This window comes from Micromonospora sp. CA-240977 (assembly GCF_050942285.1).
GTDB lineage: Bacteria > Actinomycetota > Actinomycetes > Mycobacteriales > Micromonosporaceae > Micromonospora.
Genome location: NZ_CP192055.1, coordinates 3,135,609 through 3,192,601, shown reverse-complemented (window position 1 = coordinate 3,192,601; position 56,993 = coordinate 3,135,609). Strand labels below are relative to the sequence as shown.

Here is a 56,993-nt window from a genome sequence, read left to right as displayed (position 1 = left end):
CGGCAAGCACCACCGCGATGACGACCAACTCGACGAATCCCATGATCATTGCGATCGCCGACGCGTACGGGTAGTCGTACTGCTCGTACGCCGCCTGGTAGGCGGCGAGGGAGATGACCCGGGTCTCACCGGCCGGGTTGCCGACCAGGACGGCCGACGGGAACACGCTGAACGCCAGCACGAACGTCAGGCAGAAGGTGGTGGCCAGACCCGGCATCAGCAGCGGGAGGGTGATCCGCGTGAACCGCCGACGCCAGTCCGCCCCCAACGTCGCGGCCGCCCGTTCCAGGGTCGGGTCGATCCCGGAGAGGTAGGAGAGCACCAGCAGGAACGCGAACGGAAACCCGGTGATCACCAGCGAGAAAAACACACCCCAGTAGTTGTGCGTCAGTCGTACCGGCTCGTCGACGAGGTTCGTGGCGAGCAGGATCCGGTTGAACCAACCGGTCGGGCCGAGGAAGTTCAGCAGCCCCTGGGCGGTGAGGACGGTGCCCAGCGTGATCGGCACGACCAGCAGCGTGGTGACCAACCGCTTGCCCCGGAACCGGCCGCGCATCCGGTAGGCGATCGGCACGGCGGCGAGGACGTTCAGGAGCGCGGCGGGGAGCGCGATCCGCAGCGTGATCCAGATCGTGCCCCGCTCGTAGGCGTCGGAGAAGAACCGGGCGTAGTCGCTGAACGGCCCGCCGTCGGTCGGCTGGAACGAGAGCGTCAACCCGTAGAAGAACGGGTAGAGGAACAGGGCGATGACGAAGACCAGCGCCGGGACCAACAGAATGAGCTGACGGTCGATGCCCCGCTCGGCGAGACGGTGTTGCCAGTGCGCCACCGGTCGGCCGGGTCCGGCGGCGCTCACCGGGTCGCCGCCGAGGCGTCCGCGAGGCGGTCGGTCTCCGCTGTCGCGCCGGCGGGATAGACAAGCAGCCGCTGCGGGTCGATGGCGAGCTTGACCTGGTCACCGGGCGCGATCCGCTGCTCGGTACGCAGGTGCAGCGACTGGCCCGTGTCGGTACGCGCCTCGGCCGCCAACTCGCGGCCCTGATACTCCACCACCTCGATGGTCGCCGACAGGGCGTTGGCGGTCCCCCCGGCCCCGTCGACGCGGATGTCCTCGGGACGTACCGCTACCACCACGTCCGCGCCGTTGGCAGGGTCGCCGACGGCCTCGCCGAGCAGGCGTTGACCGGACGACTCGACGGTGGCCCTGGTGCCGTCGCGCCGCACGACCCGGCCCCGCCACAGGTTCCGGTAGCCCATGAAGTCGGCGACGTGCCAGTTCGCCGGCCGGGTGTGCAACTCGCGTGGTGACCCGATCTGCTGGACCCGCCCCTCCCGCAGCACCACCAGCCGGTCGGCCAGGGAGAGCGCCTCCTCCTGGTCGTGCGTGACGTAGACGGTGGTGAGCCCCAGCGACTGGTGCAGCCGGCGAATCTCGGTACGCATCTCCAGCCGCAGTTTGGCGTCGAGGTTGCTCAACGGCTCGTCCATCAGCACCAGCGACGGCTCGAACACGACGGCGCGGGCGATGGCGACGCGTTGCTGCTGACCACCGGACAGCTGACCGGGCAGCTTGTCGACGTGGTCCTCGAGCCGCACCAGCCGCACCGCCTCCGCCGTACGCCGGCGCGTCTCCTCCTTCGGCAGCCGCCGCATGCGCAGCCCGAAGGCGATGTTCGCCCGTACCGTCAGGTGTGGGAAGAGGGCGTAGCTCTGGAACACCATGCCGAAGCCCCGGCGCTCCGGCGGCAGGGTGTCGATCCGCCGCTCGTCCTGCCAGATGCTCCCCCGGGTCAACGGCAGGAGCCCGGCCAGGCAGTTCAGGGCTGTCGACTTGCCACAGCCGGACGGGCCGAGCAGGGCGATGAACTCGCCCGTCCCGATGGTGAGGTCCAGGTCGGTGAGCGCGTCCTGGCCGCCGAACCGGCGGGACACCCCGTCCAACCGCAGGTGGGAGAAGGCACTCATCCCTGCTTGACCTTCCCGCCGCCGATCTCGCGGTCCCACCTGTTGAACGCGGCGACGAGGCTCTTCGCGTCGAGCGGCACCTCGGTCGGGTTGCCGGCGATCAGCGCGTCGTACTCGGGGCGGCCGTACTCCCGGATCGCGTCCTGGCTCTTCTGCGGCGCCGAGGCGAGCCCGACGTCCCGCACCGCCGGGCCCGGGTAGAAGTAGCCCTCGTCGTACGCCTTGGCCTGTTGTTCGGGAGTGAGCATGAACGCCAGCAGGGCCAGCACCGCCGCCTGGGTGTCGGTCGAGACGCCCTTGGGCAGCACGGCGTAGTGCGCGTCGGTGACCCAGTGGAAGCCCTCGATCGTGGCGATCCTGGCCTCCTTCGGCACCGTGCCCAGCACCCGGGGGTTGATGTCCCAGCCGGTCGTGCTGACGATCAGGTGAGCCGTGCCGTTGGCGAGGTTCTTCATCGTCTCGGTGGTGCCGGACGGGTAGTAGTCCACGTACTGACCGAGCTCCTTGAGGAAGGCCCAGGTCTTGTCCCACCCCGCGGTGGGATCCTTGGGATTGGCGTCGCCCAGGATGTAGGGCAACCCCATCAGGAACGTTCGACCGGGGCCGGAGTTGGCCGGCCGGGCGTACTGGAACTTCTTGGGGTTGGCCTTGGCCCAGGCGAGCAGGGCCGCCGCGGTGGTCGGCGGCGCGGCCAGGCGGGCCGGCAGGTATTCCAGCAGCGGGCCGGACGGGTAGTAGGTGACAGTGACGCCGGCGTTGCCGGCGAGCTGCTGCATCGCCGCGGCCGGTTCCAGGTAGTCGCGCATGCCGCCGAGGCGGTCCTGGAACGTCGGCAACAGGTCGAGCCAGAGCCCCTGTTCGATCCCCGCCGCCAGCCCGTCGACGCCGGTCAGCACGAGACCGATGTCCACCCGGTCCGCGCCCTGCTGAGCCTTGATCTTGCCGGCCAGCTCCGGTGCCGGCGCCTTCGAATAGGTCACCCGGGAGATCACGTCGGGGTTCTTGGCGACGAAGTCGTCGATCATCCCCTGGGTGAGCTGTAGGTTGCCGGCAACGTCGAGGACATTGAGCGGCACGGCCCGACCGGGCCGCTGCGGCACCTCGCCCGTGGTGTCGCCGGTGGCCTTGCCGGGACCGTCCGGTGCTCCGCACCCGACGGTGCCCACGATGAGCGACGATGCCGTGACCAGGAGAGCGCCGCGCCGCGTCATACCCATGAGCTGTTCCCTTCATCGACTACCCGGGCCGGCCAGGTAGGTCCACGTCGTGCTCAGGTGGGGTCGCCAGGACGCGCCATCCCTGAGGCATTCAGGCAGCCGGCGGGGCGCGACGGCAACGGGTTGCCATGTATTTCCTCGCGTGAATGCGTGAGTGGCACCGGTTTGTTGCGAGGGCATTGCCGAGCACTCACCGCCGTCATACCATGATCACGGCGCGTAGCCGGGAGGAGCATGCAGATGCCCGACCACACCAGGCCGCCCGACAAGAGGGTCACGATCTACGACGTCGCGATCGAAGCCGACGTCTCACCGTCCACCGTGTCCCGCGCCTTCTCCAGGCCGAGCCGCGTCAACTCCGAGACCGCCGAGCGGGTCCGGCAGGTCGCCGAGCGGCTGGGCTACCGGACCAGCCCGCTGGCACGCACCCTCGGCACGGCCCGCACGCACATGATCGCGCTTGTCATCGCCGACATCACCAACCCGGTGTACGCCGAGATCGTGCGCGGCGTGCAGGAGGCGGCGACGGACGGCGAATACACCACAGTGCTTATCGACGCCCAGGAGTCCGACCGACTGGAACGGGCGGCGGTCGAACGCACCATGTCGACAGTCGACGGCATCGTGCTGGGCAGCAGCCGGATGTCCGACTCGGCCATCCGGATGTTCGCCAAGCAGCGACCGGTGGTGGTCCTCAACCGCGCCATCGCCGACGTGCCCTGCGTCGTGACGGACAACCCTAGGGGTGTCCGGAGGGCCGTCGAACACCTCGGTGAGCTGGGGCACGACCACATCACGTACGTCGCCGGGCCGGAGGCCTCCTGGCCCAACGGCATCCGCTGGCGGTCGCTGCTCGAGGCCGGCATGGAGCTGGAGATCAAGGTACGCCAGATCGGCCCCTTCAGCCCCACCATCGCGGGCGGCGAACGGGCCGCCGAGGAGTTGTGCGCCCGGCCGGCAACCGCCGTGCTCGCCTTCAACGACCAGATGGCGATCGGCCTCATCCGCGGTCTCGGCAAGCGGGGCGTCGACATTCCGGGCGACGTCAGCATCGTGGGTTTCGACAACATCGTCGCGGCCGACCTCGTCACACCCGGGCTGACCACTGTCGCGGCGCCCCTCTACGCGGAGGGCTCGGCCGCGACCCGACACCTGCTCACGATGATCGAGGGGGCACCCGGGCACACCGGTCGACCGATGGTCCTTCCGGTACGCCTCGTGGTCCGCGACTCGACGGCCGCCCGCAACCCGAACCCGGGTCGGGCACGACAGCCGTGGGCGCGCCAGCGACCGACGCCCCACCCGGCGGCGCACCTGTGGTGAGGGCGCCCGGCCCCGCGACAAGAAACGACAACTCGTTGCCCAGTCCGGGACGCCCCGTTCACCATCGGCACACCGCCCATCCAGCCACGTCACCGCGATCGGGAGACGGGTCCATCGACGTCTCGAGCGGACAACAGAGGAGAAGGCAATGAACCGAGGTTCGGTGCCCAGGCTGCGGCGAGTCCTCACCGTGCTCGGCACGGTGCTCGCCACTGTCGCGGCCACCCTCGCCGTCGCCACCACCCCCGCCGTCGCCACCACCCCCGCCACCGCGGCCCAGTCGCCGGACGACTACAGCGGCTCCGACCTGTGGTTGCGATACGTGCCGGTCAGCGACGCGAAGCTGCTGCGCGACTACCGCCGCACCGTCACGACGATCGTTGTCGAGAACGCCGACACCAATCGGGTCCACCGGCACACGACCGACCTCGCCATGGCGCCCGGCTCCACCGAGAAGCTCGCCGAGACCACGCTCGGCGCGGCCCGGGACGAGCTGGTGCGCGGCCTGGGCGGGCTCCTCGACCGGACGACACCCGTGACGACGGTCAGCGGCGACCGGATCCCGGACGGCGCGGTCGTGGTGGGCACGCCGGCAAGCTCGCCGCTCGTGCGCCGCCTCATCCCGACCCGCGACCTGGCCACTGTCGGCGACGAGGGCTACCTCGTCCGCTCGCTGTCGCGCGGCAGGGACCGGTTCACCGTCATCGCCGGCAACACCCACCTCGGCGCGCTCTACGGGACCTACGCCTTCCTGCGGCTGGCGCAGACGCAGAAGCCCATCGACCACCTCCGGGTCGCGGAGTCACCGAAGATCAAGCATCGACTGCTGAACAACTGGGAGACCGAGCGCCTCTACGCCGGCAACAACGCCTCCGGACTGGGCGGGTTGAACGGGGAGAGCGGGGCGATCTTCAACTTCGCGGCGACCGGAGCGAGCGCCGGCGCCAACCTGCCCGTCATCCTCGACCGCTACCTCGTCGTGGCCCGCGCGCTGGCGTCTCTCGGCATCAACGGCATCACCATCAACAACGTCAACGCCGACAATGCGTACCTGACGAGCGCGCGGATCGCGCAGGAGGCCGCCCTCGCCGACGCCCTGCGTCCGTACGGCATCAAGCTGGGCCTGTCGATCCGCTACACCGCCCCCACGGACAGCCGGTTCGCACCGGACACGCTGACCAACAGCCAACTCGACCCGTACGGCGCCGACTTCCGGGGCTGGTGGCAGCGCCGGGCGCAGCAGATCCAGGCCGCCATCCCGGACTTCATGGGCTTCACGGTGAAGGCCAACTCGGAGGGCCAGCCCGGGCCACAGGACTTCGGGTACGACCACGGCGACGGCGCCAACGCCATCGGCGCGGCGGTCGCGCCACTCGGCATGACCGTCCACTGGCGGACGTTCGTCTACAACGCCGAGGTCGACAACGACCGGCTCAAGCGGGCCTACCTGGAGTTCGGGCCGATCGACGACGAGGTCCAACCGGACGGCACCAGAGGACGCTTCGCCGACAACGTGTTCCTACAGACCAAGAACGGGCCGTTGGACTTCCAGGCCCGGGAGCCCATCCATCCGATGTTCGGCCGGATGGAGAACACCAACCAGGCCCTGGAGCTCCAGGTCACGCAGGAGTACACGGGTCAGAACTGGATGCTGACCTACCTCGGCCCGATGTACGAGGAGATCCTCAAGACCGACACGTACGCGACCGACGAGCACGGCAAGCTGCTGCGCGAGCGCCTGGTCGGCGACATCGTCGACGGGACCGCCCAGCACCATCGGGACACCGCGATCGTCGGTGTCGCCAATCTCGGCAACGCCGACAACCTGACCGGGCACCACTTCTCCCAGGCGAACCTCTTCGCCTTCGGCCGGCAGGCGTGGGACTGGACGCTCGACTCGTCGGACATCGCGACGGACTGGGTCCGCATGACCTGGAGCAACGACCGTCGTGTCGTCGACACCATCCGGAAGATGATGATGGGGTCGTGGGAGGCGTTGGTGAGCTACCAGACGCCGCTGGGCATCGGCCACCAGTTCGCCGAGGGCGCCCACTACCGCCCCGACCCGGCCGACTGGGCGGGCCGCGACGACTGGAGCCCGGTCTACTACAACCAGGCCGACAGCGTCGGTCTCGGCTTCGACCGCTCCCCGACCGGCAGCAACCTGGCCGCCCAGTACTTCCCCCGGCTCCAGCGGCGGTACGGGGACATCGACTCGGTTCCGGAGAACCTGCTGATGTGGTTCCACCACGTGCCGTGGGGCCATCGGATGGACAGCGGCCGAACGTTCTGGGACGAGCTGGTCTACCGCTACCAGATGGGCGTCCAGTACGTGACCTGGATGCGGGAGACCTGGGAGACGCTCGGGACCGACATCGACGCGCGGCGGTTCGCCGAGGTACGCGCCAAGCTGGCCGTCCACGAGGCGGACGCCGCCGACTGGCGGGACACGTCGGTGACGTACTGGAAGGAGTTCAGCGGGCGGGACATCCCGGTCGACGACGCGCCCCTCTCGGCGAAGATCGTCGTCAACGGTACGGAGTTCGGCGGCTTCAACCTGTCCGACACGTCGTACACCATTCCGGTGCCGGCCGGCGGCTCGCCCACCATCACGAAGGTGCGGACGACCGACCGGAAGGCGCGCTACCAGATCGTGTCCCAGGCGGCGAGCGTTCCCGGGCAGGCGATCGTCAAGGTCACGACGGAGAGCTTCTTCGGCCCACTGGTGAAGAACTACGTCTTCAACCTGGTGCCCGACACGACGCTGACGAGCCTGCGCGTCGACGGCGAGCCGCTGAGCTCCTTCGCACCGACGGTGCTGCACTACAACGCCCTCATGCCGGCCGGCACCACGGCGGTGCCGACGGTCACCGCCGTTGCCGCCGATCCCGCCGCCACCGTCGCGGTCGAGCAGGCGGACAGCGCCACCGGGCAGGCTCGGGTCACCGTCACGAACGGCGCGGCGACGTCGGTCTACACGGTGGACCTGAACACCACGAGCACGGGCAGCGACGAGTTCGGCGCGACCCCGCTCGGCGCCCAGTGGCAGTGGGTACGACCGGACGAGAGCCGGTGGCGACTGGCCGACGGCTCGCTTGTCATCACCGCGCAGCAGGGTGACCTGCAGGGCGCCACCAACACCGCGAAGAACCTGGCCCTCCAGGACGTCGACGGTGACTGGACCGCGGAATCCAGGATCGTCTTCTCCCGCCCGCTGGCCAACAACAACGAACAGGGCGGCGTCATCGGGTACGCCGACGACAACAACTACGTGAAGCTCGCCTGGGAGATGGGCAGCGCCACAGCGGCAGTCAACAAGGTGCGGATCGTCCTGCTCCGCGAGCAGAACGGCGCGACGTCGACGGTGGAGATCACCGGCGCGGACGCCCAGCGGATCGTCGGGGCCGACGGCGCCATCTGGCTGCGACTCGCCAAGATCGGAGACACCTACCGCGCCTACTACTCACGCGACGGGAAGGTCTACCGCTTCATCGGCTCCACGACGTTGGACGCCGAGCCGACGAAGGCCGGGCTGCTGGCCTTCAACCGGGCCGGCACCTCCACCGACCTCGACGTCTCGTTCGACTACTTCCGGATCGAGAGCCGGGGTGAGCGCATCCGCTGACGCCCGACGGACGACGTCCGGGCCCGTCCCCCAGTGGGGGACGGGCCCGGACGCGTTCACCGGTGCGGGGACCGAAGCGGTCAGCCCCCGATGGCGATGGCGAAGATGTGCATTGTCACGACGTTGGTCGCCGGCCGGGCGCTGATGTTGGGCAGCACGACCTGGGCGACCGCCTTGCTCTGCAACGCGACACCCACGTAGTAGATGCAGGCGGCCGTGTTCTGCCGCTGGTTGTTGGGCCGGTTCTGGTACGCGGACACGATCGCGGCGGTGCCCGCGGAGCTCGGCCCGCCGTACCAGTCGGGTGTGCTCAGCGTGAACGTCTGGCGGGTGCCGTCGGCGTAGACCACGGTGCCGGTTCCCGACGGGGCGCCGTAGGTGCCGGTCAGGAGGAAGCCGAGCGTGCTGCCCGTGCCGGTCACGCTGATGGTCTGGCCCGAGGCGATGGCGTTGTCGGCGGCCCCGGAGCTGACGTTGGGCCAGCGGAAGTTGACCCCGTTGCGGCTCACCGTGCCGCCCGGGCTGGCGCCGGCCTGCGCCAGGGCCTGCGCGGAGAGCGAGGCCCCGCCACCGTCGAAGTTGCCGACGTTGGTGTTGCTGTCACTGGTGATGCCGACGTTGCTGAAGCTCTGCTCCAGCGTGGGGCTTGTGGTGCCCCCCGAACTGGTGACCCGGTAGGTGCGTCCGGCCTGGACGGTGGCCTCGATGAGGTCGGTCTCGATCCGGGTGGTCCGCGCGGCCGTACCGTCGGCGGTGTCGACCATCGTGACGGTGCCGGTGAGGAGCCGGCCGCGCAGGCGGACGGTGCCGGCGCGATCCGGGCGCAGGAGCAGCTCGCTGGCCAGCCCGTTGCTCCACGTGACGCTGACCGTGTGCCCGCCGCGGCCCCGCAGGCCGGTCACCCGCCCGCTCGGCCAGGCCGGCGGCAGTGCGGGCAGGATGTGCAGTTCGCCGGCGTGGCTCTGCAACAGCATCTCGGCGATGCCGGCGGTGGCGCCGAAGTTGCCGTCGATCTGGAACGGCGGGTGCAGGTCGAACATGTTGGGCGCGAGCCGTGCGGTGGTGGCGAGGTAGCGGATCAGGTCGTGGGCGCGCTTGCCCTCCTCCATCCGAGCCCAGAAGTTGATTTTCCACGCCAGCGACCAGCCCGTGCCGTCGTCACCGCGCAACGCCAGGGTCCGCCGGGCCGCCTCGAACAGCTGCGGGGTGCCGCGCTTGGTGATCTGGTTGCTGGGGGCCAGACCGTACAGGTGCGAGATGTGCCGGTGGTTCGGCTCCGTCTCCACCCAGTCGTAGAGCCACTCCATGATGTTGCCGCGCGAGCCGACCTTCATCGGAGGGAGCCGGTCCCGGGTGGCGCGAACCTGGGCCCGGAAGGTGCTGTCCACGTCGAGGATCTCGCTGGCGCGGGCGCAGGCGTCGAACAGGTCCCGCAGGATCTGGTTGTCCATCGTGGGACCGGCGCACACGCTGGCGTTCGCGTGGTGGCTGAGCTCCGGCGAGTTCGACGGGTTGGTCACCAGGTACCCGAGGGTCGGCTCGGTGACCAGGGTGTTGAGGAAGAACTGCGCCGCGCCCTTCATGGCCGGGTAGTTCGTCCGCAGGAACTCGATGTCGCCGTTGAACAGGTAGTGGTCCCAGATCAACGTGGACAGCCAGGCGCCGCCGGTCTGCCACATGCCCCAGAACGCGCCGTCCACCACCGCGGTGGCCCGCCACGCGTCGGTGTTGTGGTGGGTGACCCAGCCACTGGCGGAGCCGTACTGCACCTGGGCGGTCCGCGCTCCGGCGACGGAGAGGTCCCTCACCAGGTCGAAGACCGGGTTGTGGCACTCGGCCAGGTTTGTGGTGTTGGCCGGCCAGTAGTTCATCGGCAGGTTGGCGTTGATTGTGTATTTCGAGTCCCAGGACGGGGTCAGCGAGTCGTTCCAGATGCCCTGGAGGTTGGCCGGCTGGGTGCCGGGCCGCGAGGACGAGATCAGCAGGTACCTGCCGAACTGGAACAGCAGCGCCGAGAACTGCGGGTCGTTGACGCTGTTGTGCTGGGCGATCCGGACATCCGTCGTCTGGTCGGCGGCGGAGGTGCGGCCCAGGTCGAGGGTCACCCGCCCGAACAGCGCCTGGTAGTCGGCCACGTGCCGGCTGCGCAACTGGTCGTAGCTGCTGGCCCGCGCGGCGGTGAGGCGCTGCCGGGCGATGCCCTGGTAGTCGCCGCCGACGTTGCGGTAGTTGACGTAGCTGGTGCCGATGGAGACCAGCAGGGTGACGCTGGTGGCGCCGGTCACCCGCAGGGTGCCGCCGGAGCTGGACACACTGCCGCCGCTGACTGTCGCGTTGGCCAGCGCGAGGAAGCGGACCTGGCCGGTGATGCCCTCCATGTTTCCGGAGATGCCGTCGAGGCCGATCGTGCTGCCGTCCGGGCTGGACACCGTCGTGCGTTGCGGGCTGTCGAAGGTGGCGGTGAAGCTGATCGAGGCGGTCCGGTCGGCGGTCAGCCGGATCGCGATGACCTGGTCCGGTGCGCTGGAGAACACCTCCCGCTGGTATCGGATGCCGTTCAGCACGTACGTCGTCGTGGCGGTGGCGGTGGTGAGGTCCAGCGTCCGGTTGTACTGCGACGCTCCGCTGGCGGACCCGAAGGCGAGCCGGAGGTTGCCGACGGTCTGGTAGGCCAGTTGGCCGCCGGGGTTGCCCATCATCGTCTGGTTGATCAGATCCTGGGCCTGGGTCCACTGGTTCGCGTTGACCAGCCGCCGGATCTCCGCCAGCGCCGCCGCGCCTCGGGTGTTGCTGGGGTCGTGCGGTCCGCCGGCCCAGACGGTGTCCTCGTTGAGCTGAAGTCGTTCCGTGTCGACGTTGCCGAAGACCATGGCGCCGAGTCGGCCGTTGCCGATCGGCAACGCCCTGAGCCAGTCGGTGCCGGCGGACTCGTCGTACCAGAGCGCGAGGTCATTGGCGGCCAGCACCTGCGGCGGCGCCACCGAGTCCGCTTGGGCCACCGCCGTCCAGGGCAGAGGCAGGAGGGCACCACCCGCACCGGCTGCGCCGATCTTGAGGGCTTGGCGGCGGGTCAGGTCTGACATCGATCCTCCAAACGGTGACCGATCCGGCCACCCCGATGCGTGACAACTGTGGTAACCGAGATGGGTCCGCTTCTCGGGCCGACCAGGACCTTGTGGAGCAGGTCAGTGCCGGGCCCGAGTCAGCCAGACATCTGATGTGTTTCGCGAAGGTTACTCCGGCGCCACGCAATAGGCAACGATCGATTGACGGGTACAATCCGCACCACGAGGCCCTGCGGCCAAGGATCATCGCCGGGAAGTCGGCGGTGGGCCGGCGCGGTCCGGCGGAGCCGGGCGCCGGGAGGATGCCGGCGGATGCCGCTCCGGCGACACATACATCAGATGTACGGCGGCGAGCACATGCGGCCGGCCACCCGGCGAGAGCTGACCCGCCGGTGCACAGGCGCGCCGGGCGCGGGTTTCAGGCGCGGTACTGGTCGTGGCGGGCGAACAGGTCGGTCCACTCCTCTTCGGACAGCGTCCGGCCGGTCGCGGCGATCTCGGCAAGCTCGCGGAAGTACGTTTCCCGGGCGATGCCCGGGGCGAAGAGGATCAGCATCACCGCCTCGGCGTCGCTGTCGTTGCGGAAGCCGTGCACGCCCCCCTCGGGCACGTGCAGGAAGTCGCCGGGACGCCCGTCGATCCAACCCGACCCGCCGTACAGGCGCACCGTCCCGGACACCACATAGAACGACTCGGAGAAGGTCCGGTGGAAGTGTGCGTCGGCCCCGCCGGCGCGGGCCGGCATCCGCCACTCGTAGAGGCCGAAGCGCCCCTGGGTGGCGCTGCCCGGGGCGACGAACCGACCGACAGTGCCGGACCTCATCACCGCTCGCTCCTGTGCGCCCTCCGGATGGTACGCGGCGCTGACCGCGCCCGACTCTGCCGTGTAGGTCATGACGACTCCTCCACAAATAGCTTGGCACTAAGTTACTACTAAGCTAGTTTCCGTCAAGCTATCATGCTGGGCATGACCCACGACGCCGTCGACGCGATCATCGGCCAGTGGCGCGATGAGCGTCCCGACCTCGACGACCTGCTGCCGATGGAGGTCTTCGGCCGCGTCTACCGCGTCGCCGCCGCCATCGGCGAGCGGACCGAGCGGGCCTACCAGCGCCTCGGCATCGGGCGCGGCGAGTTCGACGTGCTGGCCACGCTGCGCCGCAGCGGCGAACCGTTCAACCTCTCCCCCAAGCAGCTCTCCGACACCCTCATGCTCACCACGGGTGGCATGACCGGGCGGCTGGACAAACTGGAGAAGGCCGGGCTCATCACGCGTACCCCCGATCCCAGCGACCGCCGCTCACTACGCGCGCAGCTCAGCCCCAGCGGCCGCGACCTGGTCGACGAGGCCGTCGGGGCTGGGCTCGCTGTGCAGCGCGAGGCGCTGGAAAAGCTCGACCCCGCCGACGCCCGCCGACTGGCCGAGCTGCTGCGTGAACTCGCCCGCGCCGTCGAGCGCTGACGTGGCGCGGCGACGCGGCTTTTGGCCGCAGCGGATCAGGGCCTACGTCGACGGGCAACTGGCCGCCGAGCACACCGCCTGAGCGGTCAGCCGACCAGACGCGGCGCGTCCAGCGCCGTCCGGAGCTGGGTCAGGAAGTCACCGAGCTCCACCGCCGAGGCACCGTCGAGCACGCGACGCATCAGCGCCGAGCCCACCACGACGCCGTCGGCGTACCCACCGGCCTCGGCCGCCTGCTCCGGGCCGGAGATCCCGAAGCCGAGAACCACTGGCAGATCCGTTGCCTGCCGCAGCGACGTCACCAACTGCTCGCCGGCCTCGCCCAACGTCGACTGCTCGCCGGTGGTCGCCATGACACTGACCGCGTAGACGAAGCCCCGGCTGCGCGTGGCGATCTCGATGCGGCGCCGCGGCGCGGTCGCCGGGGAGGCGAGCAACACGAGGTCGAGCAATCGGCCCGCCGCCGCGGTGGAGACCGGCTCCATCTCGTCGACCGGCAGGTCCGGCACGATCAGACCGTCCACCCCGGCATCGGCGAGCGCGGCGCAGAACCGGTCGGCTCCGCCGTGCAGGACCAGGTTGGCGTAGCTGAACGCGATCAACGGCACGGGCGGTGCGAGCCGGGTGACCTCGTCGAGGATCCGCCGGGTGGTGACGCCCCGGAGCAGAGCGCGGTGCGACGACTCCTGAACGACCGGTCCGTCCAGGATGGGATCGGAGAACGGGAGGCCGATCTCGATGGCGTCGGCGCCCGCGTCGACGGCGGCCCGCAACAGGTCGGTCCAGTTCCCTGTGACCCCGCCGGTCACGTACGGCACGAGCAGCTTGCGGCCGGCCGCCTTGGCGGCGCGGGCCCGGGTCTCCAGTGCGTTCACGACAGCTCCATCAGGGTCGCCATGTCCTTGTCGCCCCGGCCGGAGAGCGTGAGCAGCACCGTCGCACCCGGCGGGATGGTGCCGTCACCGGCGGCCCGGATCACCCAGGCGACCGCGTGGGCCGATTCCAGCGCGCAGAGGATGCCCTCCGTGCGGGCCAGTCGGTGGGTGGCCGCGAGCACCTCGTCGTCGTCCACTGTCACGTAGGTGGCCCGGCCCGACTCCGCCAGGTACGCGTGTTCCGGCCCCACGCCGGGGTAGTCCAGACCGGGGGCGATCGAGTGGGCCTCGCTGATCTGCCCGTGCTGGTCCTGGAGCACCAGGGAGCGGAAGCCGTGCAGCACGCCGGGAGCGCCGGCGCTGATCGCGGCGCCACCGGCCGCCTCGACACCGATCAGCCGGGCCGGCGTGTCGATGAAGCCGGCGAACGTGCCGGCCGCGTTGGACCCACCGCCGACGCAGGCCACGACGTAGTCGGGGGTGCCGGTGACGAGGTCGGCCGCGCACTGCGCGCGGGCCTCGTCACCGATCACCCGCTGGAACTGGCGGACCATCCAGGGGTACGGGTGTGGGCCCATCACCGAGCCGAGGCAGTAGTAGGTGTCCTCGACGGAGGTGACCCAGTGCCGCAGAGCCTCGCTGCAGGCGTCCTTGAGGGTGCGGCTGCCAGCGGTCACCGGCACCACCTCGGCGCCCAGCATCTTCATCCGGAAGACGTTGAGCTGCTGCCGTTCGATGTCCTTCGCGCCCATCACGACGGTGGTCGGCATGCCGAGCAGGGCACCGGCGGTGGCGGTGGCCACGCCGTGCTGGCCCGCGCCGGTCTCGGCGATCAGTCGCCGTTTGCCCATCCGCCGGGCCAGCAACGCCTGGCCCAGCACATTGTTGATCTTGTGGGACCCGGTGTGGGTGAGGTCCTCCCGCTTGAGCGACAGGTTGACGCCCAGTTCCGTGGAGAGTCGCGTCGCGGGGGTCAGCGGCGTCGGCCGGCCGACGTAGACAGCGAGCAGGTGGTTCAGTTCGCCCCGGAACAACGGGTCCGCCCAGGCCTCGGTGAAAGCCTGCTCGACCTCGATGCAGGCCGGAACGAGCGACTCCGGAACGAAGCGTCCGCCGTAGTCACCGAACCTGCCGAGGCCCGAGGGCCGGCGGGGGTCGACCGGGGCGGCTGGGCGGGCGGAGCGTAGGAGCTGATCCACGACACATCCCCTCACAGTTCTAGAACGTTGAGGTCTTTATAGCAGAGCTGCCCGTCAACGTTCTAGATCTGTCGCGAGATAGTTCTAGAACAGTCTCGGTGGGCGTGTGGCGGGGACCGCCACCCCTCCCGTCAGCCCTGTCGCGGGCTGGTGACCCCGGACCGCCCGGCGTCGTCGCCAACCGCGTAGCTGACCTGATGGCCGCCGACCTCGCGGACATTCCTGATCACGACGCTGCTCCCCGCGAGGATGGCGACGTCGACAACCAGCGCGCGCCGGTCGGCGTCGCGGGTGACCCGCTCGCTCCGCATCGCCGGTTCGCCGGCGGGCAGTCCGAGCAGGTCGCCGACGCGCTCGGGCATGAGCACCGGCGAGATCGTCTCCTCGGCCTGCGCGGCCACCGCGCCCGCCCGCTCGGCGAGTACGGCGTACAGCTCGTTCTTCTCGAAGTCGACGCCCTTGAGTAGGCCACCCAACGGCTGCGGAAGGTAGGACAGCTGGTGGATCAGCGGAGCGCCCCGGACGACCCGGACCCGCTCCAGCCGGAACACCTCGGCGCCCGCGGAGATCCCCAACCGGGCGGCGATGTCGTCGGGCGCCGCGACGATCCCGTGGCCGAGCACCCGGGTCAGCACCTCGATGCCGTGCGCGCGCAGGTCGTCGGCGAGGCTACGCAGATTGCCCATCGAGTACGGGACCGGCTTCGTCCGGACGTAGGTGCCCTTGCCGGGAAGCTGCTCCACCACGCCCCGGCCACAGAGCTCGTCCAGCGCCTGCCGCAGCGTCATGAGGCTGACGCCGTACTCCTCGCTCAGGTGTCGCTGGCCGGGCAGGGCGTCGCCGGGAGCGAACTCGCCGCTGCCGATCCGCCTGATCAGATCGTCGCGGATGACCATGTACTTCGGAGTCCTACCCGGAATGACGCGCATGCAGTACCCAGCCCTGAGTCGCAACGGAGCGGGCCACGCCGCCTGACGAGTGCGGAGCGCCCGCGTCCTTCTTCCGGGTGCCAGCGTATGGCCGACGTCCGCTCCGGCCTAGGCACGGGTCTCGCCGCGCGGGCGGCCTGCCGGGTGCGAATCAGCCGTGCCGCTGCCGGCGACGTGCCGGCGGGGCGGTCCCATAACTTTACAGCCGTTAGGCGAGCGGCTAAGTTAACGGGCGTAAGTTCAAATCCGCTCCGCGGAGATGGCCCGGAGGTTGTCGCGGCCGCTGCCATTAAGTTAGCCTCTAACATGTTAGTCACTAACTTTAGGGGTCGCGGAATGCTCGTACACATTGACCGTCGCTGGTGGATGCTTGTCGCTGTCTGCCTGGCCGTGCTGGTGCTGAGTCTCGACTTCACGGTCCTGAACGTGGCGCTCCCGAGCATCTCGAGCTCGTTGCACGCCGGCACCGCGGACCTGCAGTGGATCGTGGACGCCTATTCGCTGGCGATCGCCGGCGCGATGCTGCCCTTCGGTGCGATCGCCGACCGCGTCGGACGCAAGAGGATCATGCTGGTTGGGCTCGGCCTGTTCTTCCTCGCCTCGGTCGCGGCCGCGCTGTCGGAGACGGCGGGCCAGCTGATCGCGGCCCGCGCCGTGCTGGGTGTCGGATCCGCGATCATCCTCCCGCTGACCCCGGCGCTGGTCATCACGACCTTCTCCGGGCGTGAGCGGACCCGGGCGATGGCGGTCTTCACCGCCGCGGTCGGCGCGGGGATGCCGTTCGGACCGATCGTCGGCGGCGCTCTGCTCCAGCGCTACTCGTGGTCTTCGGTCTTCTGGATCAACGTGCCGGTCCTGGCGGTCGCCTTCGTGGCCGGCCTGCTGCTGATCGACGAGTCGCGCGGCGACACGCGACGCCCGCTGGACGTCGTGGGCGGCATCCTCGCCGTCGTCGCCACTGTCACGCTTGTCTACGGCGTCATCCGGGGCCCCGAGTCGGGCTGGTCGGACGCCCTGACCGTCGCCCTGCTGAGCACTGCGGTGGTCGCGGGCGCGGGGTTCGTGGCCTGGGAGCGCCGGGTCGCGCACCCGCTGATGGCGCTACCGCTCTTCCGGACGCCGCGGTTCGCCTGGAACACGGTCGCCATCATGATCGTCGCGTTCGCGCTCGCCGGAGTGATCTTCGTCGTGCCGCTCTATCTTCAGGCGGTGCGAGGCTTCGACTCGCTCGGCACCGGCCTACGGATCATCCCGATGATGGCCGGTCTGCTGGTGGCCGGCGCCCTGGCCACCAGCCTGGACCGCACTGTCGGCGGAAAGGGCATCGTGCTCACCGGCCTGGTGGTGCTGGGCGCCGGGCTGCTCCTGCTCGCCCGGGTCGACCAGGGAACCGCGTACGTCTGGCTGGCGGTCGGCCTGGCCGGCTGCGGGTTCGGCGTCGGCGCGGTGATGGCCACCTCGTTGGCGGCGGCGGTAAGCGCGGTGGGCGACGGCGACGCGGGCAGCGGCTCGGCGGTGGTCAACACGCTGCGCCAGGTCGGCAGCGCCGTGGCGGTGGCCGCGATGGGCAGTGTGCTGTCCGGCGTCTACCGGAGAGACCTCGATCCGGCGCTCGGCGGGCTGCCGGCCGCCGCCGCCGACACGGTGCGGGAATCGGTGTTCGGCGCGGCCGCTGTCGCCGAGACCCTGGGACCGTCCGGCGCCGGGCTGCTGCGGACCGCACACCAGGCGTACGTCGACGGGATGTCGACTGTCATGTGGTGCTGCTTCGGCCTCGCCGTGGCGGGTGCCGTGCTGTGCCTGGCGTTCCTGCCGAGCGGCGACTCGCCCGCGGCGGTGGCCGCCGACGACACCGGGGTGACCACTGCCGCGCCGAGCAAGGGCTAGGCTGCCACCGTAGTCAGATGCCTCCGCGCAGATGGAACCCACTGTGAGCAGAGCCGACCTCTCCCGAGCCTCGGGCTCCGACTGGCGTCGGGAAAAAAGGGAACGCACCCGCGCCCTTCTTCAAACGAATGCCATCCGACTGTTTCTGGAAAAGGGTTTCGACGCGACGACGGTCGAGGAGATCGCCGCCGCCGCCGGCGTATCCCACATGACGTTCTTCCGCTATTTCCCCACGAAGGAAGACGCGGCGCTCCAGGACGACTACGACCCGATGATCGCCGACCTGATCGCCGAGCGGCCCGCCGACGAGCCCGCTGTCGACAAGATTCGACACGCCCTCACGAACGGTCTCACCCACCTGTACGACAGCGACCGCGAGGTGCTGCTGTCGCGCCTGAGGCTGGTTCACCGGACGCCCGCGCTGCGGGCCGGCACCGGCCAACGCCGCGACGCCGACCAGCAACTCCTCCTCCAGGCCCTGACGGCCAGCGGCAGCGATCCCGGAGACAAGCTTCGCCTGCGGGTCCTGGTGGCGGCGGCGCTGGCGGCCACCACCGAGGCCATCCGGTACTGGGCGGAGAGCGACGGCGACGGCGACCTGCGTCAGCTGATCAACGACGCGTTCGACGTGTTGCGGACGGAGCTGACCTCGGGCCGGGCGGCCGGCAGATCCTCGGACTGAGCCGGGCGGCAGCCTCCCCGGCTCGGAGACCGTACCCCGCGCGACCACGACCGTGTCGGCCGTCCTCGTCCCGCGACACGTCGCGACCGCCGGCGGCGCGGGAGGGGAAGGAAACTGTCGCTTCAGCGAGCGGAAAGCGATCCAGCCGTTTGTCGTAAACGCGCTCCAGTAGACTCGGCGCATGTCGACCGACCTGTGGCCCCGGAGCCGATAGACCGATGAGGGCGCCCTCCGCCGACACTGTCATCTTCGATTTCGACGGCGTACTCCTGCGCGGCGACGCATTCGGGCTCTTCATGCGACGCATTGTCTTCGCGGGCGCTCGGCTGCCGCTCGCCGTCATCCTCGCCGTTCTCCTCGCGCCCATGGTCGCCCTTCCCGCCTACCGCCCGCGGGCGGCGTGGTGGATGAGTCGGATCGGGTTGTTGGGCCGCAGCGCCGAGCAGCTGCGAGCCGAACTTGGGCGTTTCGGCGCGGACCTCGGCGACGAGCCGGAGCGGATCATCGCGCCCGGTCTGCGGATGATCCGTGCCCACCTCGACGCGGGCGACCGGGTCGTCGTGGTCACCGGCTGCGAGCACACCCTGGCGCGCGCGGTGCTCGACGCGATCGGCCTCGCCGACGTCGAGCTGGTCGCCTCACACATTCGCGGGCCGAAGCTGATCGTGCACAACTACGGGGCGACAAAGGTCGTGGAGCTGGCCGCCCAGGGGGTGACGCCGCCCTGGCGGGTGGCGTACAGCGACTCGCTGTCCGACCTGCCCGTCCTGGCCGGCGCGGAACGCGCGGTGCTGGTCAACGCGAGCGCCCGTCAGGTGGCCCGCGCGCGGCGACTGCTCGGGGCACGGTTGACCACAGTGACCTGGACCGGTGGTCACCTCCCCCACGAGGACAGGGCGTCGGGCCCGGTCAGTTGACCGCGGCGTCACCCGTCGACGTCGTGACGCCGACCCCCGACGCCGGGGGGCCCTCCGGGCAGGCCGGCGGTCGCACGCCGCGGTCGAACTCCTGCCTGGCGGCCTGCGCGTACATGTGCACGTAGTCCTGACCGGACAGAGCCTGGAGCCGTCGCATGATCTCGTCGGTCAGAGCCCGCGAGGCGACGCTTGCCGAGAGGTCCCGATATGGCGTCAGGTCGATGGGCGTACCGACGGCCATCCTGGCCTTCATGACCTTCGGGATCAGCTTTCCCGGCGGCTGGATCTCGTAGGTGTTGAGCATGGCGACCGGGATGACCGGCACACCGGTGGCGAGCGCGATGCGGGCCGCCCCGGTCTTGCCCCGGTAGAGCCGGTTGTCCGGTGGCCGTGTGCCCTCCGGGTACATGCAGACCAGGCCGCCCTGCTCCAGCACTTCCTGGGCGGTCCCGAGCGACGAGGCGGCCTTGCGTCCACCGGCGCGGTCGACCGGGATGTTTCCCATCCCACTGATCACCATTCGCCGCAGCCGGCCCTTGAGCCCGGTGCCGATGAAGTATTCGAGTTTCGCGATGTAGACGACCTTGCGGCGCATGACCGCCGAGAGGAACACCGAATCCGAGAAGGAGGGGTGATTGCCGACCAACAGGGCAGGACCGGTCTCCGGCAGGTTCTCGCGGCCCACCACCTCGGGCCGGTAGACCACCTTCACGGCCGAGCCGACCGTGTACTTGAGTGCCCAGTAGATCATTCCCGCCTCCGATCACACCCGCCGCGTCGACCCGACAACATTGATCAGCTTACCGGCCGTGGCAGCGCGTCGGACTCTTCAGCGGCACCCGAGCGATCGACAGCGTCCGGTGTGCCGGACGCCCTTCGCCCGGTGGGCACCACCCGGGCCGCGAACACGACGCCGACGAGAAGCAACGCGATCGGCACCAGCAACGTCGGCCGTAGCGCCGTCACGAAGCTGTGGGTGTAGACGGCGTGCGCCGCTCGGCCGGCGGCGTCAACGGCCTCCGGTGACGCTCCGCTGCGCCGCACCGCGTCCACCACCTCCCCCACCGTCTCGTCCGGGCCGGCCGCCGACACCTGGCGGAAGGCCGCCACGAACGGTTCGCCGACACCGGCCGGCAGGGTCGGTGCCAGCGCGCCAGCCTCCTCCGGCATCCGCCGTACGAGCTGACCCTGGAGCAGGGCGATGGGCACGGCGGCGGCGAAGACCGAGGCGAGCTGGCGGGCGGTCATCATCAGCGCGGCCGCGGCCCCCGCCTGCGGTGGTTGCACGTCGTGCATCGCGATGGAGTTCATCGGGGCGAACGTGCAGCCAGCGCCGACACCGGCCACGACGAGGCCGGGAACGAAGTGCTGCCAGGGCGTCGCGTCGTTCGCGACCCAGACCACAAGTGCCATTCCGACGGCGTAGAGGCTGAGCCCGGTCATCAGCACGTACCGGGCGCTGAGCCGGTCACTGAGCCGGCCGGCGAAGGGGGCGACGAACGCCATGCTGAGGAACATCGGCGTCATGACGAGCCCGACCTTGATCGGGCTGTAGCCCAGGGCGGCCTGCACGTACAGCGACAACGGTACGGAGGTCCCGACGATGCCGATCGACAGGATCGTGGTCACGATGATCATGAGCCGGAAGTTGGTCAGCTCGAACAGCTCGAACGGCACCAACGGGGTGCGGTCCTGACGCCGCTTCTGCAACACGACGAACGCCGCCGCCAGGACGACGCTCAGCACCAGTAGCAGTGGGATGCTCAGCGGCCCCCAGATCACCCCCCACCCGAACCGGTCGCCCTCCACCAGCCCGAAGGTGAGGCAGACAAGTGCGGCAGTGCTGAGGACGACGGCCAGCAGGTGCAGCGGTTGTCGCCGGCCGCGTTCCAGCGGCGGCACGGCCGCCAGGCAGAGCACGATCATGATCAACCCCACCGGGAGGTTGAGGAAGAAGACGTACCGCCAGCTCAGAATGCTGGTGAGGGCGCCTCCGATCACCGGCCCGAGGATCGAGGCCAGCGCCGAGACCGCCGTCCACAGGCCCAGCGCCCCGCCGCGACGCTGCGGCGGGAACGTGGCCACGATGATCGACATCGACTGCGGGTACATCAGGGCGGCGCCGAGGCCCTGGAGCGCCCGGGCGGCGATGAGCTGACCCTCGCTCTGCGCGAGCCCGCACGCCGCCGAGGCGAGGGTGAACAGCACCGAACCCATGACGAACAGCCGGCGGGGGCCGTACAGGTCGCCCAGCCGGCCGGTCACGATGACCAGCACGGCCACCACGATGAGGTACGCGTTGGCCACCCACGCCACTGTGGTCAACGAGGCGTCGAGGTCGCGGACCACGCTCGGCATGGCGATGTTGATGATCGTCATGTCGAGCGAGGTCATGAACGACGCGAGCGACACCGCCAGGAGGATGTAGCGGGGATTCCCGCGAAGCGGGGTCAACTGGGTCGGCCCTCCAGGACGGCCATGGCCGCGGCGAGCGGCTCCATGAACTCCTCGTGGACGGTGATGTACGAGACGCCGTACCGCTCCCGGCGCTGGACGAGTTGGTCGGCGATCTCCTCCGGCGTGCCGATCAGACCCGCCGGAGCGTCCAGGACCTGCTCCAGGGTGAGGTACGGCGTCCGGGTCTGCTGGGCGAAGGCGGCGGCCGCCTGCCGGTCGTCGGCCAGCACCACTGCGGGGATCATGAGGTTGACCTCGATGTCGTCGTAGCGGTCACCGGCCTGCGTCCGCAGGTACCGGGCGCGTTCCTCAACCGTCTCGGCGGGGAGCGCCCGCCACTTCTCCGGGGTGTCGACCCGGACCACCGGGCTGAGGCCGACGATGTCGGCGTGGCGGGCGGCGATGCCGAGCACCTTGTCGCCGCTGCCACCGATCATCAGTCGAGGCGCCGAGGTGCAGTCCGACCACTGTGCCGGGTCGGCGAACGACGCCGTCAGTCGCTGGACCACTGTGTCGAGCTGGCGCACCCGCCGACCGGGTGACTCGAAGGGGATCTCCGCCTCGTCGAACTCGGCCTTCGCGTAGCCGGTGCCGACGCCGACCTCCAGACGGCCCCCGGTGAGCCGGTGCGTGGTGGCGATCTCCCGCTCCAACAGGCGCGGGTTCCAGAATGCGGCGTTCAGGACGAACGTTCCGAACATCACTCGCTCGGTCGCCGACGCCGCCGCGACGATGGACGGGAACGGCGCGGGCATGTGCAGGTGGTCGGGGATGAGGATGACGTCGTAGCCCAACTCCTCCGCCCGGCGACACTTCTTCGCCCACTCCTCGGCGCCGCAGTTGTGGTGCAGGCTCACCCCGAACCGGAAGGGCCTCACGCCCATAACAGTCCTCCATTCACTTCGAGCACATGTCCGTTGACGTACGAGCTCTCGTCCGAGGCGAGGAAGACCGCCGTGCTGGCGACCTCGTCCTCGTGGCCGGCGCGGCCCATGGCGATGCGTTTCGTGTACATCTCCCAGAGCGCGACGTTCGGCCGCAGGGCCTCGCTCATGCCGCTGTCGATCAGCCCCGGCGAGATGCAGTTGACCTTGATGCCCTTCGGGCCGAGCTCGATGGCGCTGGTCCGGGTGAACGACTCGACACCGGCCTTGGCCGCGCTGTACGCCGCCGTACCGACGGCCACCCGGGTGGCCAGGCCGGAGGAGATGTTGATGATGCAGCCGCCGCCGTTGGCGGCCATCACCGGGATGACGGCGCGGGTGCAGAGGAAGACCCCGGTGAGACTGACCGTCAGCGTCTCCGTCCAGGCCTCCGGCGCCAACCGCTCGATCCGGCCGTCGTGCCGGACGGCGGCGTTGGCGACCAGGATGTCGATGCTGCCCATCAACTCCGCGGCGGTCGTGACGAGGTGCTCGACCGACGCCGGATCGCTCACCTCGACCGGCACGTGGAACGACCGGTCGGGGGCGTCGCGGTGCAACTCCTCCCACCCCTTGCCGGTGCGGGAGGCGCAGGTGACCGTCGCGCCCTCGGCCAGGAAGTGCCGGGCGATGGCCCGGCCCAGCCCGCGGTTGCCGCCGGTGATGACGGCGTTCTTGCCCTTCAGACGCATCCGATCTCCGCAGCCTCTCGAACCATCAGTACCAGGTGACGACGGCGGCGCCGGCGGTCATCCCCGCGCCCACCGCGGCGAGCAGCAGCTTCTCGCCACGCTGGAAGGGGCGTTCCCGATGGGCCTGCACCAGCGTGACGGGCAGGGACGCGACACCGGAATTGCCAAATCTGCTCACCGTGGTCGGCACCCGCTCCGGGTCGATGCCGAGTTTCTTGCCGAGCCCGGCCAGGAGACGCCCGTTCGCCTGGTGGAAGACGAACCGGTCGATGTCGTGCAGGCCCAGGCCGGCCTTCTCCAGCGCCGAATCGATCACCTTGGGCAGCGTCTGCAGGACGAACGCCGCGACCGCCCGCCCGTCCATCCGGGTGAACTGGCCACCCTCGGCGTAGCGTTCCGGCGTCAGCGGCAGCCGGGCGCCGCCCGCGTAGATGCCGATGTTCTCCCAGCGGGCGCCGTCGGTGAGCAGACTGGTGCTGCGGATCCCGTAGCCGTCGGGCACCGAGCCGAGCAGCAGCGCCGCGGCGCCGTCGCCGAAGAGCGCGACTGTGCGTTTGTCGGTGCGGTCCACGATGGAGGACACCTTGTCGGCGCCGATCGCCAGTGCGACCTGCCCGGCGTCGTCGCGCATCAACGCGTTCGCGAGGGCCATGTGGAAGATCACCCCGGCGCAGGCCACGCCGACGTCGAACGCCGGCAGCGCGGGCAGGCCCAGCTTCGCCTGCACCACGGCGGCGGTGGCCGGGGACGGCTGGTCCGGCGAGTTGGTGCTGAGGAACAGCCAGGCCAGCCGTTCCTGTACGGCCGGGTCGGCGACCAGGGGGGCCGCGGCGAGGACCGCGAGGTCGGAGGTGGTCTGCTCGGGCTCCGCGTACCGGCGCTCCTCGATACCGGTCAGGTTGGTGATCCAGTCGTGGGTGGCGCCGCTCCAGGCACAGATGTCGTCGTTCGTCACGACGTGGTCAGGGACGTGGGACCCCATATCGATGATGCCAATCGCCATGCGACCCGTCCTTCGTCTCGCAGCGGCAGAGGTGCCGATGATTGCACGGGTCGGACCGCTCGACCGGGGCGCGAACACCCGCCTGAAGGCATGGGTTTAGCAGGATTTTAGCGGCCTCCCCGAGCCTCGACGGTCATCGGCAAACCCCCCGCTGACGCGGTCACAACGGCCCGCTAACGGCTCACTTCACCGCCGTGCCGAGCACGCACCGGTGGTCCTACAGTGGCGCCTCGCCAGCAACCTGCCCTGCCGGCGCAGAAGGAGGTCACCCGATCATGCCGCCCCGGTGCCTGCTGATCGTCAATCCGCGGGCCACGCGGATGAATCCCGGTGCCCGCGACGAGCTCACCGGCATCCTCGGCGGACTGCGGCTCGACGTGGTGGACACCGCGCGGCGGGGGCACGCGACCGAACTGGCCCGTACGGCGCGCCGCGAAGGGTACGACGTGGTGCTCACCGCCTCCGGCGACGGAGCGGCGAACGAGACGGTGAACGGGCTGCTCGCCGACGGTGTCGCCGACGACGTACCGGTCTTCGCCCCGCTGCCCGCCGGCGGCACGAATGTCTTCGCCCGGTCGATCGGCCTCCCCAACCAGCTCGGCGAGGCGGCCCGCCTGGTGCGGGACGCGGTCACGGCGGGTGGGCAGCGGCGGCTGGGCCTCGGCCTCGTCGGGGACCGTTGGTTCGCCTTCGTGTGCTCACTCGGGCTCGACGCGGAGATCGTGCGGGAAGCCGAGCAGCTGCGTTTCGGCGTCGGCGTCCGCCCGCCGCGGATGCCCGCCGCCGCCTACCTCACCCTGCTGGTGCGGCAGCACCTGCGCACCGACCGCCGGCATCCGGCGCTGACCTTCGACGGGGCCGGCGGCGCGCACGGGGAGGCCATCTTCATGGCGTTCGTCTGCAACTCGGCGCCGTGGACCTACCTCGGGAAGCGGGCCGTGGCGCCGGCCCCCACCGCCTCGTTCGACAGGGGGCTCGACGTACTCGGCCTGACGTCGCTCGGCACGCTGGCGACGATGCGGGTGGTGCGGCAGATGATGACCGCCCAGGCGCCGCTGTCCGGGCCGGACGTGGTGACCGCCGAGGACCAGCAGCGACTGACGATGCTCTCGATCCGGCCGATCGCCGTCCAGGTCGACGGCGACTTCCTGGGGATGCGGACGGAGGCGACGTTCCAGTCCGTACCGGCCGCGCTGCCGGTCCCCCTGCTAACCGGTCGCTAACACGGCCGCAGCCGCCGCGTTGCGCACGCACGCCGAAGGGTGCCGATCCGATCTAACGTCCACCGCGAGTTCGAGTTGAAGGAGAGTGCCGGATGCCGTACGCAGAAGGTCGGGTCTACTACGACGCCGACAGCCACGTGATGGAGCGGGAAGGCTGGCTCACCGAGTACGCCGAGCCCTCGGTACGCGAGCTGCTCCGTTCCTTCGGTGCGGACAAGGTGCAGCGGGCCCGCACCGCCGAGACCGACATCCGGCAGCGCTACGAGGACCAGGACCGTCGCGCGTCCGCCGAGCAGACCCTGATGACCATGAAGGGCTGGGAGAGCTTCGGCGGCACCGATGCGGGCGAACGCAGCCGCGCCCTGGATCTGCTCGGATTCTCGGCGCAGCTGGTCTTCAGCACTGTCGCGAGCGAGCAGTTCTGGTACTACGACCAGCCCGAGCTGATGTACGGGGGCAGTCGCGCCCTGAACCGCGCGATCGTCGACTGGTGTTCGGTGGACCGGCGGCTGCTGCCCGTCGGGTTCGTGCCCCTCGCCGACCCGGAGCGCAGCGTCGCCGAGTTGGAGGCGGCGATCGAGCTGGGCTGCGACGGGGTCATCCTGCCCTCCGTCGCACCGCCGGAGTTCTCCCCTGCGCACCCCGCGTACGACCGCTTCTGGGCCACCCTCCAGGACGCCGACATGCCGTTCTTCCTGCACGTCTGCACGGGCGGCGCGTTGGTGCCGGACGCGTACCGCAACAACGGGCGGACCCCGCCGGCCGACTTCCTCGGCGGTGGCGAGAACATCCGGTCCAAGGACTACCTGGGGATGCACGTCCCGCCGCAGACGTTCCTGACGATGCTCGTGCTCGACGGCGTCTTCGACCGTTTCCCGACGCTGCGCTGTGGATGCATCGAGCAGGGCGGCCTGTGGGTGGCGCCCTGGATGAAGCAGTTGGACATCTCGCAGCTGGCGTTCGGCCGGACCGAGCCCGACCTGCGGGCGTTGTCGATGCGTCCGTCCGACTTCGTCCGGCGGCAGGTGAAGTTCACTGCCTTCTTCGTCGAGCCCCTGGACTGGCTCATCGAGCAGGCCGGCCCGGACCTGTTCATGTTCGGCACGGACTTCCCCCACACCGAGGGCGGCACCGACCCGCTCGGCGCGGCGGAGAAGTTCCTCGCCGGCTTCGACGAGAAGGTCAAGGACCGCTTCTTCGCCGGCAACTTCGCGGAGCTGATGGGCTCCCGAATGGCGAAGGTCCGTCCGTGAGCAGCGCCGTCACCGACGCGCCGAACGCGGCGGCGGGGATGGCGAAGGCCGCCCGTGGCACGAAGGTGGTGCGGCTGGACTCCCTGACCGCGCTGCGCGGCGTCCTCGCCGCCATGGCGTTCATGGTCCACTACACGGCGCTGCAACTCGTCGCCGTCGAAGGCGGCGGGATCGAGTTCGTGGCCCACGCCATCCCGGAGTGGGTCGCCGTCGTCTCGTTCGGCGGCATGAACGCCTTCTTCCTGATGAGTGGCATCGTGCTCACCTGGGTCGTCCGGGACGGCGACACCGCCCGGGTCTTCTGGCGACGCCGGGTGTCGCGGATCTACCCGATCTACGCGACCACCACCGCCGTCGCGGCCCTGGTGCTCGTGGTGCTGGGCATGCCGCCCGGTTGGAAGAACGTGTTGTCGAACATGTTCATGGTCCAGGGCTGGGTGCCGCAGCAGAGCGTCATCTACGGGCTCAACCCGGTGTCGTGGTCGTTGAGCGCGGAGGCGTTCTTCTACCTCATCTTCCCGGTGCTCTTCGCCGCGCTGGTGCCGCTCGGGGACCGGGCCCTGCGTCGGGTCATCGTCGTGGCCACAGTGCTCGCCTGCACGCTGCCGTTCCTGGTGGGCGACATGTTCCTGGTGAAGGACGCCGGGCCACCGTTCTTCAACACCGCTCCGAGCGGCGGGGACTTCGCGTACTGGTTCACCATGGTGCTCCCGCTGCACCGCGCGTTGGACTTCACTGTCGGCGTGGCGGTGGGTCTGCTCCTGCGCCGCGGCACCTGGCGCGGCCCCGGTGTGCCGGGCTGTCTCGCCATCCTGGCGGCGGCCTTCGCGGTGACGCTGCTGCTCCCCGAGCGCGTCCAGCGGGTGGGCGCGCTACTGATCCCGGTCGCGATCCTGCTCGCCGCCCTGGCCACCGCCGACGCCAAGGGCGGCCGATCGGTCCTGCACGCGAGGCCGATCGTCTGGTTCGGGGAGATCTCGTACAGCTTCTACCTCACGCACCTGCTGGTGTTCCTGCCGCTCGGCCCGGTGGTGACGGATCTGCTGGTGGCGGCCGGGGTGATCGGTTCCTCGGCGGAGAGCCCGCCGCTGCCGGTCGAGCTGGCGATCGTCGTCTGTCTCTTCGCGCTCTGCACCACTGTCGCGTGGCTGCTCTACCGCTTCGTCGAGCTGCCCGCGGCGCGACTCCTGCGGCCGAGACCGGTGTCGGTGAAGGAGGCGGTCCGCGAGCCCGGCCCGGAGCGACACAACGATCCCGAGGTGCTGGCGGAGCCGCTTGTCGACGCGGGCTCGACGGCCGACGTGGTGCCGGCCCAGCCGTCGGGCACCGGGCGCTGACCGAGGAGGGCGGCGGTGGGCTGGGCCCGCCGCCGCCCTCCCCCGCTCAGCGCTTCTGCTGGTACTCGTCCACGTACTCCTGGCCGGACAGCTCCGAGATGGCCAGCATGATCTTGTCGGTCACCGTGCGCCAGTCGGCCGGGTCCTCCGAGTCGCGGTACTCGTCGAAGGTCATCGGGGTGCCGAAGCGGACCGTCACCGGACGCCGTCGGGGCACCCGGACGCCGACGGGCTGCATCACGTCGGTGCCGATGACACCGATCGGTACGACCGGGGCGCCGGTGGCCAGCGTCAGTCGCGCCACCCCGGTCTTCCCCCGGTACAACCGGCCGTCGAGCGACCGGGTGCCCTCGGGGTAGATGGCGAAGGCCCGGCCGGCCCGGAGCACGCCCATCGCCGCCTCCAGCGACGACGACGTGGCGTCGCGCGGGCCTCCGCGCTGGACGCCGACGAAACCGAGTTCGCTGAAGAACCAGCCGGCCATCCGACCGCCGAGCGACGGCGTCCGCAAATACTCGATCTTGACGAGGTAGCGGACGGACCGCGGGGTCGCGACCGGGATGAGCCAGTTCTCGGCGAAGGAGAGATGGTTCGCGGCGAGGATGACCGGCCCTCGCCGCGGTACGTTCTCGGCGCCCTCGATCAGCGGTCGGTACAGGGCGCGGGCAACCGGCGAGACGATTGGCCGCAAGGCCTCGTTGAGCAAGGGATGTCCTCCGTCGTGATCAGTCAGCGGCTGGACCACTGCCGAGGCAGCGGATGGAGAAGTACGAGGGCCACGCCTGCGCAGCGCGGACGGCGGACGCGAGCAGCTCCCGGGCCGGCCCCTCGGCGAGGTCGACGCGCTCCCCGAGGCGCGCGAGCAGACGCTGCAGGGACAACAGCAGCCAGCCCCCGTCGGCGAAGGCCCCGCCGAACGTCTCGCGGTTGGCCAACCACGTCGCCACGCAGGCCGACGCGGCGTGCAGCAGACAGTGCGTGTGCGCCGCGCGCATGGCGACGAGCGACCGGGCGTCCCACTGGGTGACGGAGGCGTACGTCTCCTCGTGGATCCGCGACAGGTGCGCCACGGCCGCCAGCAGCTCGTCGGCGACCGGGGGCCGGTCCGGGCGGGCGCACGCCGTCTCGACCCGCTGGACCAGCCGGGGCCAGCCCTGGGTCAGCTCGTCGCGTCCCTCGTTGGTCAGCCGCAGATCGGCGCCGGCCGGTTGCCAGGTCGGCGCGTCGGAGTGCCAGGAGAAGAGGGTGTCGAACAGCTCGTCGAGCTGCCCGGGCTCGCGCTGCTCGTGCCGGCGCGCGGCGATGAAGGGCAACTGCCCGGCGATGCCGTGCAGGTTGACGTGGGTGGTCCCCTCGAAGATCGCCGCGATCGCGTGGTCGCGCTGGAGCTTCTGGAAGACGCCGTGGGCGACGCCCTCGCGCAGGTAGCTGCGGGCGCCGAGGACGGTGGCCATGCTGAGCACCGTCTCGTCGCCGATGACGGGCACCAGGTACTTCGCCACCGACGACCAGAGGCTGAGCCGTTCCGGCGCCAGGGTCAGGGCGCGGGCCGCGCCGACCGCGACGCACTCGGCGATCAGGAGATCGACGTGACCACGGACGAGGTGGTCGTGGATGACCGGCAGGTCCGCGATGGGCGCCCCGTAGAGGCGCCGCTCGTGGCTGTAGGTCAGGGCGAGTCGCAGCGCCGAGTCCATCGTGCCGAGCGACATCGCCGGGATCGCGGCGCGGGTGATCTGGAGCGCCTTCAGCACCTGGACCACAGCGATGCCCTGGTTGCCGATCGCGGCGGTGGCCGGGATGAACGACCCGTCGAAGGTGATCCCGCTCAGGTCGTGGCCGCGCAGCCCGACGGTCCGGACGAAGGGCAGCTCCTGATAACTGTCGCGGCTCAGCTCCTGCTTGTCGACAAGCAGCAGCGAGAAGCTGCGGGGGCCGGTGCGGGCGCAGGTCGTCAGGAACCGGGCCCGGGTCGCGTTGCCGACCGGCCACTTCTGCCCGGTCAGCACGAAGCCCCCCGCGACCGGCTCGGCGGCCACCGAGGACGCGAGCAGGTCGCTGCCGTGGTCGGCCTCGGAGACGGCGAACGCGCTCAGGGCGCCACCGACGATCTCCTTGGCCAGTCGTCCGCGTTGCTCGTCGTCGCCCCACAACCAGACCGGGTTCGCGCCGAGCAGCGCCGAACCGTACATGACCGCGAAGGCCAGCGAACGCCGGGAGACGGCCCGCGCGACGAAGAGCAACTCGTCGAGGGAGCGCAGCCGGCCGCCGAGGGCGGCGGGGACCAGGAACTCGGCGAAGCCCCAGTCCCGGAGGACCTCGACGGCGCCGTCCGGAAGGGCGTCGCGCTCCTCCGCCTCGACGATCCGTTCGAACGAGAACGGCGTGCCCTCCGCCATCGGGTCACCGAGCAGCAGGTCAAGCTCGGCTGCGATGTCGAGAGCGGCGTATCGGTGTGCCACGACGGACCCCCGCATTGATCAGTGACCAAGGCGACCAGGCTAGCCGTGCCCGCGGGGCTTCGCGATGACGAGTCAACGGCGGGATAGGGCCGCGCAGCTTCTCGCTAAGCCGCGTATTAGCCGGCTCCGTTACGTTGGGGACGCCGTCTGAGAGGGCGGCCGTCCGGTGCCGGGGGGAGGGTTCCGCGACGGTGCGATCGGCCGGGCCGTGGTCGAGACGGCGCGCCGGCACGCCAGCCGTCATCCCCACCGCCACGACCGGTGGCGAGGTGCGTCGCTCGCTGGTGCGCGAACGTCTCACCGCGGGCGAGTTGACGACGTGGTACGCCGGCGTTTGTCCGGTCGCCGCCGGCCCGCCCCGGGCGGTTCCGCGCGCAGGCCGGGGTCGGCTCTGTCGGTGCTGATTGATGGGAGTGGCAGTGATTGACTTTGTGCAGGGGGACTCGGCGGCGGAGCTGAGGAGTTGGCTCACCGAACGGGTGGCCTTCTACCTCGACCGGGGCCCGGAGACCATCCGACCCGACGTGGACCTGGCCGAATACGGCGTCGACTCGGTGTACGCCCTCAGCGTGGTGAGCGACATCGAGGACCGCATCCAGCAGGAGGTCGACCTCGGCGCCGCCCGGCTGTACCCCACCATCGACGCGCTGGTGGGCTACCTGATGACGCTGACCGCCCGTCGTGACGAGACAGCGGACCCCGTGGCTTCCACCGGAGCGTGACGACGGTGCAGCTCGTTTCGATGGGGGACAGCCTCACCCTGGGGCGTGGCGATCCGGATCCGGCCGGGGGTTGGATCGGCTGGTCCCGCCGGCTGGCGGACCTGCTCGGCATCCGGGCCGAGGACGTGGTGAACACCGGCGCCGAAGGCGCCACCACGGCGCAGGTCGCCACGGGCCAGCTGGCTGCGGTACGACAGCTGCGACCCGATCTCGTGGTGATCAACTGCGGGATGAACGACGCGGTCCAGGGCAGCCCGATGAGCACGGTGCGGACCGCGCTGACGGATCTGTTCGACTGGGGTACGCGGGCCGGCGCGCTCGTGTTGATGCCGGCGCTGCCGACGCCCTCGGCGAAGCTCCCGGTCTCCGCGTTCCGGCGGCGGCGGATGGAGCGCTGGATCGCCGAGTTCGACGAGCTGCTCCGCGCGGAGGCGGCCCGGGGCGCGGTCGTCCGCGTGGACGTGGCGCCCCCCGAGGCCGAGGACATGTGGAGCGACGACGGCATCCACCTCAACACCGACGGGCACGTGCGTGTCGCCACGGTGCTCGCGGACACCGTCCGCCGGTTGTCGCCGACCGTGGCCGCGTCCGGCCCGGACAGCGCGTCATGACCGACGCGCCGAAGGTCGTGGGTCCACCGGCACGGAGCCCCGCCGGCGGCCGGTTGCTGCTGACGCCGGGGCCGGTCGCCGTCGCGTCGTCGGTGCGCCAGGCGGTCTCCCGTACCGACCTGGGGCACCGGGAGTGGGTGACTCGACGATGTCTGGCCGAGGTGCGGCGCAAGCTCGCCGCGCTGTGCGGAGGCGCGGACCAGTACACGTCGGTGCTGCTGACCGGCTCGGGGACGGCCGCGCTGGAGGCGGTGCTCTGCTCCGTTCCACCGACGGACGCCGAACTGCTGATCGTGTCGAACGGCCGCTTCGGAGACCGGTTGGAGCAGGTCGCGGCGGTGCACCGGCTGCGCCACACCACCCTGCGACTACCGCCCGGTCGGGCCGTCGATCCCGCGGCGGTGCAGCAGGCACTCGACGCGCGCCCGACCGTCACCCACGTCGCAATGGTGCATCACGAGACCAGTCTGGGCGTCCTGAATCCGGTGCCGGCGATCGCCCGGATCGTGCGCGCCGCCGGGCCCGAGTTCATAGTGGACGGGATCAGCAGCATCGGCGCGGAGCAGCTCGACCTGGCGCGTGACCCGGTGGACTGGCTGGTGGGCTCGGCGAACAAGTGCATCGAGGCGTTGGCCGGCCTCAGCTTCGTCTGTGCCCGGCCGGAGCGCTTCGAGTCTCTCGCCGCGGTCGGCCCGCGGAGCTTCTACCTGGATCTGCACCAGCACTACCTGGCTCAGCAGCGCAACGACGCGCCGCTGTTCACACCGGCCGTGCAGTTGCTCCTCGCGCTGGACGAGGCCTTGGCGCTCGCCCTGGACGAGGGCGTCCCCGCGCGTTCGGCCCGCTATGCGGCCCACTCCGAGCGGGTGCGGGTCGGTCTGGCCCGGCGCGGCCTGCGGCTGTTGGTGCCCGCGCCGGACCGCTCGAGTTCGGTCACCGCGTTCGAGGTCCCGCCGCCGTTGACCGCGGCGACGCTTTGTGACGCGATGTCGGCGGCCGGGGTGGTCATCTACCCGGCGTCGTCGGTGACCCGGGAGGTGGCGATCGTCGCGACGATGGGGCAGTTGTCCGTCGAGGATGTCGACCGCTTCTTCCTGGTGCTGGACGAGACGCTTGCCGCCCTCTCGCCGGACGGCGCACGGCGCGACGCCGGCCGTCTCGAGGCCGGGGTGTACTGAGCCGGGGGCCCGGATTCGGCCCGCCAACCCATCGACGACCGACGAGATAGGTTGGCCCAATTCAACCCCAATCGCGGCGAAGCTCTGCATCCTGACGTCGACCGGCCGCGATCAGGACCAATCACGACGGGCGCGTCCGTATCGACCATCAGAGCGGGCTGAATGCGCACCCTGGCCCGCTATTGGGATGCCCGCATTAATCACACTTTGCATCGTTTTTACTCGATCGATTTTGGTCATCTTAGGTGTCGTGTATGGTGTCGGGGGGGCACTCACGGATCTAATGGGGGGACGGGGGGTTACGGCCAGGTTAAGCATTCATTTCCGCCTACCTGTGGTGGGCGGAAGTTTGCTGCTGCCTAACGGCCGAATCCCTCGGTTGGTCGAGAGGAATGCAAGGTGAGATTCGGTATCCTTGGCCCGGTCATTGTCACGGACGACGGTTGCAATCGGACACCGCGAGCATTGAAACTGCGGTCACTCCTCGCGCTTCTCATAACGCAGGGTGACCAGATTGTCTCGACACAGCGCCTGATTGAGGAGTTGTGGGGCGGCGCGCCACCCCGGACGGCGAACACCGGGCTTCAGGTCTACATCTCCAAGCTTCGCCGGCACCTCGGCGACGGGGTCAACCCCGGGATCGTGGTCAGTCACCCGTCGGGATACCAGCTCTCGCTGGCCGAGCACAGCTGCGACCTCACGATCTTCCAGCAGCATCTGGCCGCCGCCGACCGTGCCGAGGCGGCCGGCCTGCCCGCGGTGGAGGCCACGGAGTTGTCCAGGGCACTCGAGATCTACCGGGGCCCGGTGCTGGCCGACGTGCGTGGTTCGGGCCTGCTCGAGAACGTGGCGCGGCAGTACGACGAGAGTCGGATCATCGCGTACGAACGCCGGATTGACCTCGATCTCCGGCTGGGCTACCGACGCAACCTCGTCGGTGAACTCTACGGCGTCGTCGCCGAACACCCCACCTGGGAAAATCTGCACGAGCACCTGATGCTGGCGCTCTATCGTTCCGGCCGGATCGCGGAAGCGCTGCGGGTCTATCGACAACTGCATCGCCGGCTGGTCGAGGAGCTTGGAATGGAGCCTGGCCCGCGACTCAAGCGGTTGCACCAGATGGTGTTGTCGCGCGACCCGAATCTGGACCCGGCGACGCCGTATCTCGCCAGCTGAACGATTCTTCGGCAATTGTTTGAAAGTGGGGAAACAGTGGGAACGGTTGACGATTTCCGGCGCACCGTGCTGGAAAAGGACGTACCGGGGATCCTTGCGACCCTCTCGCCCGAGGTCACCTTCCACAGCCCGGTCATGCCGAAGCCCTACCGCGGCAGGGCGGCCGTGGCACCACTGCTCACCGCGCTGGCGGAGGTGTTCGAGGATTTCACCTACACGGCGGAGTTCGACGGCCGCAGCATCGGGTCGGTCCGCGCCACCGCCGGCTCCCCTCGGCACGCGCTCGAGTTCACCGCCACCGTGGACGGCAAGTCGATCACCGGGATGGACGTCCTCGCCACCGGGGACGATGGATTGATCAGTGAGGTCACCGTGCTGGTGCGACCGGTGACCGCCGCGCACTCGCTCGCCCGGCTGGTCGGCCGACGGATGACGGAGGCCTGACCTCGCCGGGCGGTCGAGGCTGCTCCGGCTCAGTACACCGGAAGGCTCGGCTCCACCTGCTTGGCCCACGCGATGACTCCGCCCTGGAGATGGGAGGCGTTGGTGAACCCGGCCCGCTTGAGGGCCGCGAGCACTTCGGCCGAGCGCGCCCCGGTCTTGCAGTGCAGCACGATCTGCTTGTGCTCGGGCAGTCGGGACAGCGCCTCGCCCGAGAGGATGAGATCCTTCGGGATGAGCGTCGCGCCCGCGATGTGGACGATGTCCCATTCGGCTGGCTCGCGGACGTCGATGACCTCGATGTCCTCGCCAGCCTTCAGCAGGTCGTACAGTTCGCGCGGAGTGACTGTGGATCCGTCCACCGCGTCGCGGGCCTCGCCGGACACCACTCCGCAGAACTCCTCGTAGTCGATGAGCCTGTCGATCGGCCGACGGTTCGCGGCCGGGCGAAGCGTCATCGTCATGAAATCCATCCGTAGCGCGTCGTAGATCATCAAACGGCCGAGCAGAGGCTCACCGATGCCGGTGATCAGTTTTACCGCCTCGGTCACCATGATGGATCCGACGGTGGCGCAGAGCATTCCCAGTACGCCGCCCTCGGCGCAGGAGGGAACCAACCCGGGCGGTGGCGCCTCCGGGTAGACGTCGCGGTAGGTGATGCCTCGGCCGTTCGGCGCGCCTTCCCAGAAAACCGACACCTGTCCTTCGAATCGGTAGACCGATCCGTAGACATAAGGCTTTCCCGCCAATGCGGCGGCGTCATTGACCAGGTACCGGGTGGCGAAGTTGTCGGTGCCGTCCACGATCAGGTCGTATTGGCGGAAAAGGTCGACGGCATTGTCCGAATCGAGCCTCAGTTGATGGAGACGCACGTGCACGGCGCTGTTGATCCGGCGTATCGAATCTTCGGCACTCGTCGCCTTGGGCTGACCGACATCGGACTCGCCGTGGATGATCTGTCGTTGCAGGTTGGAGCCCTCGACCGTGTCGAACTCCACGATCCCCAGCGTGCCGACACCGGCGGCCGCGAGGTAGAGCAGGGCGGGCGAGCCCAGGCCCCCGGCACCGATCACCAACACCTTGGCGCTGGCGAGTCGCCGCTGCCCGGCGACCCCCACCTCAGGAATGATCAAATGTCGGCTGTAACGCGTTACGTCCTCTTTGGTGAGCTCCACATTGGGCATGACGAGTGGCGGCAATGAGTCCATAAAATCCCCCGTTAGACCTAGCCGACGCTTCGCATGAAGCACCTTGGCGGAGGCTAGCAGAGGGCCCAAACGTCGTCTAGCAATATGTTCTGCCTCCGACCAACGGTGGTCCGAAATGGGCGACGCGGAGTTACGGCCGCCGATGGTACGTTGTGGTCGCGGACTCGCGGCTCGCCGGCCGACGGGTGCCGCTGCTCGCAGACCACATCTGAATCACGGGGGGAAAATTGGCGGAGCTGCCACGCTGCCCGTCAGCGGGCTTCGCGCACGTTCTGCGCGCCCGAGCCCGCGAGTCGGCGGAGGCCCTGGCCTTTCGATTCGTGCTCGACGACGGGCACGCCGAAGAGATCACCTACGGCGAGTTGGATCGGCGCGCCCGCGCGGTCGCGATCAATATCCTCGACGTCACCGACGGGCGGCCCGAGCGAGCCCTGCTGCTCTACCCACCGGGGTTGGACTATCTCACCGCGCTGTTCGCCTGCTTCTATTCCGGCGTGGTGGCCATCCCGGCGTTTCCGCCCGGCGCGACGCGACAACCACGCACCATGTCACGGCTGATGGCCATCATCGAGGACGCGGGAGCGAGCCTCGTGCTGACCACGTCGCCCGGCGCGCCCATGATCACCGACTGGCTGGCCGACTCGTCAGTGGCGCCGGCGCCGCGGGTCGTCACGACCGACCTGGCGGGCCACGCCGAGCACGACCTCGCGCCCCGGTCGTCCGGCGACTCGCTCGCGGTCCTGCAATACACCTCCGGGTCCACCTCGCTGCCCCGTGGCGTGATGTTGAACCACGGCCATCTGATCTCGAACACCGCTGACATCACCCGCAGCTTTGACCTGCACGACGGAGCCTCGGCGGCCTTCTGGCTGCCGCCCTACCACGACATGGGCCTGATCGGCGGTCTGCTGACCCCGGTGGCCAGCGGGATCCCGGCGACGTTCATGTCCCCGATCACCTTCCTGCGCCGACCGCTGTCCTGGATGCGGGTGGTGTCCCGCTACCGCGCCACGCACACCGGCGGGCCGAACTTCGCCTACGACCTCTGCGTCAAGCGGGTCAGGGAGGCCGACCTGGTCGACCTCGACCTCTCCTCGGTCGAACTGAGCTTCACCGGCGCGGAGCCGGTCCGGCCGGACACCATCGAACGATTCCTCAAGATCTTCGAGCCGTACGGGCTGCGACCGGAGGCGATCTATCCCTGCTACGGGCTGGCCGAGGCGACGTTGCTGGTCAGCGGCGGCGCCCGCCTGGGCGGATGGCGTTCGGTCTCGGTCGCCCGCGAGGCTCTGGAGGTGGCCCGGGTGGCTCGGCCGGCGACGGCCGGAGAGCCCACCCGACGGATCGTCGGATGTGGCGTACCCGGACCGGACACCCGGATCGCGATCGTCGACCCCACCACCGGCCAGCCGGTCAGGGCCGGCCAGGTCGGTGAGATCTGGCTCGATTCACCGAGCGTCGCCGCCGGTTACTGGCGCCGACCGAGCGAGACCGCCGACACCTTCGGCGCGATGACGGCCACCGGCGAGGGGCCCTACCTGCGCACCGGCGACCTGGGCTTCGTCGCGGACGGCGAACTCTTCGTGGCCGGACGCGCAAAGGACCTCATCGTCCTGAACGGTCGCAACTACCACCCGATCGACATCGAGCAGATCTGCGAGACCGGCGTGGCCGGGATCCGCCGCGACTGTGGCGCCGCCTTCGCCGTGGAGGACGACGACGGCGCCGTCGAGCGGCTCGTGGTGGTCTACGAGGTCGACCCCGGTATGACCGACGAACAACACCTGGCGATCATCGAGGGCATCCGCCGCTGCTGCTCGCGGGAGTCGAGCGTGACGCCGTACGCCATCGTGCTGATCAAGGCGCGCACCATGCCGAAGACCTCCAGCGGCAAGGTCCAGCGCTGGCTCGCCCGCCGCCAGTACCTGTCCGGCGAGCTGGCCGCCGTGACCCGTTGGCAGATGCCCGGCACAGCGGCGTGAGTGGTCCGGGATTGGCAACCGTCACCACGAAGGGACGCATCCAATGATCATCAAGGTTCGTGGCATCCTGCTCCGGTTCACCAACTACGAGAACGAGATCGAGGTCGGGGGCGCGACGGTGCGCGAGGGCCTGGATCAGCTCGCGGCGCGCTACCCCAACCTGCGCGACGTCCTCTCGGATCGTGAGGGCGCGGTGCGCGCGACGCACTTCATCGCGCTCAACGGGGAACAGCTCTCCGTCGACGAGTTGGACCGGGAGGCCGTCGAGGACGACCGCGTCGACATCGTCACGGCCGTCTCGGGAGGCTAGCTCGCATGCCGCGCAGCTCCGCCTACGAGGTCGTACTCGACGCCAGCTACTTCACGCCCAACCAACTCCAGACCGTGGCGGTGGGTCGCCTCGGCTTCCAGGCCGGGACCCGTTGGCTGCGTGATCACGTGTGCAGCCACCGCACCCTGGTCTCGCAGCACCGCGTGGGCCTCGTGTTGTGGGCGTGGCAGCTCGAATACGAGCAGCCGCTGCGCTTCGAGGACGCGGACGACGCCCTCGTCGACGTGCGGGGTCGCGTCCGTGGGCCGCGCTCGTCCCAACTCGAGGTGGAGATGACCATCTCCGGTCCCGGCGGGGTCGCGGTCCGTACCCGGGCCGCGTCGGTGCCGCTCCAGCTCAGCGGCGACCAGGCGCTGTCGGGCACACCCGCTCCCCTGCCCGATCGGATCGTCGAACGGTTCGGGGCCGACGAGCGCGAGCGCTCGCCCTTCCGCAGCCGGGTTCCGGCGCTGCGCGCGATGCTCGAGCGCGACGGTGAACGGCTCGCGTCGGTGACGCTGTCGACCCGCGTGCATCGGCACCACTGCGAAGTGGCCGACCAGTGGTACTGGGCGGAGTCGTTGGGTTTCGCCGGCGCGGCCCGTGAGGAGCTGCTGCTGCGTCACGGCTCGCGGGCGCCACAGCTGCGGCGGGCGCTGACCGAGGGGATCCGCCGGGTGGACGTCACCTGGCTGCGGGCGGGACAGCTCTGGGATCAGTTCGACGTCCACACCACCGGCTACCGGCTGGGCGACGAGATCGCCTTCGTCAGCGAGCTGCGCCTGGCCGACGACGGCCGGCCGTACGCGTACGTGGTGGAGCGGGTATGACGACGTCAGCGGTTGCCTCGTCCCTTGCGGCGTACGACGCCGCGGCCGAGGTGGAGCAGCGGCTCGGCTGCCCGTTCGATCCGGATGCGGGGATCACGCTGGCCGCGGGAGTCCAGGCCGACGAACTCGAGGCGGTGCCGACCGCCGCGTTCGAGGCGGTGTGGTCCGCGGGCTGCCACGAGTACCTCGTACCCGTCGACGAGGGCGGGCGGCTTGCCTCGTTCGAGTCTCTCCTGGGCGTGTTGCGGGCCATGTCCCGCCGTGACCTGGCGATCTCGGTGGGCCTCGGCTCGACCTTCCTGGCCGCGGTGCCGGTGTGGGTGTGGGGCCGGCCGCAGCAGCGCCGCCGGGTCGCGGAGCTGATCCTGGCCCGCGCCTTCGGCACGGCGGGGATCAGCGAGGAGGCGGCGGGCAGCGATCTACTGGCGACCGCCACGACGGCGGCCCCGGTCGCCGACGGGTTCGTGCTCAACGGCCGCAAGTGGCTGGTGGGTAACGGCCGCCGCGCGTCGTTCGCCACCGTGCTGGCCGCGTCCGAGCCGTCCTTCGGCCTGTTCCTCGCGGATCTCGCTGCCCTCGACGGGCCGGGGGTGCGGCGGCTGCCGAAGGTGCGCACTGTCGGCCTGCGCGGTCATGATCTCAGCGGCTTCGAGTTCCGCGACTGTCACCTGGACGCGAGCGCGGCACTGGGCAACCCGGGGCGGGGCATCGAGATGGTGTCCGGCATGTTGCAGTTCACCCGGACCATGGTCGGCGGCATGACACTCGGCGCCGCCGACACCGCGCTGCGGATCGCCCTGCGGCATGCCCGGGGCCGCATCCTGTACGGGCAGCCCGCGCTGGCCCTACCTCCGGTGCGCGCGTTGCTCGCCGGCGCCTTCGCCGACCTGCTGGCCGCCGAGGCCACCCAGTTGGCCGCCGCGCGCGCCCTCGACGTGGCGCTGCACCGGATGCCGCTGTGGTCGGCGGTGGCCAAGTACGTGGTGCCCGACTTCTGCGTGGACGCGGTCAGTGCGTGTGGCGAGGTGCTCAGCGCCCGGGCGTACCTGCGGGAGAACGTGGCCGACGGCGCGTTCCAGAAGATCGCCCGCGACGCCGCCATCACGCCGGTGTTCGAGGGCACGAAGCTGGTCCAGTTGGAGAGCATCCGCGCCCAGCTCGCCAGCGGCGTGCGACGACGCGGGCCGGCCGAGCTTCCGTTGGACCTGCTCTTCGGTTTCGGCGAGCCGGTGACGGCCTGGGCGCCACGGGCGCCCCGGCCGTCGATCGTCTACGGCCGGGCCGACGAGGTGGTGGATCTGCTGGACGCCGCGGTCGAGCGGCTCGACGACGACGGACTCGCCGCACTCGGACGACAGCTGGTCGCGGTACGCGACGAGACGCGCGCGGCCATCGGGCACCAGGCGGCGCACCGCACCCACAGCGGCTACGACCACGCCCGCCGGCACGCGTTGGTCCATGCCGCGGCCTGCTGTCTGCACCTGTGGAACGAACGTCGCGGGGTGCTCGGCGGCGTGGCGGCCGACCCGGCGTGGCTGGCGGTCGCCGTGCGGCGGATCGCCCAGCGGCTCGGGCTGCCGGTCGACCCCGACCGGGAAGCCGAGGACCGGCTGGTGACACATCTGCAAGAGCTTGACGACGACGATCGGGCGTTCTCCCTGGTGCCGCTGCGGCTCGCGCCGCAGTACCGCAGGTAGGCCCCGCCGGATGAAGGAGGACGTCATCGACACCCTGGACACCGCGGGCGGCGCGGAGTCGACCCTCCAGTGGTTGCGGTCGCTGCTCGCCGAGCTGCTGAACGTGGAGATCGACGAGGTTGCCACCGACGAGCCCCTGGGCGAGCTGGGGATCGACTCCCTGACCGCCGCGCAGTTCTCGTTCGAGATCGAGGAGAGCACCAGCGTGACAGCACCGCTGGAGCGCTTCCTCGGCGACCACACCCTCGCGGATGTCGCGGGTGAGCTGGCCGCGCTGACCCGGGCGCGAACGGACGAGGAGGGGGTGAACGTCGCGTGACGAGCCGCTTGCGGGCCGCGGACATCATGGACCGCCGGGCCGAGGGTGCCGACCGTCCGACAATCGATGGCGAGGCGGAGGCGCTGCGCCGGGAGGCGGTCTCGCGCTTCGAGGGGTTCCTGCTGGACCGGGCGAACCCCGGTGCGCGCTTCCGCAACCGCGCCTGCCAGCCCCTGGACCGTCGCCTCTTCCAGGAGGCCAGCGAGATAGGCCTGTTGCAGTTCGGCCTGCCGACGGAGATCGGTGGCGCCGGGCGGGACAAGTTCGAGTGGGGCGTGGTGATCGCGGAGCTGGCCCGCATCTCCCGGGACCCGGGCTTCCCGGTGCTTCTCGACATCACCGTCGAGAACACCGAGCTGATCCTGTCGAGCGGCCGGACGGAGCTGATCGACAGGTACGTCCCGGACCTGGTGGCCGGCCGACGCTTCGCGGTGCAGGGCGCCTACGAGAGCCGCGATCCGTACGACTACCAGACCACGGCCCGGTTCGAGGACGGGCACTGGGTGCTCAACGGCGCGAAGCGGTTCCTCGCCGGCGCCGTCTTCGCGGACCTCTTCGTCTGCTACGTACGCGACGAGGCGTCGAACGACATGCTCGCGTTCGCCGTCGAGCGCGACGACCCCGGCGTCACAGCGGTGCGCCTGGAGACGATGGGCATGCGCACGATGGGCATGGGCCAGCTCGTGCTGCACGACGTCCGGCTGCCCGAGTGGCGGCTCGTCTGGCGCTCCGACGCGCTGAGCGAACTCAACACGTACGCCCGGAACCGGCGAACGATGAGCGGCTGCGGCGTCCTGGGCGCGATGGAGGGGGTCGTCGACGCGTGTGTCGAATCGCTGGCGATTCGGCGGCGCAGTGGCCGGCGGGTGCTCGACTATCCCAACGTCGAGCGGTCGATCGGCGAGATGCGCATGCTGTTGGAGTCGGCGAGGTCCAGCCTCTACCGCGCCCTCGACGCGACAAGGGCCGCCCGGCGCGACCCGTACTTCGACGCGTTGGCCACGACCGCCAAGCACCAGGTCTCGGAGGCCGCGGTGCGGGTGGGCCAGCTGGTGATGAACCTCCAGGGCGGCGAGAGCTACATGAGCGCGTTCCCCTGGGAGCAGTACATGCGCGACGTCCTGGGGCTCATCGGTGGTCAGGGCTCCCAGGAGATGTTGCTCATCCAGCTCGGGCAGCGGTCGATCGTCGGGCTGGAAGGCCGCCGGCTCAAGCAGGACGTGGCCGAGCGCACCGTGTCCCGGCTCGCCGACTCGTGGTGGGCGGTGTCCGCGCAGGAGGCCAGGGCGGGCGCGGCGGCGCACCGGTCCGAGGTGTCCGCGGCCATCGACGATGTGCTGCTCGCGGCCGGCCTGACCGGCGCGGCCGACGGGGCGGACGACACGCTCGCCGGGCTGACGAGGCAGGCGACGGCCTTCCAGTCGTGCGCGACGGCGGTGCGGACGGGCCTGTTGGCGGCGCTGCTTCAGCCGGGCACCGTGGCGGAGGCGGCCGAACGGGTGGGCCTGGCCCCGGACAACGCGCGCGAGCTGCTGGGCGCGCTTACCGACACGCAGTTGGTGCAGTCCCTGCCGGGGGACGCCTACGTCGTCCACCCGGGTCTGGAACGGCTGGTCGTGGGTGGCCCTCGTACGGCCGCCTTCAAGGCCCGCCTGCGGCGCGCGGTCGACGGCGGCGCCGGCCTGCGCGCGGGGACCGCTGGCGGACCCGGCGTGCAGGCCGCCGGCCGCGGCGACGACGCGCCCCTCCTGGCCGATGTGTTCGCCAATGAGTTGCTCGGACGTTTGGAGGGCCTGGAGGATCTGCTCGACCGACCGGAGCTGCGGATCGGCTGCGCCGCCGGAGACGGGGGGCGGTCGATGGACGCGCTGGCCCGCGAGTTGCCGGTTGCCCGGGTGCTGGCCATCGAGCCCGACGGCGTTCCCGCCGACGAGGTCGGGGAGACCCGGCACCCGTGGGGCCCGGCGCCGGAGGTGCGGGTCGGTGACCTCGACTCCTTCGCGCCGGACGACGGGCTGTGCCTGGCCTGGGTTCCGGCCGTCGGGTGGTCGACCGCGCACCTCGAACGGCGCGTCGAGGCCGCGGCCCGCGCGCTCGTGCCGGGCGGCTGGTTGGTGATGACCCTTCCGTTGCCGCCGAAGCGCAAGCTCGGCGCGGCGGTCCTGGGCTTGGAGCTGGCGTTGACGGGTTCCGAGCCGGTGGCGCAGGGCACTGTCGAGGACCTGTTGCGCCGGACGGGGCTGGGCCACATCCGGTGGTTCTGGCAGGACGCGAACCTCGGCCTCCAGCTCGTCGCGTCCCGCCGGGAGCGGTAGCCGGCTTCGGCCACGGGGTGGTCGCGGCACGTCGAGCGGGCGCCGGCCCGCCACGACCTGCTGCGCGAGCCCCGTGGTCAGCGCACGCGGGTCGCCTTCAACGCCCGGAACACCGCCGTCAGGAGCCGCGCGTGGTTCTCGGCGGTGAGCCGGGCCGGCCGGTCGAACGTCACGACGTGCTGGCTCGCGACCGTCTGGGGGCGGGTGAAGGCGAGCAGGCCGTCTCGCCCGTGGCGGACACCGACCCCGGACCCCTTGATCCCGCCCGCTGGCGCGTCGTGCGAGCCGTACGCGGCGGCGTAGCCCTCGTTGATGTTGACCAGGCCGGTGCGTAGTTCCCGCGCAAGCCGCCGGGCATGACGGACGTCGCGGCTCCAGATGCTCGCCGTGAGCCCGTAGCCGGTGTCGTTGACCAGGTCGATCGCCTCCTGCTCGGTGCGGAAGGACCGCACCGACAGCACCGGGCCGAAGGTCTCCTCCTGGTGCAGTTTCATGCCGCTCACCACCCCGGTCAGCACCGTCGGCTCGTAGAACAGCGGCCCCAGATCCGGTCTGGCCCGGCCACCGGTCAGGACCGTCGCGCCCCGCGACCGGGCGTCCTCGACATGGTCGATCACACGGGCCAGTTGTCGTGGTGTGGTCAGCGAGCCCATGTCCACGTCGAAGTCGAACCCGGCGCCGAGGCGCAGCTGCCGCACCTGCGACACCAGTTCCGGCAGGAAAAGGTCAATGAGGGCTTCGGCCACGAGGACCCGCTCGGTGGCCATGCACAACTGCCCGGCGGACGTGAAGGCCGCCCGCAGCACGCCACGGACGGCGGCGGCGACGTCCGCGTCGGGCAGCACCACCATGGCGTTCTTCCCGCCGAGTTCGAGGGTGCAGGGTACGGGCTGGTCGGCGGCGGCCCGCCCCACCGCCCGGCCGGCGGTCGTCGACCCGGTGAAGCACACCGAGTCGGCGTGGGAGATCAGCGTCTCGCCCACCTCGGCGGGGTCGCCGGGCAGCACCTGCCACACGTCGGCGGGAAGCCCGGCCTGGACGAGGACCCGCCACGCCCAACGGGTGCTGAGCGTCGTCTGGGTGTCCGGCTTGTGGACCACCGCGTTGCCGGCCAGCAACGCCGGCACCACGTCGGCGAGGCCCAGGGACAGCGGGTAGTTCCAGGGGGTGATGACCGCGACGGTGCCCCGGGGTAGCCGCGCTTCCCGGGCCCGGGTGAACAGCGGGATCGCGCCGGAGCGCCGCCGAGGCGCGAGGAAGCGACCCGCGCGGCGGGCGTAATACAGGGTGATGGAGGCGGCGTCGAGCAGTTCCTCGAAGGCGTGCGCGCGAGCCTTCCCGGTCTCCACCTGGATGAGGTCCAGGATCTCCCGCTGCCGCCGGAACAACGCGTCGTGCAGGGCGATGAACGGGCGGGCTCGGGCACTGTGGTCCAGCCGCGCCCATGCCCGCTGGGCCGGCCGCGCGGCGTCGAAGGCGGCGCGGACGTCCGCCCTGTCGGCCAGCCCGACCTCCACAAGCGGTTCACCGGTGAACGGCGCCGACACGACGTGCCGAGCACCGAGCCGGGGACCGTCGGCGGCGATCCGACCCAGCTCGTCGACTGCTGCCGCCACCCGGGCGGGGTACCCGGTCGTCGTCTCGGTCATCGTTCGTCGCCCGGACCGGACGACTCGGCGCGCTCGGTGGAGTGGGCCCGGAGCACGTCATCGCGGGTGACGAGCCCGCCCGGTCCGGTACCGGGCACGCGGTGCAGCTCCACGCCGAGTTCCCGGGCCAACCGGCGGACCGCCGGAGAGGCCGCTGCCCGCGCCGTCGACGGCGGCGCCGGCTGGCGGGTCGCACCGGTCCCCCGCTCCCGCCCGGCCGCACGCCGGGTGAGCATCGACGCGTGCGGGTCCAGGCCGGAACCCACAAGCACGCCGCCGGTCGTCACCTGCCCCGCCGCGGGCGCGGACACCGACCGGTACGGCTCGCTCGGCTCGACAACGTCGGACTCCTCCGACACCAGCACTGTGACAAGCGGCGCGCCGACCGGGATCACCGCACCGGGTGCGGCGTGCAGTTCGACGATCACCCCCCGGTACGGGCAGGGCAGCTCGACGACTGTCTTCTCCGTCTCGACCTCGACCACCGCCTGGTCGACGTCGACGCGGTCCCCCACCGCGAGCCGCCACGCGATGATCTCGCCGGAGACCAGCCCTTCCCCGAGATCGGGGAGGTGGAAGGTGCGCGGCACCCCGCCGGTGACCCCGGCCGGGCCGCTCACTGGTCCCGCCAGAGGGACGACACGGCGTCCAACACCCGGTCGACCGACGGGAGATGGAAGCGTTCCAGTCGGGGCGGCGGGTAGGGGATGTCGAACCCGGTCACCCGCCGCACCGGAGCCTCCAGGTAGTGGAAGCACTCCTCGCAGATCCGGGCCACCACCTCCGCGCCGAACCCCGCGAACCCGGATGCCTCGTGCACGACGATCGCGCGTCCGGTCCGTCGTACCGACTCGTGGACGGTCTGCTCGTCGAACGGCACGAGCGACCTCAGGTCGACGACCTCCAGGTCGTACCCCTCCGCCGCGCCGAGCTCGGCCGCCGCCAGCGCGATCGGAACCGTCGGGCCGTACGCCACAAGCGTCGCGTGCGTCCCGGCGCGGCGGATCACCGCCCGGCCCACCGGCTCCACCTCGGCCGGCAACGCCCCGTCGGCGACGCTCCAGTACAACCGCTTGGGCTCGAAGAACACCACCGGGTCGGCGCCGCGGACCGCCGCGCGCAGCATGCCGTACGCGTCCTCGACGGTCCCCGGTGTGAGCACGTGCAGACCGGGCGTGTGCGCCGCGTACGCCTCGGAGGAGTCGCTGTGGTGTTCGACGCCGCCGATGCCCCCGCCGTAGGGAACCCGGACCACGACCGGCAGCGTCACCGCGCCCCGGGTCCGGTTGCGCATCTTCGCCAGGTGACTGGCCAGTTGCTCGAACGCTGGATAGGCGAAGGCGTCGAACTGCATTTCCACGACCGGACGCAGGCCGTACATGGCCATGCCGATGGCCATGCCCAGGATCGCCGACTCGGCGACCGGGGTGTCGAAGCACCGCTGCTCGCCGAACCGAGCGGCCAGACCGTCGGTCACCCGGAAGACACCGCCGAGCCTGCCGACGTCCTCCCCGAAGACCACCACGCGGTCGTCGTGGGACATCTCGTCGTGCAGCGCCCTGTTCAGCGCCTTCGCCAGGGTGATCCCCGGGGCGGTGCCAGCGGTGCCGTCCGTGTCGTGCGGGGCCGGAGCGGTCATGACGTCTCCTCGGGCGCGGCGGCGGCGGCGATCTCGGCGGCCAGGCGCCGGGCCTGTCCGGCGAGTTGCTGGGTGGGAGCCGCGTACACGTGGGCGAACAGGTCGGCGGGGTCCGGGGCGGGACGACCTCGCACGCCCCGGCGGGTGCGGTCGGCGAACGACTCGGCCTCGGCGTCGATCCGCAGTTGCAGGTCGTCGTCGAGGACGCCGTGCCGACGCAGGTACGCGGCGAGCCGCCGGATCGGGTCGTGGCCGCGCCACCGCTCGACCTCCGCCGCGTCGCGGTACCGCGACGGATCGTCGGCGTTTGTGTGCGGGGCGATCCGGTACGTCACCGCCTCGATCAGGGTCGGCCCTCTCCCCCCACGTGCCCGGTCCACCGCGGCGCTCACCGCCGAGTGGACCGCGAGCAGGTCGTTGCCGTCCACCCGGACGCCGGGCATCCGGTAACCGGCCGCGCGGTCCGCGAGCGAACCGGCCCGGGTCTGCTTGGCGAACGGCACCGAGATGGCGTAGCCGTTGTTCTGCACCACGAACACCACCGGGGCGGCGCGCACCGCGGCGAGGTTGAGCGCCTCGTGGAAGTCACCCTCGCTGGTGGCCCCGTCGCCGCAGAGAGCCAGCGCGACGGTGTCGTCGCCGACGCAGCGCGCGGCCAGCGCGAGGCCCACCGCGTGCGGCGCCTGCGTCGCCAACGGTGTGCAGTGCGGGGCGGTGCGGCTGGCCATCGGGTCGTAGCCACAGTGCCAGTCCCCGGTGAGCAGGGTGAGCGTCTCGACGGGGTCCACTCCCCTGGTCACCACGGCCACCGAGTCGCGGTAGGTGGGGAAGAACCAGTCCGTCGCACGGAGGGCCAGGACCACACCGACCTGGCACGCCTCCTGCCCGTACGAGGACGGGTACACCGACAGGGAGCCCTGTTTGGCGAGCGCCGTCGCTTGGATGTCGAAACGACGCCCGACGACCATGGCGCGGTACGCCGCCAGCGACGTGGCCAGGTCCACCGTCGCCGACGCGCCCGCCGCGGACCGGGCGGGCGGCTCGATGGGTGACCTCGGTGACCGGACGTCGTAGCTCGACCGGACGTGACCGGTCTGGTCCGTGGTGGCCATGCTCCACCTCCCTCGTGCGTAGGTGCTCGTTGTCGTCGGGGACTCCGGCGCCCGTCGGCGGGGCCGGCGACCGGCGGTCAGGTCGCCGCGGAGCGTCGGCCTGACGGGTTGTCGACGACGGAACCGACCTGCTCCCGGGCGGCCCGGAAACACGCCTCGATCGAGGTGCCGCGCCGGTAGTCGCCGGTCACCAGCAGACCCTCCGACCCGCCGAGGAGCTCATCGACGCGCTCCAGCCGGTCGGGATGCCGCTTGCTGTAGGCGCAGAACGCCTGCTGCCACCGGCGGCTCACCTGGTGGCGCAGCCGGGCCTGCGCGATGGCGGGAAAGTGCGGCGCGAGCTGGCTTTCGGCCCGGGACCGCAGCTCCTCCATGGAGGCGGAGACCAGGTTGCGCCGAGCGGGCCGGCCGCTGAAGGTGTACCGGACGATGTGCCGGTCGTCGCGGCCGTAGGCGCCGGCGTTGCTGACCTCGCTGCCGGGAGGGAAGAAGATCGCGCGGGCGGCCACGTCGAACACCGGCCGGTCGTACTCGGCGATCACCACGGCGGCCGGGAAGTACCGGATCTGGTCCAGCTCGGCGGCGACCTCGGGGTGGGACGGCCGCAGCAGCGCGGCGCTCGCGCTGGCGGGCACGGCGAGGACGGTCAGGTCCGCCAGGTACGTCTCGGAGCCGCCGGACCCCGCCAGCACGCGGACGCCGGTGGTGCGGGAGCCGTCCCCGAGCAACTCCTCGACCCGGGTCCCGAGCTGGACCGACACCGTCGCGGCGAACTCGCCGAACACCGGCTCGAACCCCCCGGTCAGCTGCTCGAACCGGTCGAGCAGCATGCCGAGGTTCGCGCTGAAGTCGGCCAGGTGCAGCTCGTCGGGTTCGGCGCCGTTCATCCGGACCGTCATCGGTCGGACCAGCGCGTTCTGCAGGTACCGGCCGAAGTAGCCGTCGATCGTCGGATCGCCGTGTGCCCGGCTGAGTTCCCGGAACCGGGGGCTGCCCAGGAACCGGTCCTGCTCGTCACCGCGTACCCATCGGGTCATCCGCCAGAAGCGGACGACATCCCGGGGCGGGGTGTGCCGGAGGAACCCGGCGATGCCGGCGGCCCGGGACTGCCCGTCCACGGTACGCAGCCGCCCGTCCTCCACCCGGGACGAGTTGATCCCGAAGTGTTCGAAGGGCCCGCCGCCCAACTCCTGCACGAAGGACCGGAACTCGGTGTACCGGGTGCCGATGTTCTTGCCGCCGAGGGTCACGTTGCGGTCGCCCAGCTTCTCGCCGGCCGAGCGTCCACCCAGGCTGTGCTGCTCGTCCAGCAGAGTCACCTGCACCCCGCGGCGGCGCAGGTACCAGGCGGCGGCGATGCCCGACCACCCACCGCCCACCACGATCGCGGTCGCGGGGCGCGCCGTCGGCAGTCCAGCCGGGGCGCCCCTCCGGCTCGTCTCAGCAGTCACGATCCATCCCATCGGTGGTGTCGGAAGGACATGTCGACGCGGCCCGCGCCATCCAGTCGTCGATCCGGGCGGCCAGCGCCTCCGGCCGTTTCGCCCAGCGGAAGTGGTCGAGCGCCCCGCCGGCCGCCGACTCGGCGTAGTGCCACCGCTCGACGGGAGCGTCGGGTATCGCGGCGGTCAGGTACCGCACCGCGCGGGGTGGGGCGAGTCGATCGTTGTCGACCGAGACCAGCAGCACCGGGGACCGGCAGGTGAACGCCCGGCCTCCGCCCCCGCCGGTCATGTCCCCGGAGCGGACCTGGGCCGCCCAGTCGCCCAGCACGCCGGTCGGCTGGCGTCCGCCGAAGCGCAGGCGGTCGCCCGGCCAGTGTCCGACGACCCGGGCGAGGGCCACGAACAGTTGGCTGCACAGCAGGTTCAGCAGACCTCGGCGAACGCCGAAGGAGCGGAACCAGACCGAGCCGCAGGCCATCAGCGCGACGCCCGCCACGTCGACGCCGGGTCGCGACGCGTACCGCAGGGCGAGGTGACCGCCGAGGCTGTGCCCGAGCAGCACCAACGGCCGGGACGGGTACGCCTCCCGCAGGTGCCGGGCTGTCGCCCGGATGTCCTGGTCGACGAGGTCGTCGTACCGAAGGTCGACGCCGCGCCGGATCCGCAGTGGGCTCGCGCCCTGACCGGGCAGGTTGACCACCGCCACCAGATGCCCCCGCCGGCACAGTGCCGCGGCCAACGCCCGGTAGAACCGCGCCGGTACGCCCATCGCGGGCAACACCGTGACGAGTGCCCGCGCTGGCCGCTCCGGCACCGCGGCGAGCACCGCCACGTCCCGGCCGACGGGCGTCGCGACAGCGAATTCGGAAAAGATCTCCATGCCTCACAGTTCTCGAAGGTCGCTCGCCCGGTAGGAGAGACGCGTCCGACGACGGTGGCCGTGGCACCTACTTCATCAGCCGGGGGAACTCGGCGTCGTGCTCCTTGATGTAGACCGTCTGCGGCGTGACGGCGAACCTGTTCTCGTTGTCGAAGTTGTTCGACACCTCGGTGAGGTGGGCCATGATCTGTTCACCGTTGGTGTTCAGGGTGTGCCGCAGGTAGTCGGTCTGGAGATTGCCGTGCCACAGCACGCCCAGCTTGTTGACCAGGTAGCGGTCCGCCTCCTCCTCGACCACACCCGCCTCGATGTGCTCGCGCAGCACGCCGAGCACCCGCTCGTGGTCCGGCAGGTCGGCGAACTGGTCGAGCAGGTCCTTCGTGAGTTCCTTGTACCGCGGGAACATCACCATGATCCGGTCGAGGACCCCGCCGCGCCCGATGGACTGCATGGTCTCGGTCGACACGCCCCGCTCGTCGATGTTGCGCTGCCAGTCGTCGACCTTGTCCGGGTTGATCGACACCATGTCCTTCACGTTGCCGCGCGCGGCGCAACCGACAGCGATGATGTCCTGCCGCGCGCAGTGCGCGGTCTGGTACTGGCTGCGCACCGGGCTCTTGGAGTAGGTCTCGGCGAGCGTGTTGTGGTACCCCTGCGAGAGCAGGTAGTCGTACAGGTGCTCCCGCATCGCCATCAACTGCCAGGCGGTGCCCGGCTGCTCGACCCGCCCGTCCATGATCAGCTTGTGCAGGGGCCGATAGGGCAGGTAGATGGTGGAGAACGCGTCGATCTCCGACGGGGAGTACGCCGTCACCAGCTCCGTCAACTCGTCGACGAACCCGTCGAGTGTCTGGCCGGGCAGGTCGTACATGATGTCCACACACGACTCGGCGTCGAAGTTGAGCGTCCGCATCTGGTCGAAGACCGAGTCGACGTCCTCGCGGGTGTCCAGCCGACCGATCTTGCGGTGGATCGTCGGGTTGAGCGTCTCGATACCGAAGGTGATCCGGTTCCAGCCGTGACCCTGCAACAGCTCCATCATCCCCGGTCGCCGTAGTGTCCGGGGCTCTCCGGTGAACGACTTCTCGATGGTGTCGTAGCCCGGCACGACCTTGCGCAGGTGGGTCGAGAGGCGATCCACCGCGCCGAGCGGCAGCGTGGACGGACTTCCACCACCGACGTAGATCGCGCTGAACGTGCGCGCCTGGACGTACGGCTGACGCATGTACCAGTCGATCTCCTTGATCAGGTAGTCCGTGTACCGCTCGAGACGATCCTCGTCCTGCTTCGGGTAGTGGTAGCGGTTGAAGTTGCAGTAGTGGCAGAAGGACTTGCAGTACGGCACGTGGATGTACAGCATGAGCTCGTCGTTGAGGTTGCCGCCGGGATCGGCGAGGCTGGCGATGTTGGCCTCGACCTCGCCGGGCTCGACCTGGTGCCAGTCCATCGTGGCGAAGTTCGGCATGACATAGTGCGAGGCCGTCACGATCCCGGGAAACGGCAACGGCCGGGTGGCGTGCTCGCCGGTGTAGAGGCGGGGTGCGGCTGGCTTGACTTCCATCTCTGCTCCCTCGGTCGTGCGTGTCGTACCGTGCACCTCCCGGCCGGCATCCGACCGGGACCGGTTACGGACAGTCCGTGCCCTGCACCAGGTGTGCGCAGCCCTTCCAGTTGATGACTCCGGCGCCCCAGGTCAGACCCGCGCCGAACGCCGCCAGCCCGACCCGGGCCCCGGCCGTCAACAGCCCCTCCCGCTGGGCCTCGGCGAGAGCGAGCGGGATCGAGGCCGCCGAGGTGTTGCCGAAGCGGTCGAGGTACATCGCGACCCGATCCGCCGGGTAGCCGAGCCGCCGGGCGACGGCTCGGACGATCCGGGCGTTGGCCTGGTGACTGACCAGAACGTCGAGGTCGTCCACGGCAAGCTCGCAGGCGTAGCAGCTCGCCTTGACCTCGTTGACCATCGCTTCCACGGCGAACTCGTAGACCTCGCCGCCCTGCATGCGCACCACCTGGTCGTCCCGGTCGACGTACAGGAGGTCGCCGTGCTCTCCGGCCGACCCGAAGGAGAGGTACTGCGGGCACCGGGCCCGCCGGGTCCCCCGGGCCGCCCGCACCACGACCGCCGCCGCGGCGTCGCCGAACAGCACGGCGGTCGACCGGTCCTCCTCGTCGGTGAGGCGGGACATCGCGTCCGCGCCGATCACGAGAACGCAGTCGGCCTGGTCCGTCTCGATCCGACCGATCGCGTAGTCGAGGGCGTAGAGGAAGCCGGTGCATGCTCCGTTGAGGTCCACCGCGCCCGGTCCGCCGGTCCCCAACAGGTGCGCCACCCCGGGGGCGAGCCCCGGCGAGATGCGGTCGGCGGTCGAGGTCGCGGCGACGACGAAGTCGACGGCGGCCGGCGTGGTCGCGGCGTCCTCCAGCGCCCTGGCGCCCGCCTCGGCGGCCAGGGTGCCGAGCCGTTCGCCGTCGCCGAGCCGGTACCGCGTGCCGACACCGGTCCGGCTGGTGATCCACTCGTCGCTGACCCCGAGGTGGGCGAACCGGTCGTTGCCGACCACCGTGGCCGGTAGGGCGGCGCCGGCCCCGGCGACGACGGCGGTCACGAGCCCAACTCCGGCCCGTGGGTTTCCTCCGGACTGAGCACGAATCGTGAGCGTGTGACGACCTGCCCCTTCTGTTCGGCCCAGACCGTCACGGCCTGGCCGCTGCCGTCGGTGTCCCACCCGACGACCCGGCAGGACAGGGCGGCGTCGAGTTCCGCGAACGACACGAAGTCCATCGACGCCGCGTCCGTGCGCAGCGAGCCGGCGTCGAGGTCGGCGTGCACGACCATGGCGGCGACGGCGAGCTGACGCGACGCCTCGGCGATCAGCATGCCCGGATAGTGGTCGAGCCGACGGTCGAAGAAGGCGGGATGCCGCAGCGGCAACACGTCGGCGGAGGCGTCCTGCGGTGGTCCGGACGGGGTGGTGATCAGCACGTTGCCGGGAAAGTGCCGGCCGACGACGGCACCGGGGGCCGCCATCGCGAGCAACTCGGGCCGCGCCCTCAGGACCCGCTCGGCACTGCCGCTGCGCAGCTCCGCGTACCCGTCGTGGGCGAGAAAGGCCACCGAGCCCGTCATCGTCGCGGCGGGCCGCCCGTCGATCCAGGCTCGTACCGGCCCGTCGATCGCGTACACCGCGCCACGCCGGTTGCGGCGTACCCGGTCGACCGGTACGGCGATCACGATCTCGGCCGTGTCCTCCCCCACGACTGTCGCCTGGGCCGACTCCACCCGCACGTCCACCGCGCGGAGGACGAACTGGCTGTCCAGCGGCACCTCGAGCAGCGCGTGCGCGATCACCTCGACGCCCTGCCGCAGCACCTCGGCGATCAGCAGGGTGTCGTGGTGGCGGCCGGCCGTGTCGTTGTAAAACCGGTGCAGCCTCGGTAGTTGGCCCACGGCCACCAGCCGGTCCCCGTCCCGGGCGACGCCCGTGACGAAGACCCCCTCGGTGGTCTGCCGATGCGCGAACCGCCGTGGGACGGTGGAGTCGGTGGTGAGTCCGAGCGAGCTGGGCACCGGCGGCCGCGGGACGGCCGTCGACCGAGCTGTCGAGTCGATGTCGGTGGCCATTCAGCTCGCCGCCCTCAGCAACAGGGCCACGTTGTGGCCGCCGAACCCGAACGAGGTGGAGAGGCCGACGGAGCCGCCCTCGCGGACCGGTAGTGACGCGGCCCGCACGACGTGGGTGAGTGGTCCGAGGCGCTCGTCGGGCTCGGTCAGCCCGTGTGTCGGGGGAACCGTCCGGTGCCGCAGCGCCTGCAGCGTCGCGACGGCCTCGACCGCGCCCGCGGCACCGAGCAGATGGCCCAGGTAGGACTTGCTTGACGAGATCGGGGTGCTGGTCAGCGCCTCGCCCAACGCGGTGCGGAGGGCTCTGGTCTCGGCCAGGTCGTTGAGCACCGTGCCGGTGCCGTGCGCGTTGATGTAGTCGATGTCGGCCGCCGGAAGCTGGGCGTCGGCCAGGGCGAGGGAGACCGCCTTCGCGGCGAGCGACGCGTTCGGTTCGGGAGAGGTCAGGTGGTACGCGTCGGTCGTGGCGCCGTATCCCAGCACCTCGCCGAGGATCGTCGCGCCGCGACGCTCGGCGGCGTCGGCGCGCTCCAGCACCAGGACGGCCGCTCCCTCGCCGAGGAGAAAGCCGTCGCGCTTCTGGTCGAACGGCACCGAGCGGCCGGTGGGCGAGAGCGCGCCGGCCGAGCGGAAGATGGCCTCCGTGAACGGGGTCAGGGCGGCCTCGGCCCCGCCGACCACCACCGCGTCGGCTTCTCCGGTCCGGATCGCCCGCAGCCCGGCCCCGATCGCCTGCGCGCCGCCGGAGCAGGCCGCGACGATGGACGAGGCCTCGCCACGGAACTGGTAGCGGATCGCCAACTGGGCCGCGGCGGCGTTCGCCATCAACATCGGCACGGACAACGGCGACACGTAGTCCGGGCCGTCGCGGCGCAACGCCTCCAACTGCGACTCGATCGTCGCGATGCCCCCGATCGCCGATCCGATCACGCAGCCGACCCGCTCCGCCGGGTACGGCGGCTGATCACCCCACCCGGCCTGGTGGAGCGCCTCGTCCGCGGCGGCGATGGCGAACTGGCAGAACCGGTCGGTGCGGTGCGCCTCCCGCCGGGTGAGCACCCCGCGCCAGTCGAACGAGTCGCACCTGCCGACCCCGTCGTCCAGGCCGGAGTCTCCGGCGACGGCACGCTCGTGCAGCACTTGGGCTCCCACACCCAGGGCGCTGATCACTCCCATGCCGGTCACCACGACCTGTCCGGTCATGAGCAGCCCGCCCGCTCATAGATCACCTGGAGGGCGTCGGCCAGTGACTTGACCTCGGCGAAGTCGTTGGGGCGGACCTGGATGCCGAGCTCCTTGCGGACGCCCTGGCTCAACTCCACCACGTCCAGTGAGTCGAGCCCCATCTCTTCCAGCGTGGCGCCGGTGCTGATGCCGGCCGCGTCCGCGCCCATGGCCTCCACCTGCTCGCGCACGAACTCCTCGATCTCCACCTGGCTGTGCTGAGAATTCTGGGACATATCGCCCTCCAGGGATGTCGGTCTACACGTGCCCCGCAGGACCGGGGCGAGGCTCAGGAGATCTGGAACGCGGCGGCCGAGAGTCCCCCGTCCACGGCCAGCGTCGCGCCGGTGACGTATCCGGCCGCCGTCGACGCGAGAAAGCACACGCAGGCGGCCACCTCGTCCGGACTGGCGGCTCGCCGCATCGGCACGTGGCGGCGCACCGACTGGTCGAGGTGCGCCACGTCGTGCGTCATGTCGGTGCGTGCCAGCCCGGGAGCGACAGCGTTGACGGTGACGCCCTTCCTCGCCACCTCCACCGCGACCGACCTGGTCAGCGCCCCCAGACCCGCCTTCGCCGCGGCGTAGTTGCCCACGCCGGGAATCGAATGCGCGCCGAGCACCGAGGCGACGTTGACGATCCGCCCGAATCTGGCCCTGATCATGCTCGGCAGCGCACGCCGGATCGTGTGAAAGGAGCCGGTGAGGTTGGTGGAGAGCACCGTTCGCCACTGCTCGTCATCGAGGGTGGCCAGCAAACCGTCGGCGCGTACGCCGGCATTGTTGACGAGCACGCTAACCGCGCCGAACTCGTCTTCGAGCGCAGTGAAAAGGGCGTCCACGGATGGGGCGTCGGACACGTCGGCACCCACCACAACCGCGCGGCCGCCCGCATCGATGATCGCGTCGGCGGCGGCCCGCGCCGCCGCCTCGTCGGACCGAAAATTGATCCCCAGCGGCATTCCACCTCTGGCCAGCGCGTGAGCGATGGCCAGCCCGATTCCGCGTGAGGCCCCGGTGACCAGAGCACATCCGGTGGTCGGCAATCCGAATTCGAGGCTGCGCGTGGCGGACGTCTGATTTCGATCAAGACCGGTGCTGGACAGCGCGACACTCACCCGCGTACCCCCCGTTGTATCCATGGTGCACAGACCGCACGGACGGCCACCATCCCGGCCGGACGGAGATGGTCGAGGCGGCCACACGGACCTCGTTAACATATAGAACGACGACGATTCAATCAAGGATCTTGAAAATTGTCTCGCCCATTTATTTCCTGTAACACATGTTTCGTTCGACGTCCGCGATGAGCTGCCACAAGATCGTTCAGCCGGCGGCCGATCCGCCGCCGTTATCGGCCGATGGGGTTGCGGACCGGCCGTCGTTGCCGGAAAGGTGGACACAGTGAGCCGATACGACACCATCGATGCCCTGCTCGAGCGCACCGGTCAGCAGCTCGGCACCACCGGATGGCACCTCATCGACCAGGCCCGGATCAACGCGTTCGCCGACGCGACCGGCGATCAACAGTGGATCCACGTCGACGAGAAGCGCGCGGCGGCGGAGAGTCCGTTCGGGACCACGATCGCGCACGGCATGCTCACGCTCTCACTCTGCGCCACCTTCCTGTCCGAGCTGGTCGAGGTCGACGGCGTCCGCCTGGTCATCAACGCCGGCCTGAACAAGGTGCGCATGCGCGCCCCGGTTCCGGTCGACGCACGGGTACGCGGCGTCGCGACCCTCCTGGAGGGCCGCCGGATGGCCGCCGCGTGCCGGGTCGTGGTGCAGATGCGGGTGGAGATCGAGGGCGAGACCAAACCGGCCTGCGTCGCCGACTGGGTCCTCGTCTTCAATGAGTGACAGCCACGTCACCGCGCCCTGCGTCTCCCGCACTATCCACGGACCGGTCGCCGTGCTCACGATGGACCGCCCGGCCACCGGCAACGTCCTCGACGCCGACATGCTCGGCGACCTGCTGCGGCACACCACCGCGCTGGCGGACGACCCGGCGGTCCGCGCGGTCGTGCTGACCGGCACCGGCAAGGCGTTCTCCCTCGGCGGTGACCTGGCCGACTTCGAGCGGGCGCTGTCCGGTCAGGTGGGCGACCCCGGCGCGTACAGCCGCCCGCTGACCGAGG

Annotated in this window: 50 protein-coding genes (2 of these 50 cut by a window edge); 22 read left to right on the top strand and 28 right to left on the bottom strand. The window is 70.6% G+C overall.

What is annotated here, in order from left to right:
* The 3 genes in view from ACQPWW_RS14580 to ACQPWW_RS14570 are tightly spaced (each overlapping or abutting the next) and all read right to left on the bottom strand, a layout consistent with a single transcriptional unit that may run on beyond the window.
* Positions 1-856, bottom strand: partial view of an ABC transporter permease gene (locus tag ACQPWW_RS14580; protein ID WP_433132976.1) — the 5' portion only. The gene continues 44 nt to the left of window position 1, outside the view; 856 of the gene's 900 nt are visible here — the first part of the coding sequence; the start codon lies at positions 854-856; its stop codon lies beyond the left edge, outside the window.
* Positions 853-1,965, bottom strand: a complete 1,113-nt coding sequence (locus ACQPWW_RS14575) for an ABC transporter ATP-binding protein (protein ID WP_433132974.1) — start codon at positions 1,963-1,965, stop codon at positions 853-855. The genes ACQPWW_RS14580 and ACQPWW_RS14575 overlap by 4 nt, the downstream gene beginning before the upstream one ends.
* The gene (locus ACQPWW_RS14570) at positions 1,962-3,182 is read right to left on the bottom strand and encodes an extracellular solute-binding protein (RefSeq protein ID WP_433132972.1); all 1,221 of its coding nucleotides are present in this window, start codon (positions 3,180-3,182) and stop codon (positions 1,962-1,964) included. Before ACQPWW_RS14570 ends, ACQPWW_RS14575 begins: the two co-directional genes overlap by 4 nt.
* Positions 3,183-3,422: 240 nt before the next feature.
* On the opposite strand from ACQPWW_RS14570, the gene ACQPWW_RS14565 reads away from it, so the two are divergent.
* Positions 3,423-4,505: a LacI family DNA-binding transcriptional regulator gene (locus ACQPWW_RS14565; protein WP_433132970.1), complete on the top strand. Its 1,083-nt coding sequence runs from the start codon at positions 3,423-3,425 to the stop codon at positions 4,503-4,505.
* A 148-nt stretch (positions 4,506-4,653) separates the two neighbouring features.
* The gene (locus ACQPWW_RS14560; protein ID WP_433132968.1) at positions 4,654-8,130 is read left to right on the top strand and encodes an alpha-glucuronidase family glycosyl hydrolase; all 3,477 of its coding nucleotides are present in this window, start codon (positions 4,654-4,656) and stop codon (positions 8,128-8,130) included.
* 80 nt (positions 8,131-8,210) lie between these two features.
* On the opposite strand, the gene ACQPWW_RS14555 is transcribed toward ACQPWW_RS14560, so the two are convergent.
* Complete coding sequence (locus ACQPWW_RS14555; RefSeq protein WP_433132966.1) at positions 8,211-11,213, bottom strand: glycoside hydrolase family 95 protein; 3,003 nt, start codon at positions 11,211-11,213, stop codon at positions 8,211-8,213.
* Between the two features lie 400 nt (positions 11,214-11,613).
* Positions 11,614-12,090, bottom strand: a complete 477-nt coding sequence (locus ACQPWW_RS14550; protein WP_433132964.1) for a cupin domain-containing protein — start codon at positions 12,088-12,090, stop codon at positions 11,614-11,616.
* A 72-nt stretch (positions 12,091-12,162) separates the two neighbouring features.
* On the opposite strand from ACQPWW_RS14550, the gene ACQPWW_RS14545 reads away from it, so the two are divergent.
* Positions 12,163-12,657, top strand: a complete 495-nt coding sequence (locus ACQPWW_RS14545; RefSeq protein WP_433132962.1) for a MarR family winged helix-turn-helix transcriptional regulator — start codon at positions 12,163-12,165, stop codon at positions 12,655-12,657.
* Between the two features lie 86 nt (positions 12,658-12,743).
* On the opposite strand, the gene trpA is transcribed toward ACQPWW_RS14545, so the two are convergent.
* From trpA to ACQPWW_RS14530, 3 genes are all read right to left on the bottom strand, one after another.
* Positions 12,744-13,532 (bottom strand): tryptophan synthase subunit alpha, encoded by a 789-nt coding sequence (trpA, locus tag ACQPWW_RS14540; RefSeq protein WP_433132960.1) that lies wholly within the window; start codon positions 13,530-13,532, stop codon positions 12,744-12,746.
* Positions 13,529-14,731, bottom strand: coding sequence for a tryptophan synthase subunit beta (gene trpB / locus ACQPWW_RS14535; protein ID WP_433132958.1), 1,203 nt, complete (start codon positions 14,729-14,731; stop codon positions 13,529-13,531). The genes trpA and trpB overlap by 4 nt, the downstream gene beginning before the upstream one ends.
* Before the next feature lie 131 nt (positions 14,732-14,862).
* Positions 14,863-15,660 (bottom strand): GntR family transcriptional regulator, encoded by a 798-nt coding sequence (locus tag ACQPWW_RS14530; RefSeq protein ID WP_433132956.1) that lies wholly within the window; start codon positions 15,658-15,660, stop codon positions 14,863-14,865.
* Positions 15,661-15,996: 336 nt separating this feature from the next.
* Here ACQPWW_RS14530 and ACQPWW_RS14525 point away from each other — a divergent pair, with 336 nt between their 5' ends.
* From ACQPWW_RS14525 to ACQPWW_RS14515, 3 genes are all read left to right on the top strand, one after another.
* On the top strand, positions 15,997-17,547 hold the full coding sequence (locus ACQPWW_RS14525; protein ID WP_433132954.1) for an MFS transporter: 1,551 nt from the start codon (positions 15,997-15,999) through the stop codon (positions 17,545-17,547).
* 43 nt (positions 17,548-17,590) lie between these two features.
* The gene (locus tag ACQPWW_RS14520; protein WP_433132952.1) at positions 17,591-18,229 is read left to right on the top strand and encodes a TetR family transcriptional regulator; all 639 of its coding nucleotides are present in this window, start codon (positions 17,591-17,593) and stop codon (positions 18,227-18,229) included.
* Positions 18,230-18,447: 218 nt separating this feature from the next.
* Complete coding sequence (locus tag ACQPWW_RS14515; protein ID WP_433132950.1) at positions 18,448-19,146, top strand: haloacid dehalogenase-like hydrolase; 699 nt, start codon at positions 18,448-18,450, stop codon at positions 19,144-19,146.
* On the opposite strand, the gene ACQPWW_RS14510 is transcribed toward ACQPWW_RS14515, so the two are convergent.
* From ACQPWW_RS14510 to ACQPWW_RS14490, 5 genes are read right to left on the bottom strand one after another with little or no spacing between them, the layout of a single operon-like run.
* A complete protein-coding gene (locus tag ACQPWW_RS14510; protein WP_433132948.1) occupies positions 19,139-19,897 on the bottom strand; it encodes a lysophospholipid acyltransferase family protein in 759 nt (252 codons plus the stop codon). The two genes, ACQPWW_RS14515 and ACQPWW_RS14510, sit on opposite strands and share 8 nt — an antisense overlap.
* A gap of 44 nt (positions 19,898-19,941) precedes the next feature.
* Positions 19,942-21,558 (bottom strand): DHA2 family efflux MFS transporter permease subunit, encoded by a 1,617-nt coding sequence (locus ACQPWW_RS14505; protein WP_433132946.1) that lies wholly within the window; start codon positions 21,556-21,558, stop codon positions 19,942-19,944.
* Positions 21,559-21,596: 38 nt separating this feature from the next.
* A complete protein-coding gene (locus ACQPWW_RS14500) occupies positions 21,597-22,487 on the bottom strand; it encodes a TIGR03621 family F420-dependent LLM class oxidoreductase (RefSeq protein ID WP_433132944.1) in 891 nt (296 codons plus the stop codon).
* The gene (locus ACQPWW_RS14495; RefSeq protein WP_433132942.1) at positions 22,478-23,218 is read right to left on the bottom strand and encodes an SDR family NAD(P)-dependent oxidoreductase; all 741 of its coding nucleotides are present in this window, start codon (positions 23,216-23,218) and stop codon (positions 22,478-22,480) included. The genes ACQPWW_RS14500 and ACQPWW_RS14495 overlap by 10 nt, the downstream gene beginning before the upstream one ends.
* A gap of 25 nt (positions 23,219-23,243) precedes the next feature.
* On the bottom strand, positions 23,244-24,221 hold the full coding sequence (locus tag ACQPWW_RS14490; protein WP_433132940.1) for a 3-oxoacyl-ACP synthase III family protein: 978 nt from the start codon (positions 24,219-24,221) through the stop codon (positions 23,244-23,246).
* Positions 24,222-24,496: 275 nt separating this feature from the next.
* Here ACQPWW_RS14490 and ACQPWW_RS14485 point away from each other — a divergent pair, with 275 nt between their 5' ends.
* The 3 genes from ACQPWW_RS14485 to ACQPWW_RS14475 all read left to right on the top strand — a co-directional run bounded on the left by ACQPWW_RS14485 (position 24,497) and on the right by ACQPWW_RS14475 (position 28,034).
* Positions 24,497-25,444: a diacylglycerol/lipid kinase family protein gene (locus ACQPWW_RS14485; protein ID WP_433132938.1), complete on the top strand. Its 948-nt coding sequence runs from the start codon at positions 24,497-24,499 to the stop codon at positions 25,442-25,444.
* 92 nt (positions 25,445-25,536) lie between these two features.
* Positions 25,537-26,697, top strand: a complete 1,161-nt coding sequence (locus tag ACQPWW_RS14480; protein ID WP_433132936.1) for an amidohydrolase family protein — start codon at positions 25,537-25,539, stop codon at positions 26,695-26,697.
* Complete coding sequence (locus ACQPWW_RS14475) at positions 26,694-28,034, top strand: acyltransferase family protein (protein ID WP_433132934.1); 1,341 nt, start codon at positions 26,694-26,696, stop codon at positions 28,032-28,034. The genes ACQPWW_RS14480 and ACQPWW_RS14475 overlap by 4 nt, the downstream gene beginning before the upstream one ends.
* Positions 28,035-28,080: 46 nt before the next feature.
* Here the strand turns inward: ACQPWW_RS14475 and ACQPWW_RS14470 are convergent, their stop codons facing one another.
* Both ACQPWW_RS14470 and ACQPWW_RS14465 read right to left on the bottom strand, forming a co-directional pair.
* Entirely contained in the window at positions 28,081-28,740 is a 660-nt protein-coding gene (locus ACQPWW_RS14470) for a lysophospholipid acyltransferase family protein (RefSeq protein ID WP_433132932.1), read from the bottom strand.
* 19 nt (positions 28,741-28,759) lie between these two features.
* Positions 28,760-30,496, bottom strand: a complete 1,737-nt coding sequence (locus tag ACQPWW_RS14465) for an acyl-CoA dehydrogenase family protein (protein ID WP_433132930.1) — start codon at positions 30,494-30,496, stop codon at positions 28,760-28,762.
* 419 nt (positions 30,497-30,915) lie between these two features.
* Between ACQPWW_RS14465 and ACQPWW_RS14460 the strand changes: the two genes are divergently transcribed.
* The 5 genes from ACQPWW_RS14460 to ACQPWW_RS14440 all read left to right on the top strand — a co-directional run bounded on the left by ACQPWW_RS14460 (position 30,916) and on the right by ACQPWW_RS14440 (position 34,627).
* A complete protein-coding gene (locus ACQPWW_RS14460) occupies positions 30,916-31,218 on the top strand; it encodes an acyl carrier protein (protein WP_433132928.1) in 303 nt (100 codons plus the stop codon).
* A 5-nt stretch (positions 31,219-31,223) separates the two neighbouring features.
* Positions 31,224-31,829, top strand: coding sequence for an SGNH/GDSL hydrolase family protein (locus tag ACQPWW_RS14455; protein ID WP_433132926.1), 606 nt, complete (start codon positions 31,224-31,226; stop codon positions 31,827-31,829).
* Positions 31,826-33,007 (top strand): pyridoxal-phosphate-dependent aminotransferase family protein, encoded by a 1,182-nt coding sequence (locus ACQPWW_RS14450; RefSeq protein ID WP_433132924.1) that lies wholly within the window; start codon positions 31,826-31,828, stop codon positions 33,005-33,007. The genes ACQPWW_RS14455 and ACQPWW_RS14450 overlap by 4 nt, the downstream gene beginning before the upstream one ends.
* A 399-nt stretch (positions 33,008-33,406) precedes the next feature.
* The gene (locus ACQPWW_RS14445) at positions 33,407-34,183 is read left to right on the top strand and encodes an AfsR/SARP family transcriptional regulator (protein ID WP_433132922.1); all 777 of its coding nucleotides are present in this window, start codon (positions 33,407-33,409) and stop codon (positions 34,181-34,183) included.
* A gap of 36 nt (positions 34,184-34,219) precedes the next feature.
* Positions 34,220-34,627: a nuclear transport factor 2 family protein gene (locus tag ACQPWW_RS14440; RefSeq protein ID WP_433132920.1), complete on the top strand. Its 408-nt coding sequence runs from the start codon at positions 34,220-34,222 to the stop codon at positions 34,625-34,627.
* Positions 34,628-34,656: 29 nt separating this feature from the next.
* Here the strand turns inward: ACQPWW_RS14440 and moeZ are convergent, their stop codons facing one another.
* Complete coding sequence (moeZ, locus tag ACQPWW_RS14435) at positions 34,657-35,808, bottom strand: adenylyltransferase/sulfurtransferase MoeZ (RefSeq protein ID WP_433132918.1); 1,152 nt, start codon at positions 35,806-35,808, stop codon at positions 34,657-34,659.
* Between the two features lie 251 nt (positions 35,809-36,059).
* Here moeZ and ACQPWW_RS14430 point away from each other — a divergent pair, with 251 nt between their 5' ends.
* From ACQPWW_RS14430 to ACQPWW_RS14405, 6 genes are read left to right on the top strand one after another with little or no spacing between them, the layout of a single operon-like run.
* Positions 36,060-37,814: a fatty acyl-AMP ligase gene (locus tag ACQPWW_RS14430; RefSeq protein ID WP_433132916.1), complete on the top strand. Its 1,755-nt coding sequence runs from the start codon at positions 36,060-36,062 to the stop codon at positions 37,812-37,814.
* 43 nt (positions 37,815-37,857) lie between these two features.
* Complete coding sequence (locus ACQPWW_RS14425) at positions 37,858-38,124, top strand: MoaD/ThiS family protein (RefSeq protein ID WP_433132914.1); 267 nt, start codon at positions 37,858-37,860, stop codon at positions 38,122-38,124.
* 5 nt (positions 38,125-38,129) lie between these two features.
* A complete protein-coding gene (locus ACQPWW_RS14420; protein WP_433132912.1) occupies positions 38,130-38,954 on the top strand; it encodes a hypothetical protein in 825 nt (274 codons plus the stop codon).
* Complete coding sequence (locus ACQPWW_RS14415; RefSeq protein WP_433132910.1) at positions 38,951-40,651, top strand: acyl-CoA dehydrogenase family protein; 1,701 nt, start codon at positions 38,951-38,953, stop codon at positions 40,649-40,651. The genes ACQPWW_RS14420 and ACQPWW_RS14415 overlap by 4 nt, the downstream gene beginning before the upstream one ends.
* Positions 40,652-40,661: 10 nt before the next feature.
* Positions 40,662-40,970: an acyl carrier protein gene (locus ACQPWW_RS14410; protein ID WP_433132908.1), complete on the top strand. Its 309-nt coding sequence runs from the start codon at positions 40,662-40,664 to the stop codon at positions 40,968-40,970.
* A complete protein-coding gene (locus ACQPWW_RS14405) occupies positions 40,967-43,285 on the top strand; it encodes an acyl-CoA dehydrogenase family protein (protein WP_433132906.1) in 2,319 nt (772 codons plus the stop codon). Before ACQPWW_RS14410 ends, ACQPWW_RS14405 begins: the two co-directional genes overlap by 4 nt.
* Before the next feature lie 77 nt (positions 43,286-43,362).
* Here the strand turns inward: ACQPWW_RS14405 and ACQPWW_RS14400 are convergent, their stop codons facing one another.
* The 12 genes from ACQPWW_RS14400 to fabG all read right to left on the bottom strand — a co-directional run bounded on the left by ACQPWW_RS14400 (position 43,363) and on the right by fabG (position 55,973).
* Complete coding sequence (locus tag ACQPWW_RS14400) at positions 43,363-44,934, bottom strand: succinic semialdehyde dehydrogenase (RefSeq protein WP_433132904.1); 1,572 nt, start codon at positions 44,932-44,934, stop codon at positions 43,363-43,365.
* A complete protein-coding gene (locus ACQPWW_RS14395; RefSeq protein WP_433132902.1) occupies positions 44,931-45,554 on the bottom strand; it encodes a biotin/lipoyl-containing protein in 624 nt (207 codons plus the stop codon). The genes ACQPWW_RS14400 and ACQPWW_RS14395 overlap by 4 nt, the downstream gene beginning before the upstream one ends.
* The gene (locus ACQPWW_RS14390) at positions 45,551-46,573 is read right to left on the bottom strand and encodes an alpha-ketoacid dehydrogenase subunit beta (protein ID WP_433132900.1); all 1,023 of its coding nucleotides are present in this window, start codon (positions 46,571-46,573) and stop codon (positions 45,551-45,553) included. Before ACQPWW_RS14390 ends, ACQPWW_RS14395 begins: the two co-directional genes overlap by 4 nt.
* The gene (locus tag ACQPWW_RS14385; RefSeq protein WP_433132898.1) at positions 46,570-47,685 is read right to left on the bottom strand and encodes a thiamine pyrophosphate-dependent dehydrogenase E1 component subunit alpha; all 1,116 of its coding nucleotides are present in this window, start codon (positions 47,683-47,685) and stop codon (positions 46,570-46,572) included. The genes ACQPWW_RS14390 and ACQPWW_RS14385 overlap by 4 nt, the downstream gene beginning before the upstream one ends.
* A 77-nt stretch (positions 47,686-47,762) precedes the next feature.
* A complete protein-coding gene (locus ACQPWW_RS14380; RefSeq protein WP_433132896.1) occupies positions 47,763-49,136 on the bottom strand; it encodes a protoporphyrinogen/coproporphyrinogen oxidase in 1,374 nt (457 codons plus the stop codon).
* Entirely contained in the window at positions 49,126-50,010 is an 885-nt protein-coding gene (locus ACQPWW_RS14375) for an alpha/beta hydrolase family protein (protein WP_433132894.1), read from the bottom strand. The genes ACQPWW_RS14380 and ACQPWW_RS14375 overlap by 11 nt, the downstream gene beginning before the upstream one ends.
* A gap of 67 nt (positions 50,011-50,077) precedes the next feature.
* Complete coding sequence (locus ACQPWW_RS14370) at positions 50,078-51,571, bottom strand: coproporphyrinogen-III oxidase family protein (protein ID WP_433132892.1); 1,494 nt, start codon at positions 51,569-51,571, stop codon at positions 50,078-50,080.
* 64 nt (positions 51,572-51,635) lie between these two features.
* Positions 51,636-52,616 (bottom strand): beta-ketoacyl-ACP synthase 3, encoded by a 981-nt coding sequence (locus tag ACQPWW_RS14365; protein ID WP_433132890.1) that lies wholly within the window; start codon positions 52,614-52,616, stop codon positions 51,636-51,638.
* Entirely contained in the window at positions 52,613-53,632 is a 1,020-nt protein-coding gene (locus ACQPWW_RS14360) for an AfsA-related hotdog domain-containing protein (RefSeq protein WP_433132888.1), read from the bottom strand. The genes ACQPWW_RS14365 and ACQPWW_RS14360 overlap by 4 nt, the downstream gene beginning before the upstream one ends.
* Positions 53,633-54,835, bottom strand: coding sequence for a beta-ketoacyl-[acyl-carrier-protein] synthase family protein (locus ACQPWW_RS14355; protein WP_433132886.1), 1,203 nt, complete (start codon positions 54,833-54,835; stop codon positions 53,633-53,635).
* The gene (locus ACQPWW_RS14350) at positions 54,832-55,092 is read right to left on the bottom strand and encodes an acyl carrier protein (protein WP_355028309.1); all 261 of its coding nucleotides are present in this window, start codon (positions 55,090-55,092) and stop codon (positions 54,832-54,834) included. Before ACQPWW_RS14350 ends, ACQPWW_RS14355 begins: the two co-directional genes overlap by 4 nt.
* Positions 55,093-55,145: 53 nt before the next feature.
* Positions 55,146-55,973 (bottom strand): 3-oxoacyl-ACP reductase FabG, encoded by an 828-nt coding sequence (gene fabG / locus ACQPWW_RS14345; protein WP_433132884.1) that lies wholly within the window; start codon positions 55,971-55,973, stop codon positions 55,146-55,148.
* A gap of 286 nt (positions 55,974-56,259) precedes the next feature.
* On the opposite strand from fabG, the gene ACQPWW_RS14340 reads away from it, so the two are divergent.
* Both ACQPWW_RS14340 and ACQPWW_RS14335 read left to right on the top strand, forming a co-directional pair.
* Complete coding sequence (locus ACQPWW_RS14340; protein ID WP_433132882.1) at positions 56,260-56,715, top strand: MaoC family dehydratase; 456 nt, start codon at positions 56,260-56,262, stop codon at positions 56,713-56,715.
* Positions 56,708-56,993, top strand: partial view of an enoyl-CoA hydratase/isomerase family protein gene (locus tag ACQPWW_RS14335; protein ID WP_433132880.1) — the 5' portion only. 530 nt of this gene lie beyond the right edge of the window; 286 of the gene's 816 nt are visible here — the first part of the coding sequence; it begins with the start codon at positions 56,708-56,710; its stop codon lies beyond the right edge, outside the window. The genes ACQPWW_RS14340 and ACQPWW_RS14335 overlap by 8 nt, the downstream gene beginning before the upstream one ends.

Excerpts from the sequence above, each read along its gene's own strand:
- ACQPWW_RS14575 (WP_433132974.1), bottom strand. The coding sequence starts at position 1,965 with ATGAGTGCCTTCTCCCACCTGCGGTTGGACGGGGTGTCCCGCCGGTTC.
- ACQPWW_RS14570 (WP_433132972.1), bottom strand. The coding sequence starts at position 3,182 with ATGGGTATGACGCGGCGCGGCGCTCTCCTGGTCACGGCATCGTCGCTC.
- ACQPWW_RS14565 (WP_433132970.1), top strand. The coding sequence starts at position 3,423 with ATGCCCGACCACACCAGGCCGCCCGACAAGAGGGTCACGATCTACGAC.
- ACQPWW_RS14560 (WP_433132968.1), top strand. The coding sequence starts at position 4,654 with ATGAACCGAGGTTCGGTGCCCAGGCTGCGGCGAGTCCTCACCGTGCTC.
- ACQPWW_RS14555 (WP_433132966.1), bottom strand. The coding sequence starts at position 11,213 with ATGTCAGACCTGACCCGCCGCCAAGCCCTCAAGATCGGCGCAGCCGGT.
- ACQPWW_RS14550 (WP_433132964.1), bottom strand. The coding sequence starts at position 12,090 with ATGACCTACACGGCAGAGTCGGGCGCGGTCAGCGCCGCGTACCATCCG.
- ACQPWW_RS14545 (WP_433132962.1), top strand. The coding sequence starts at position 12,163 with ATGACCCACGACGCCGTCGACGCGATCATCGGCCAGTGGCGCGATGAG.
- ACQPWW_RS14530 (WP_433132956.1), bottom strand. The coding sequence starts at position 15,660 with ATGCGCGTCATTCCGGGTAGGACTCCGAAGTACATGGTCATCCGCGAC.
- ACQPWW_RS14525 (WP_433132954.1), top strand. The coding sequence starts at position 15,997 with ATGCTCGTACACATTGACCGTCGCTGGTGGATGCTTGTCGCTGTCTGC.
- ACQPWW_RS14515 (WP_433132950.1), top strand. The coding sequence starts at position 18,448 with ATGAGGGCGCCCTCCGCCGACACTGTCATCTTCGATTTCGACGGCGTA.
- ACQPWW_RS14510 (WP_433132948.1), bottom strand. The coding sequence starts at position 19,897 with ATGATCTACTGGGCACTCAAGTACACGGTCGGCTCGGCCGTGAAGGTG.
- ACQPWW_RS14500 (WP_433132944.1), bottom strand. The coding sequence starts at position 22,487 with ATGGGCGTGAGGCCCTTCCGGTTCGGGGTGAGCCTGCACCACAACTGC.
- ACQPWW_RS14495 (WP_433132942.1), bottom strand. The coding sequence starts at position 23,218 with ATGCGTCTGAAGGGCAAGAACGCCGTCATCACCGGCGGCAACCGCGGG.
- ACQPWW_RS14490 (WP_433132940.1), bottom strand. The coding sequence starts at position 24,221 with ATGGCGATTGGCATCATCGATATGGGGTCCCACGTCCCTGACCACGTC.
- ACQPWW_RS14485 (WP_433132938.1), top strand. The coding sequence starts at position 24,497 with ATGCCGCCCCGGTGCCTGCTGATCGTCAATCCGCGGGCCACGCGGATG.
- ACQPWW_RS14480 (WP_433132936.1), top strand. The coding sequence starts at position 25,537 with ATGCCGTACGCAGAAGGTCGGGTCTACTACGACGCCGACAGCCACGTG.
- ACQPWW_RS14450 (WP_433132924.1), top strand. The coding sequence starts at position 31,826 with ATGACCGACGCGCCGAAGGTCGTGGGTCCACCGGCACGGAGCCCCGCC.
- moeZ (WP_433132918.1), bottom strand. The coding sequence starts at position 35,808 with ATGCCCAATGTGGAGCTCACCAAAGAGGACGTAACGCGTTACAGCCGA.
- ACQPWW_RS14425 (WP_433132914.1), top strand. The coding sequence starts at position 37,858 with ATGATCATCAAGGTTCGTGGCATCCTGCTCCGGTTCACCAACTACGAG.
- ACQPWW_RS14420 (WP_433132912.1), top strand. The coding sequence starts at position 38,130 with ATGCCGCGCAGCTCCGCCTACGAGGTCGTACTCGACGCCAGCTACTTC.
- ACQPWW_RS14415 (WP_433132910.1), top strand. The coding sequence starts at position 38,951 with ATGACGACGTCAGCGGTTGCCTCGTCCCTTGCGGCGTACGACGCCGCG.
- ACQPWW_RS14410 (WP_433132908.1), top strand. The coding sequence starts at position 40,662 with ATGAAGGAGGACGTCATCGACACCCTGGACACCGCGGGCGGCGCGGAG.
- ACQPWW_RS14400 (WP_433132904.1), bottom strand. The coding sequence starts at position 44,934 with ATGACCGAGACGACGACCGGGTACCCCGCCCGGGTGGCGGCAGCAGTC.
- ACQPWW_RS14390 (WP_433132900.1), bottom strand. The coding sequence starts at position 46,573 with ATGACCGCTCCGGCCCCGCACGACACGGACGGCACCGCTGGCACCGCC.
- ACQPWW_RS14385 (WP_433132898.1), bottom strand. The coding sequence starts at position 47,685 with ATGGCCACCACGGACCAGACCGGTCACGTCCGGTCGAGCTACGACGTC.
- ACQPWW_RS14375 (WP_433132894.1), bottom strand. The coding sequence starts at position 50,010 with ATGGAGATCTTTTCCGAATTCGCTGTCGCGACGCCCGTCGGCCGGGAC.
- ACQPWW_RS14370 (WP_433132892.1), bottom strand. The coding sequence starts at position 51,571 with ATGGAAGTCAAGCCAGCCGCACCCCGCCTCTACACCGGCGAGCACGCC.
- ACQPWW_RS14360 (WP_433132888.1), bottom strand. The coding sequence starts at position 53,632 with ATGGCCACCGACATCGACTCGACAGCTCGGTCGACGGCCGTCCCGCGG.
- ACQPWW_RS14355 (WP_433132886.1), bottom strand. The coding sequence starts at position 54,835 with ATGACCGGACAGGTCGTGGTGACCGGCATGGGAGTGATCAGCGCCCTG.
- ACQPWW_RS14350 (WP_355028309.1), bottom strand. The coding sequence starts at position 55,092 with ATGTCCCAGAATTCTCAGCACAGCCAGGTGGAGATCGAGGAGTTCGTG.